This is a genomic window from Mesorhizobium sp. LNHC232B00 (assembly GCF_000502435.1).
GTDB lineage: Bacteria > Pseudomonadota > Alphaproteobacteria > Rhizobiales > Rhizobiaceae > Mesorhizobium > Mesorhizobium opportunistum.
Genome location: NZ_AYWP01000027.1, coordinates 1 through 57,671, shown reverse-complemented (window position 1 = coordinate 57,671; position 57,671 = coordinate 1). Strand labels below are relative to the sequence as shown.

Here is a 57,671-nt window from a genome sequence, read left to right as displayed (position 1 = left end):
TGATGATCGTATTCGTTGGTGGTCTGCTCATCGGGATTTTGAACGGCTATTTGACGTTCCGGCTGCAGGGCCAGTCCCTGATCATGTCTCTGGGCGTCGGATTTGCGGTGGTCGGCGCCTGCCAGATGGTGACAAGCATCGGCTCCGCTTACGCCGGCAACGTGCTTGGCCAGATTCCCGACTGGATGCGCAATATTTCGTCCATCGGAGGCACCACCCTTGGTTTGCCGCTCCCGCCCGTGGTCATTATCTGGTTGGCCATTGCGGCGACCACGATCGCAGTCATGTCGCGAACCTTGTTCGGGCGCAGCTTCTACGCTGTCGGCGGCAACCGCCTTGCGGCATCACGGCTCCTGATTTCGGAGTTCCGGACATGGGTCACCGCCTATGCAACTAGCGCCACCATGTCCGCTGTCACCGGCATGATCATGCTGGGATTCTCGGGCGGCGGATTCGTGGGTGTAGGCGATCCCTACCTGTTCACCACCGTTGCAGCGGTTGTCATCGGCGGAACATCGCTGCTCGGCGGCTGGGGTGGCTACAGCTCCACCATCGTCGGAACGCTGGTGCTGACCGTGCTTACGTCCTTGTTGGTGGGTCTTGGGCTGACTTACGCCATGCAACAAGCGGTGTTCGGGCTCCTGATCGTGCCTGTGGTCGCCCTCTACGCCCGCGTGCCACACATTCGAAACCAGATTTAGGTTTCTGTTCTCATCGAAGGCAGACAATGACCCTTTCCGTCACGCTTCTGGCTCAACTCAAAGACTCCGGACTTGTCCGCGAAGCCGGTCTGCTCGCTGGCGAATGGCTCGAGAGCTCAAGCTCCGGCAAGACCTTCGGGGTGACAAACCCTTCGTCTGGTGAGGTGCTGGCGGTGCTGCCGGATTTCACACGCGCTGAGATCTCGGCGGCGATCGACACTGCATATGTGGTTCAGAAAGAGTGGGCTGGACGAACCGGGAAGGAGCGTGCCGCTGTCCTGCGCAGGTGGTACGACCTTGTGGTCGCCAACGCGGACGACCTTGCAATCATTCTCACCTCCGAGATGGGCAAGCCGCTCGCGGAGTCAAAAGGCGAGGTCCTCTACGGCGCTTCCTATATCGAATGGTATGGCGAAGAAGCCAAGCGCGTATACGGCGACACGATCCCGGGCCACCAGCGAGACAAGCGTATCGTTGTCGTCAAACAACCAGTCGGGGTGGTTGCCGCCATCACGCCGTGGAATTTCCCCTCGGCCATGGTGGCGCGCAAGGTCGCTCCGGCACTTGCAGTGGGCTGCTCAATGGTTTTCAAACCCGCGGCTCTGACGCCGTTGTCAGCGATTGCGCTCGCGGTGCTGGCGGAACGGGCAGGGGTTCCTGCCGGACTCCTCAGTGTCGTTCCCATCACGCACAGCGCGAATTTCGGAGACGAGGTCTGCGAAAATGATAAGGTGCGCAAACTCACATTCACCGGCTCGACCGAAGTCGGACGCTCGCTGATGGCGCAGGCTTCATCCCAGATCATGAAGCTCAGCCTTGAGCTTGGAGGCAATGCCCCCTTCATCGTGTTCGACGACGCGGATGTCGATGCCGCTGTGGAAGGGGCAACAGTTTCCAAGTATCGAAACGCCGGTCAAACCTGTGTATGCGCCAATCGCATCTACGTTCAGGCGTCAGTCTACGAGGAATTTGCGGAAAAACTCTCTCGCCGCGTCTCGTCGTTTAAAGTGGGAGATGGTTTTGCCGACAGTGTCGACATCGGCCCCCTCGTCGACAGCAAGGCGGTTGCGAAGGTCCGGCGCCACATTGAAGATGCCCTGGCACAGGGGGCGCAAATCGCGGTGGGAGGCACGGACCATCCGTTGGGCGGCAATTTCATCCAGCCTACGGTGCTCACTGGCGTCACTTCGGGAATGCAAGTGGCGCGTGAGGAAACATTCGGACCGCTAGCGCCACTGTTCAGCTTCGATAGCGTCGAAGACGTGATAGGGATGGCCAACGATACGGAATTCGGGCTTGCAGCCTATTTTTATGCAAAGGATATGAGCCGAGTCTGGGCGGTCGCGGAAGCCCTGGAGTACGGAATGGTGGGCATTAACACCGGGTTGATATCGACCGAAGTTGCGCCGTTTGGCGGAATCAAGCAATCGGGTTTCGGGCGCGAAGGATCGAAATACGGAACTGACGATTTCGTCGAACTGAAGTACTTGTGCTTCGGTGGAGTCAGCACGTAAATCTTGTTGGCCGGGGTAAGCTTATTCGCGGTCCGCCGCCAATGAACGCTTCGGAAAAGGGGTGTGAAAGTTCGGAATGGAAGATCAGGGCCTGCAGATTCCGCGTCAATCCGCCACTCTTCGGCTGCTAGTGGAAGACAAGCTGCGTTCTGCCATAGCGAGCGGCCATTTCAAGCCCGGGCAGCGGTTGGTTGAGCGCGAACTGTGCGAACAATTGGGTGTGGGCAGAACCTCGATCAGAGAAGCCCTCCGGCAATTGGAGGCCGAAGGACTGATCACGACGCTCGCTCACCGCGGTCCAGTGGTCACCGTCATAACTTATGACGAGGCAACTCAGCTTTATAAGGTTAGGGCACTCCTGGAGGGGTTTCTCGGAAGGGAATTCGCGGAGCACGGCCGTGAAGAAGATATCGCCGCGCTGGAAGTGGCGCTGAAACAATTTGAAAAAGCAGCGCGATCGGGCAAAAGGCAAGATCTGGCCGCAGCAAAAACCGTGTTCTACAATTGCCTTATCGATGGAGCCGGAAATTCATTCGTGCGCCAGATGCTGACCCAATTGCACAATCGGGTGACGCAGTTGCGGATCGTTTCGATGACGCAGCCGGGCCGGCTGAAGCATAGCATTGAGGAAATCCGCGAAATAACTGCTGCCATCAAAAACAGGGAGCCGGCGCGTGCGGCTGCGGCCTGCTCACGCCATGTCGAGATGGCGGCCGTGACGGCGCTGGACTACCTGCGCAAGAACGGTCCGGAGGCCACGGGCTAGTCTCCAATAGGTCCGACCCGCAAGATCGGCAGAAGACCGTAGAGGGGAATTTCATCGCTTGGCGGGAGCGCTGCTACCGTGAAGCCCCGCGTTGAAGCCCTAAGCAGTCGATGTGATGCTCGATGATCTGCTCCGCCGGCTGGCGACCGAAGTCCGTCGTCGCGCGACCATCCTGCACAAGCGCCGTGTCCAACCTGTGTTGGATCCCTAGTCTTGGACGAGACGGACCAGAACTCAGGTACGGTCGCAACCGCCTACATCTCCGAAAGGCGGGTTGACAGATCGGGACGGGCAAAGACGGCAGGCTGCAGCTCCGTGCCGAGCCCCGGTCCTTCCATCGGTAGAACGTGACCGTCCACGACATTTGGCAGCTCCGTGACCAATTCCTTGTACCAGCCGGTATAGAAGGCGCGTACCGATTCCTGGATCAGCGTGTTGGGCTGCGAGAAGGAGGAGTGGACTGCCGCTACATACGCCACCGGTCCCGTGCAGTCGTGCGGCGCATAGGGACGATGATAGGTATCGGCCAGTGCCGCGATCTTGCGGCCTTCGGTGAGCCCGCCGGTCCACACCAGATCCGTCATGACGATGCCGATCGCGCCCGCCTCCAGCATATCCTTGTAGGGAAATCGCGATCCCAGCGTCTCGGAGGCGCAGATGGGCACCGAAGTGTGCGCCGCGAGCTCGGACAGCGCCGAGGTCGAATTCATGCGGATAGGGTCCTCGTACCAGGTTGGTTGGAAGGCTTCGAGTTCGCGTGCGATGTGCTTGATGCTGGGCAGGTTCCACAGACAATGAAACTCGACCATGATCTGCATCCTGTCGCCGACCCGCTTGCGGATCTTCTCGAACGGCGAAAGAGCCGTGCGAAGCTGCGCGGTCGTGATGAAGCGCCCATCGTTCTCCACGGCGGCGGGGTCGAAGGGCCATATCTTCATTGCCGTGATGCCGCTTTCCAGCAGGTTTTCGGCCAATGCGCCGGCGTCGGTCATGAAGGCGACCAGATCTTCGTAGGGACCGTCGGACGCTGCCATGTTCCAGGTATCCACAGGCTTGATGCGGTTCGAACGCACATAGCCGTAGCCGGCACAGGTGTTGTAGACGGGGAGGCGCTTGTGGCAGGCGCCGCCCAGCATCTGGTGGACAGGGAGGTTGCAGACCTTGCCGAATGTGTCCCACAGCGCCAGATCGATCGCGGAAGCAGCCCGGTATTCCGCGCCGGTCGACGATTGCGCCAGCGGCAGGTTCACCATTTCGCGCGACAGCGCCTCGATGTGAAGGGGATCGCGGCCCAGCAACCGGCTGGACAGCACTTCGTGGATATGGGCCTCCACGGCGCCGGCGCCGTAGAATGTCTCGCCGAGCCCGGTGATGCCCGCATCGGTCTCGAGTTGCACCCAAAGCACATTGGCGAACTCTTGCAGCCTTAAGGTGCGGATCGCAGTGATCTTCATGGCCTTGGCAGCTCCATCGCTCGGTCTTCGCCGCGCTGGCGGCCGTCGGGTGCATGAGTCACCGGCGATCGACTATCGTTCCGGTGTTTCGGTTATTGCTAAATGTCCTGACCGAAGCTGATCTGGACCTTTGTCGCCTTCGATTTGTCGTTCGCCAGCGCAAAGGCTTCCAGCACCCGGTCGAGCGGAAAAACGGCGCTGAGCAGCGGCCTTACGTCGATGCGCCGGCTGTTGATGAGAGCGACGGCCTCCTCGAACTCCTTGTCGAAGCGGAAGCTGCCGCGAAGGTCGACCTCGCGCGTCACGATCAGGTTGAGGGGAAGCCCGACGTCGCCTCCCAGACCAAGCTGCATCACTATCCCGCGCGGACGCAGGTGAGGGAGCGCGCCGCGCAGGACCGATGCGTTTCCCGAGGCTTCGAAATGGACGTGGAACGAGCCGTTCCGCCCGGCGAAGTCGGCCAGCGCCTCAGGCTCTTGCGCCACGTTCAGGATATGGTCGGCCCCGAGTTTGTGCGCCAGAGCAAGGGCGGAGTCGTGGATGTCGGTCGCGACGATCCCGGCGGCGCCGGCGTCACGGGCGGCCATGATGGTTAGAATGCCGATCGGGCCGCAGCCGGTGACCAGCACCTTGCGCCCTTCCAGCGGTCCCGCCCGCCTGACGGCGTGCAGGCACACGGCAAGCGGCTCGGCCATTGCGGCCTCACCCAGCGACACGCCCTCGGCGACGGGAAAGACCTGATCCCGATCGACACAAAGCATTTCACGGAATCCGCCCTGGATATGCGGGAAGCGCATGGCGCTGCCCATGAAGCGCATATTGATGCAGTGGTTGCGCAGACCGGCCCGGCAATTCTCGCAATCACCGCAGGGCCGGCTCGGATTGATCGCCACGCGTGTTCCCGCAGTGATTCCGGAGACGCCGGGGCCAAGAGCCTCGATGATGCCGGCGATCTCATGGCCGAGGATCATCGGTTCGCGCAGACGGATCGAATCCGTTCCACCGTGATTGAAGTAATGCAGGTCCGAACCGCAGATTCCGCCCGTCGATATCCGGACTTGAACCTCACTTGGTCCAGGTTCGGTATTGGTGACCTCCTCGATCCGGAGATCGAGAGGAGCATGGACGACGACACCGAGCATTCTGGTTCCCTGATGTGTTCGGCTAGAGGACGGCAAGCATGCCGCCATCGACATAGATGGTCTGGCCGTTGACGTAGTCCGACGCGGCCGATGCGAGGAAGATTGCGGTTCCTACCAGATCCTTGGGCAGGCCCCATCGGCCCGAAGGTGTGCGACCCTTGACCCAGGCATCGAAGTTGGCGTCGGATGTCAACGCCTTGTTCATTTCAGTATCGATGTAGCCTGGGCCGATCGCATTGGCCTGAATGCCATGGGCCGCATCAACGACGGATATCCCGACCGCGCCAAGCGCTTCGTACCAGGNGGTGAGCATCTTGATGCCGCCCTTCGCTGCCGTGTAGGGCGCGACGGTGGCGCGGGCGACCTCGCTGGTCAGCGACCCTATGTTGATGATCTTGCCGCCACCGCCCCTTGCGACCATGCGGCGGGCGGCCTCGCGGCCCATGATGAAGGCGCTGGTGAGGTTGGTCTCCAGCACCCGCCGCCAATCGGCGCTTTCCAGTTCAAGCATCGGCCGGCGAAACTGGACGCCGGCATTGTTGATCAGGATGTCGATAACGCGACCCTCGTTGTCGAGGCGCCCGAACGCCCCCTTGATCGCCTCTTCATCGCATACGTCGAATACGCTGAAGTGGACCTGTCCCGCGCGCTCGCCGAAGCTCTCGGCCGCCTGCGCGAGCCTGTCGGCATCACGTCCGTTGAGGACAATCTCGGCGCCGGCTTCCGCAAGGCCGCGGGCCATGGCGAGACCCAGTCCGCCTGAGGACCCGGTCACCAGCGCGGTCTTGCCCGTCAGGTCAAAGTAGGCGATTGCACTCATGCTCGGCTCGATTTCGCTACAACAGTATTCAAGGGTTGCAACCGTGCCCGGGATCAAATGACGCCGGCGGTGAGAAGGGCGCGGACGGTGAGATCGAAATGGTCCGCCATCGCCTTTTCGGCCGCCCTCGCGTCACCGCGCCGAATGGCAACGGCGATTGCGCCATGGCCTTCGATGCTGCCCATGCGCTCGGCGTCGGTTGGGCGGGCGGCCCAACCGATCGCCCAATTCTGCCGCGTGACCGAAGCAAAGGATGTGATCAGCAAGGCGAAAAGGGGGTTGCGCGACGCGCGCGCCACGGCGGCGTGGAAAGAGATGTCGAGTTCCATCACGTCTCCTGTCGCGGCAAAGCTCCGCTTCATCCTGTCTGCGATCGCACAAATTTCGTCAGCCTCCTGATCGCTGCGCCGCAGTGATGCGAGGGCGGCCGTCCTGAGTTCGATCGTGCGGCGCACGTCGAATATCTGCTGGATGGAAAGCTGGTTGGTATAGACGCAATGGTCGATCATGCGGCCGATGGCGGAGCCGTCCGCGGGCGCCACACGCGCGCGCCGGCCGTTGCCGACATCGATCAGCCGCAACGCAGCCAGGCTTCTGAATGCTTCGCGGGCGACCGCGCGCGAGGCGCCTGCTTCGACGGCGAACGCCGACTCGCTAGGCAGCGGGGCGCCGGGCGCAAGGGCGTTCGTGCGGATATGGTCCACCACCTTGTCCGCCACGGTGTCGACGAGCGACTGCGGCGCATCGCCAGTTCCGGTTATTTTTGCCATCGCACTCATTTCGCTCCTTATCGCTTCAACCTATATGATAGGTCAAGCAGTTTTTGCATGGATTTTAATCCAAACCTGTTTACATTCGTGACTTGTGTGTGATACAGCGCATGCCAATTTTGGAGGAAGCATCGTGCACGACCCGATGACAACAGGGAAGTTCGCATAATGAGGCAAGCGCTTGGCATGGTGCGTCGCTATCCGGTCTGGGTCGCGGTGATCCTGCTGTACGCCGTTGCGGGTTTCTTCTCGCCCGCTATGCTGAAACCCGAGCAGATCCTCAACATTCTTCAGGTCACGGCCTTCCTTGGGCTCGTCGCGTCGGGCCAGACACTTTCCTTACTCGTCGGCGGCATCGATCTCTCGGTCGCCGGCGTCGTCACCATGACCAACATACTCGCGACCAGCATGATGATGGGCCAAAACGAGCGCATTCCGCTGGCGCTTGCCTGTTGCCTGGCGCTTGGATTGGTTGTCGGGGTGATCAACGGGATTCTGATCGCGGTTCTGCGCATGGCGCCCATCATCGCCACCCTGGCCATGAACGCCATCCTGTTCGGCGCGGCCCTCGTCTATACGGGCGGCGCGCCGTACGGAACTTCCGCGCCGGCCTTCAACGTGGTTGGCCAAGGGTCGCTTTTCGGCCTTCCAGCGAGCGCCCTGTGCTGGCTGGCCATAACGCTTGCACTCGCCTGGATCATGCGGCGCACGACGCTCGGCCGGTGGATTTACGCAGTCGGCGCCAATGAGACCGCGGCGCGCTTCATGGGCGTGCCGGCGCGCAGCGTGCTGGTCATCGCCTATGCGCTCTCAGCCATATTGGCCGTGCTCGGCAGCCTTCTGCTCACGGCCTATATCGGCAATCCGAGCCTCGGCATCGGCAACCAGTTCCTGCTGACGTCGGTCGTCGCCGTCGTTGTCGGAGGCACTGCCCTTACGGGTGGCATTGGAAGCGTGCTCGCAACCGTCGCCGGCGCGCTGTTCGTAACTGAACTCAACAGCTTCACCAACATCGCCCAGGTATCCACGGGCGCCCAATACATCATCCAGGGCGTTCTCATCGCTCTGAGCGTGATCGTCTACCGGCTGATCGGCGCGAGTGCCGATGAACGGTGAAATCTCAGAAGGAGGAGAGCAATGACAGGATATACCATCGACCGTCGCAAGCTGCTGATGCTGGGAGCGGGAGCCGCCATAGGTTCCTTCGCACTCACCCGAGGCGCCCTGGCCGACGTGATCAGCAACGCCAAGATCGAAGGCTCAGCCGAGATGGCCAAGGGCGCGCAGAAGTCGGGCAAGCTGCGCATCGGCTTCTCGAACGGCTTCTCGGGCAACACCTGGCGCACGCAGAACCTTGCCTCCATGCAGACCGAGGCTGCCGCCAACAAGGACAAATACGACTTGATCACGGTCGACGGCCAGGGTGACATCACCAAGCAGGTCAATGACATCGAGGACTTGATCGCGCAGAGCGTCGACGCCCTGCTTGTCATACCGAACTCGGGCACGGCGGTCGTTCCAGCACTGAGGAAAGCGACCAGGGCCGGTATCATCACAATTCCATTCAACCTGCCGGTCGAAGGAGACAACTGGACTGCTTTCATCGGCACCGATCCGAAGAAGAAGGGCGCAACAACCGGCAAATTCCTCAACGACGCGCTGGGCGGCAAGGGCAAGATCGTCGCCCTCGGCGGCCTGCCGGGCAACTCCTACACGGCTGAGTGCTGGGCAGGCGCGCAGACCGAGTTCGGTTCCGGCATCGAGGTGCTCGCCTTCAAGGATGCCTCCTGGCAGGAAGACAAGGCCAAAGTGGTCATGGCGGATCTGATCGCTGCTTATCCGCAGATCGACGGCATCTGGTGCGATGGCGGGCAGGATGCGGCAGGGGGGCTCAAGGCGCTCATGGCGGCGAACCGTCCGCTGGTGCCGGCCACGGGTGACGACTACAACGGACTTCTCAAGCTCTATGACGCGCAGAAAGCGGCCAATCCGAAGTTCAAGATCGGCTGCGTCTCCGAGCCGTCATGGGAAGGGGTGGTTGCGCTGCGCACGGCAATGAAGCTGCTTTCCGGTCAGGATGCGCCCAAGCGCCAGGTCATCAGCCCGGTCCTCATGGATGACAGCAACTACAGCCAGTTCATCAAAAAGGATCTGCCCGATGGGGTGTTCGTCGACACGCTGCTGACGGACGATGAACTGAAGAAGCTCTTCAGCTGAGGCTGGAAGAACCGACCGGCGGGCCGCACCCGGATGCGGCCCACCCTTGCCTGAAAGACACCGAATGCAGCACGACATGGCCGTTGGGACGGAAACCTACGCGCTTGAACTGAGGGGCATCGATAAGAGCTTTGTCGGCGTCAAGGCGCTGAAAGGCGCTTCGTTCGCATGCCGTCCGGGCGAGGTCCATGCGCTGATGGGAGAGAACGGCGCCGGCAAGTCGACCCTCATGCGCGTCATCGCCGGCGTCTGGAAACCCGATGCGGGAACGATCCTCATCCAGGGGCGCGAGGTGCAGATCACCGGACCGCGCCATTCCCAGGGTCTCGGCATTGCGATGGTCTACCAGGACACGCGCCTGGTTCCCGATCTCGACGTAGCGCAGAACATCTGGCTGGGACGCGAGCCAGGCGGGGCGATCACGGTCGACCGACGGGCCATGGAGGAGGGCGCGCGCACTATCCTTACTCGTCTCGGCGTTGCCTTGCCGATGAATCGCCTGGTCAGGGATCTCGAGGTCGCCGAACGCCAGATCGTGGAGATCGCGCGGGCATTGACGGGCGAGCCTTCGGTCTTGATTCTCGACGAGCCGACCTCGGCCCTCGACGCGGCTGAAATCGAACGCCTGTTCTCGATCGTGACCGAACTCAAGCGGCAGGGCACCGCGGTCATTTTCATTTCCCACAGATTGCCGGAAGTCTTCGCGATCGCCGATCGCATCACGGTCCTCAAGGACGGTGAGCTTGTCGGGACGGTCGACCGCCAAGCAGTGGACCATGAGAAGCTCGTGGCGATGATGGTCGGGCGCGATCTCGCGCTCGCCTATCCACCACGCGCGCAAGCCGTGGGCGCGGAGCGGCTCAAGGTCGAGGCGCTTTCGAGCCCCGGTCTTTTCAACAACCTTTCCTTCGGTGTTCGCGCCGGAGAGATCGTCGGCTTCGGAGGCATCCAGGGCAATGGCCAGGCGGATGTCGCTCGCGCTCTTTTTGGCTTGGTCCCCTGCGCCGGCTCGGTGATGTTGGACGCCAACCCGGCGCGTTTCAAGGCGCCGGCGCACGCCATCAAGGCCGGCTTGGTCTATGTTCCCGGCGACAGGCATCGCGAGGGCCTGTTCATGCCGCATTCCATCCGCGAGAACCTGTCTGTTCCGCACCTGGCGGAATGGGCAGGTCTTGGACGCATTCCCGCCGGCCGGGAGCGCCAGGAGACGCTCGATGCGATGTCGCGTTTCGCGATCAAGGCGGCGTCGGGCGAGCAGGCCGTACGCACGCTATCGGGCGGCAACCAGCAGAAGGTCGTGCTCGGCCGATGGACCGTCGGCGATCCCAAGGTCTATGTCTTCGAGGATCCGACCCGCGGCGTGGATGTCGCCACCAAGCTCGAGATCTACCGGCGCATCCGCGCGCTGGCCGACGCCGGCGCGGCCGTCATCCTGGTCGCCTCCGATCTGCTGGAACTTATCGGGTTGAGCGACCGCATCCTCGTCTTCTCCAAGGGCCGGATCGTCGACGAGATCGCCGGCGCCGAAGCGACGGAGGAGCGTATCGTCGGCAGCGCCGTCGAGGCCGGCCGGACGCATGGCGATCCGCAGGCTGCGACGTCTCTGATCGGCGACGCGACAACGCCTTCGGCCGCAGCCAAAAGCGGCTCGGCAACCGGTTCCGGCCTGCTTTCGCGCTACATGGGTCCGCTGCTGCTGCTGGTGCTTATAGCCTTGCTGGGCTTGGCGACGACCCGCTACTCCGATTTTTTCCTGACTTCGCGCAACCTGTCCAACATTGCCGCGCAGGTGGCGCCGTTGGCTCTCGTTGCGCTTGGGCAGTTCTGCGTAGTCGTGCTTGGCGGCATCGATTTGTCCGTCGGCCCCCTCATCAGTCTCGTCACGGCCATGGCCTCCTTCCTTGCCGCGACCGAAGGTGGTGCTGGGGTCATTGCTGCCATCGGCGCGGCTCTGGCGGCCGGTGCGGCGACGGGCCTGGTCAACGCCTTCATGATCGTGCGGCTGAAAATCCCCGACCTCATCGCGACGCTTGCCACCTACTCGGTCGTCTTCGGTCTTGCGCTGATTGTCCGGCCCAGCCCCGGCGGGCTGGTGAGCGATGATTTCCTCGACCTCTTCGAGACCTCGCTTGGCTCGGTGCCGGTAGCGGCACTCGCGATCGTGCTTGTCTATATTGCTTTCGAATACTTGATGCTGCGGGGACGCCTCGGCCAGCGGCTCTACGCCGTCGGATCGAGCAGCGAGGCAAGTCTGGCGGTGGGACTCCGGACAGCCTGGATTCGCGCTGCCGCCTATGTCTTTTGCGGCATTTGCGCCGCCATAGCCGGTCTTATCGTCACCGCCCGCATCGGAAGTGGCGATCCGCAGGCAGGATCGATCTTCACGCTCGCCTCGGTGACGGCTGTCGTGGTGGGTGGCGTCTCCGTGTTCGGTGGGCGCGGCACCGCGATCGGGGTGCTGCTCGGCGCCGTGGCGGTCGGCGTGATGCAGAACGCGCTGAACCTGATGCAGGTTTCCGCCTACTATCAGTACATCTGGACCGGCGGCCTCACCCTGCTCGCGGTCGCAGGCTACTCGCTGCGGCTGTCGAGGAAGAAGAAGAGGTCATGACAATGAAGACATCGGCGCCGGAGGTTTGCTGCGTCGTCGACTGCGCGAACAGGCTGGGCGAGGTGCCCGTGTGGGACGTCGCCGAGCAGGCACTCTATTGGGTCGATATCGAGGGGTGCCTGCTGCAGCGCTTCCATCCGGCGACCGGCGAGACCCGCAAGTGGCCGCTGCCCGAGCGCGTCGCCTCGCTGGCGCTGCGCAAGGCGGGAGGCATCGTCTTGGCGCTCGCTTCGGGCTTCGCCTTTTTCGACCCGAAGACCGGTGCGATCGAACGGCTCGCCGCCCCCGAGGCCGACAAGCCCGGCAATCGGTTCAATGACGGGAAGTGCGACCGGCGCGGCCGCTTCTGGGCCGGGACGATGGACGATTCCCTCAAGAGTCGTACGGGCGGCCTGTATCGTCTCGATCCCGATCTTTCCTGCACGACGATGGAGCAAGGCATCGGTATCTCCAACAGCCTGGCCTGGAGTCCGGATGACCGGACATTCTACTTCGCCGATACACTGATCCGTACGATCTTCACCTACGACTTCGACCTGGAAAATGGGGCGATCGCCAATCGCCGTGTGTTCACGGATTGCGCGGGTCAGCCGGGGAACCCCGACGGATCGACGATCGACGCGCAAGGGTTCCTGTGGAATGCGCAGTGGGATGGCTGGCGGCTGGTGCGCTACGCACCCGACGGGCGCGTCGACCGCATCGTCCCACTGCCCGTCCAGAAACCAACGAGCTGCATGTTCGGTGGCTCCGATCTCTCGACGCTTTACGTCACGTCGGCCGTTTGGGATCTATCGCCCGAGGCCTTGAAGCAGCAGCCTCATGCAGGCGGCGTCCTTGCTCTCGATGTCGGCGTACGCGGTCTGCCCGAACCGCGCTTCGCGGGCTGACTCTGTCTCACTCCCTCTCTCCTATCAGGTGCCACGGCCGTGAAGATAACCGCCATAACCACCCGCATCGTCAACGCAGACATGCGCAACTGGGTCTTCGTCAAGGTCGAGACCGACCAGCCGGGACTTTTCGGCTGGGGCGAGGCGACACTGGAATGGAAGACGCGCGCCGTAGCCGGCGCGGTCGAAGATCTCTCACCCCTGATGATTGGGCACGACCCGCGCGACATCGAGCAGGCCGTCCGAGTGATGAAGAAGCACAGCTTCTGGCGCCTTGGCGTGATCGGAATGAGCGCGATCTCCGGCATCGAGATGGCGCTGTGGGACATTGTGGGTAAGGACTTCGGCGTGCCGGTGTGGCGGCTGCTCGGCGGCAAGGTCCGCGACAAGGTGCTGGTCTATACCCATCTCGGCCTAGGCGACATGCGGGCCGTGTATGAGACGCTGGAGGAAGCGCCCCTGGTCGAACGCGCAAGCGAGGTCGTGGAGAAGGGATACCGTGCCTTCAAGGCCGTCTTCATTCCCTACACGAATTACCATGCGCCGCTGCCCGAGATCGACAAGGTCGCCCGCATGATGGAGGCAATGCGCAAGGCGACCGGCAACTCGGTCGAGATCATGGTGGATTTCCATGGCCGCCCGGCAAGCGCGGCTGCCTCGATCGCCTACATCAACGCACTGGCGCCCGGCCGCCCGATGTTCGTGGAAGAGCCCGTTCCTCCAGGCGAGACCGCCGCGCTAAAGGCGATCGCGCAACGCGTTACGGTGCCGCTGGCAACCGGGGAGCGCCTTGTCGACCGCCCGGAGTTCGTCGATCTGCTGAATGCGCGCGCAGTCGACATCATCCAGCCGGACATCTGCCACTGCGGCGGGCTCGGGGAAGCCAAGAAGATCGCCGCGATGGCCGAGGCTTTTTCGGTTGGAGTGGCGCCGCACAACCCACTCGGTCCGATCGCCGGCGCGGCCGCCCTGCATTTCGCGGTCTCGACGCCAAATCACGTCATACAGGAGGAGATGGTTGGCGCCGTCCCGTGGTATTTCGACGTGGTCCAGGGACCCATTCGTCGCATCGATGGCTATTGGCAGGTTCCCGAGGCTCCCGGCCTCGGCATCGAGGTGGACGAGAAGGAATGCGCGAAGCATCCGTTCGCGCCCGAAGTTCTGCACACCAGCAACGCCGTTTTGGACGACGGCACAATTGTCGATTGGTAGAGTGCGCTATGTGAACCAGCCCACGAGGTAGGGTTCCGCATGGCGGGTGGGAGCTTCGGCATTTGCGGCATGTTGGAGGATCCAAAACCAGCATCGAATTTCCCACGGCAGCTAGATGTTTGATCCCAGGCTTTGATGGTTCATCATTGTCGTCCGAATCAAAGGATGCGCTATGGGCCAGATTCTGCATGGGAGCGCCACAACGACAGAGGCGATCCGTCGAGCGATACAGCATAGTCAAGCGAGCCTGAGGACGCTTTCGAAGCGCTACGGTATCAATCCTAAGACGGTCGCGAAGTGGAAGAAGCGGAGTTCGACCGCCGATCTACCCACCGGCCCCAGGGAGCCGAGATCGACGGTTCTGTCTGTCGAGGAAGAGGCTGTCGTTGTGGCTTTCCGCCGCTACACGCTGCTGCCGCTCGATGATTGCCTCTACGCGTTGCAGCCGACGATCCCGCATCTGACCCGTTCTTCATTGCACCGTTGTCTGCAGCGCCACGGCATCGGCCGATTGCCGGATGTCGAGGGCGACAGGCCGGCGAAGAAGAAGTTCAAGGCCTATCCGATCGGCTTCTTCCACATTGATATCGCGGAGGTCCGAACCGAGCAGGGCAAGCTACACATGTTCGTCGCCATCGACCGGACCTCGAAATTTGCCTTCGTCGAACTGCACGAGAAGGCTCCGACAGCCATTTCCAAAGAGTTTCTGCTCCGCCTGATCGCCGCCGTCCCTTACAAGATCCATACCGTGCTCACCGACAACGGCATACAGTTCACCACGCCAGGAGCTGGCGGTTCGGCCGTTCCACTGATCAAGGAAGCGATCGCAAATGGCGAGATATTCCGGGCTCATGCCTTCGAACTCACCTGCGCCAGGAACGATATCGAACATCGAACTACCAAGGCAAGGCATCCTTGGACCAACGGCCAGGTCGAGCGGATGAACAGGACCATCAAGGATGCAACCGTCAGGCGCTTCTATTACGAGAGCCACGACCAACTCCGTCGGCACCTTGCCGACTTCGTCTCGGCCTACAATTTCGGTCGCAGGCTCAAGACCCTCAAAGGCCTCACACCCTACGAGTTCATCTGCAAGGCATGGGCCTCCCAGCCCGAGCGCTTCACCCTCAATCCGCTCCACCAAATGCCGGGACTAAACATCTAGTTCATGACAAAGGTGGTCCTGTTTCGGGCCGACACCGGTGCCGGCTGCTGCTCCGCGACGGCGGCCTCCGGGTGCGAAATCGCAAGGCCAGGTGTCTCTCTTACGCGGTTGGGACAGTGTCGGCATGACCTGGATCATGACAATGCGAACCCTGAGCTGCAGCATTACGATTGGCTTTACCGTTAGCCGCCTACCCAGCGGTTCAAGGGAGATGGTTGTTTTGGACGCTCTACTGGCCTGGTCCATCGTCGCCGACGCGCAATGGGTCGGGGATTGGGCGCAAAAAAATGCCGGTCGCTGCCGGGCCGAGGGTCTTGGGGGAACGATACGGGAGTCGATGATATGCGTTTATTGGCGCGGGGAATCACTTGACTGGACTAGGTCGCAAATTGATGCCATCGCCCTGGATCATAGTTTCAAACCAATGTGCGGCAGTTGCTCCGCAACAGTGATCATCCAAGTCTTGTAGTCTGCGGGAAGTACGTCTCGGTCGAAGTCCGCTTGGCGGATGCCGTTGGTGTCATAAAGGTAGACGTTAAGCCCCCCGAATTGCTCGGTAGCCAGGTGGATGGCCCCTATGTCAGATGCACGAATATGACCGCGCCGCCCGGGATAAGTGCCCGTCCATCCTTTCCACCAGACGAGATCGCCCGTCGCGGAATCGAAATAACTGCCGCGGCTGGGATTGAAGAAAAAGTAGATGGCGACGAAGGCCAGGAGAAACATGCCGACCAGCAACGCTGACGCCGACAACATCTGCTGGTAATCATTCATCGCTTTCTCTAATGTGCTTAAGCCACCGTACACCGTTGATACCGTGCCGAGGCCTAGAAGCATCCAACCGCGAAATTCTGAGCGGGCTCTCATCTCAAATGCAAGCTCGCTGAGTTGAGCAGCTTCCATTTCCACCTCCGCCTTCCCCTGCAGCCGATACTGCCAAGGCCCAAGAGGCGATCGCCAGGTCCGGCCGATGTCTGCCAGCTGGTCCATGTTCTGACTCAGCATGCCTGACCGGGAAAGTTAGAAGAGAGGATGCGTCAGGTCCATTAAGTTGTCCTTAGGCTACCCATTAGAAAGATTTACGAATGACGGAATGATGGGGCCCTCAGATCGCCGACTCAGCCCGTTTAAATCATTAGGAAATCAGAACATATGCGCAAGAATTATTAACTTTTTCTGGATCGATTGACTCGGTATTCCTCCTCCGAAAGCTGGCTTCAGCGGATTTCCTGCGGAGGGACGGTCATGACCGAACGGACGAATGCCTATTTCAATGCCTCGGTTCGTGAACGCGATCCGCTCATCGCTCAGGCGCTCGACAACGAGAGGAAGCGGCAGCAGGACCAGATCGAGTTGATCGCCTCGGAGAACATTGTCAGCCGGGCGGTGCTAGACGCTCTCGGCCATGAGATGACGAACAAGACCTTGGAAGGATATCCGGGCAATCGCTTCCATGGAGGTGGGCAGTTCGTCGACGTGGTCGAGCAGGCAGCGATTGACCGTGCCAAGAAATTGTTCAACTGCGCATATGCGAATGTGCAGCCCCATTCGGGAACACAGGCCAATCTGGCCGTCTTCTTCCTGCTGCTCAAGCCAGGGGAGAAGGTCCTGTCACTCGACCTTGCCGCTGGCGGACACCTGTCGCACGGGATGAAGGGCAATCTTTCCGGCCGCTGGTTTGAATCGCACAACTACAACGTCGATCCCGAAACCGAAGTAATTGACTATGACGAGATGGAGCGTATTGCCGAGGAAGTTCGTCCAGCTCTTTTGATCACGGGCGGATCGGCCTACCCGCGCGAACTCGACTTCGAGCGCATGGGCAAGATCGCAAAAAAGGTCGACGCCAAGTTCCTCGTCGATATGGCGCACATCGCCGGCCTCGTCGCGGGCGGCGCCCATCCCTCTCCGTTTCCGCATGCCGACATCGTGACCTGCACCACGACGAAGACCTTGCGCGGCCCTCGCGGCGGATTGATCCTGACCAACAACGAAGAGTGGTTCAAGAAACTTCAGGCCGCCGTCTTTCCGGGTGTTCAGGGTTCGCTGCACACCCAGGTTCTGGCCGCAAAGGCGATCTGTCTGGGCGAGGCCCTGCAGGACGATTTCAAGGTTTACGCTGCGCAGGTGATATCGAATGCCCGTGCACTCGCCGACACCCTGATGAAGCGCGGCGTGCGGGTCGTTTCGGGAGGGACGGATACGCATATCGTCCTGATTGACCTGTCGAGCAAGGGCCTGATCGGCAAGCAGGCGGAGGACCTTCTGTCCCGTGCCAACATCACCGCGAACAAGAATCCGATCCCCAATGACAGCCCGCGGCCGCCCGAGTGGGTAGGGATGCGGCTTGGCGTTTCCGCCGCAACCACCCGTGGCATGAAGGAAGCTGAGTTTCGTGTTCTTGGAACCATCATTGCTGACCTGATCGAGGCCGAAGCCGCCGGGGATGCGGATGGGACGGTCGAAGGCGCGAAGGGGAAGGTGGCCGAACTGACCAAGACGTTCCCGGTATACGCGCACTAGCGTTCGCGAAGGATTTCAACGTGCTGCGCATCGGCATTCGCGGTGGCCTGGTGGGGACCCGGCAACGCGAACCGAAAGGGATGAGGCGAAGGAATGGATATAACCCCCAGTGGTGCGATCATCGACGGCAAGCGGTATTCCGCCAGACTGCTCGCCGAGATCAAGGTCAAGGTCGAGGATCTGAAGCAGCGAACGGGCGAGGTCCCTGGCCTTGCCGTGGTGCTTGTCGGCTCGGATCCCGCAAGCGCCGTTTACGTCGGTTCGAAGCACCGCCAGACTGTCGCGGCGGGAATGCGGTCTTTCAAGCACGAGCTTCCGGCCGACGCCACGCAAGACGAGCTGATGGAACTGATCGACCAGTTGAATGTCGATCCGGCGGTCCATGGCATACTGGTTCAGCTTCCCCTGCCAAGTCATCTCGACACCAACGCTGTTATCCAGGAGATCAATGCCGACAAGGACGTGGACGGTTTCCACATAATCAACGCGGGTCGTCTTTCCACTGGCCAGCCAGCGCTGGTGCCGTGCACTCCGGTAGGCTGCCTGATGCTTTTGAAGGACCAGCTCGGTTGCGACCTTTCGGGTCTGAACGCTGTAGTCGTCGGGAAATCGAACATCGTGGGTAAGCCGATGGCGCAGCTTCTGATGGCCGAGAACTGCACCGTGACCGTCGCACATTCGCGCACACGCAATACCCAGGAGCTTTGCAGGTCGGCTGACATACTGGTCGTGGCGGTCGGGAAGGCGGGATTGGTGCGAGGCGACTGGATCAAGCCCGGTGCGGTCGTGATCGACGTGGGCATCAATCGCGTCTTCGACGCGGACGGGAAATCCCGCATCGTGGGCGACGTCGCGTTCGCTGAGGCCGGCCACGCAGCTGCCATCACCCCAGTCCCGGGAGGCGTGGGTCCCATGACCATCGCCTGCCTGCTGTCGAACACGCTGACGGCCTTCTCGCGCCAGCATGACCTCAACGCTTGATCTGTCCTCCGAAAGGGACCCTTCGATGTCGTCTTCGTCAAATCGCTACGCGCTGCGCGTTGCCTGCCCGTCGATCCGGGGCGTGACTGCCGCAATCGCAGGCTACCTTTCCGGCCGCGGGTGCAACATTTCCGATAGTTCCCAGTTCGACGATGCCGACACCAGCCGCTATTTCATGCGGGTAAGCTTCCAATCGGAAGAGGGCCATACGCTCGAAGAGCTGCGCAGCGGCTTTGCAGCGATCGCCAGCGAGTATGGCGCAGATGTCGAATTCTTCGACGAGATGACCAAGCGCAAGGTCATCCTCATGGTGTCTCGTTTTGGTCACTGCCTCAATGACTTGCTCTACCGTTGGCGCATCGGTGCGCTTCCGATCGATATCGTCGGTGTGATGTCAAACCATCTGGACTACGAGAGCGTCGTCTCCAGCCACGGCATCCCGTTTCACTGCATCAAAGTCACGAAGGAAGACAAGCCTGCCGCGGAGGACGCGCAGATGCGCGTTGTCGAGGAAACGGGAGCGGAGCTGATCGTGCTCGCGCGGTACATGCAGGTGCTTTCCGATGACATGTGCCGCAAGATGTCGGGGCGGATCATAAACATCCATCACTCGTTCCTTCCCTCCTTCAAGGGCGCCAACCCGTATAAACAGGCGTTCGAGCGGGGTGTGAAGCTGATCGGTGCAACCTCCCACTACGTGACCGCCGATCTGGATGAAGGTCCGATCATCGAGCAGGATACCGTGCGGGTTACCCACGCCCAAAGCGCCGAGGACTATGTCAGTCTTGGGAGAGATGTTGAAAGTCAGGTGCTCGCACGCGCGATACACGCTCACATCCATGGCCGGGTTTTCATAAACGGCAACAAGACAGTCGTCTTCCCTCCTTCTCCCGGTTCCTACGTGTCCGAGCGCATGGGGTAGGGCGCCGGCCGTCGATTCAAGGACAATCATGAAAGTAACCGTTCTAGGCGCCGGCGTTGTCGGCGTAACCTCTGCCTACCAGCTCGCCAGGGCGGGTCATGAAGTCACTGTGGTCGACCGCCAGCACGGACCCGGCTTGGAGACCAGCTTCGCCAATGCCGGCGAGGTGTCGTTCGGCTATTGCTCGCCATGGGCCGCGCCCGGCATTCCCATGAAGGCGATAAAGTGGCTGTTCATGCAGCACGCGCCGCTCATCCTGAGACCGAAACTCGACGGGGCCATGCTGTCCTGGTTGGTCAGGATGCTGTCGAATTGTACCTCCGAGCGCTACGCGATCAACAAGAGCCGTATGCTGAGGCTGGCCGACTACAGCCGCATTTCGCTCGCCGCGGTGCGCGCCGAAACGGGCATCGCTTATGACGAGCGTATGCAGGGTACGCTTCAACTTTTCCGCAAGCAGCAGCAACTCGACGCATCCGCCAAGGACGTAAAGGCGCTAGCCGCTGACGGCATTCCATTCGAAGTGCTCGACCGGGATGGATGCATTCGAGTGGAGCCGGCGCTCCGGCACGTCCGTGACAAGATCGTCGGCGGACTGCTCACCCCGAAAGATGAGACTGGCGATTGCTTCAAATTCACGAATTCCTTGGCGGCCAAGGCGGCCGAACTGGGAGTGCGCTTTGCCTACGGCCATCGCGTCAACAGTCTCGATGTTTCGGGTGCACGCGTTCGTGGCGTTGCGACGAACCAGGAGCGTATATCCGCCGACGCTGTGGTCGTGGCGCTCGGCAGTCATTCGCCGCTGCTGCTTAACACCCTCGGCATCCGCCTGCCAGTTTACCCGGTCAAGGGATACTCACTGACAATCCCGATCGACAACGCGGCCCGGGCCCCGGAGTCGACGGTTATGGACGAGACCTACAAGATCGCGATAACGCGGCTTGGCGATCGCATTCGGGTAGGCGGAATGGCGGAGATCTCAGGCTATACAAATGACCTTGGCCCGGCCCGCCGACGCACACTCGAGCATTCCGTGACCGACCTCTTCCCAGGAGGCGACGCAACCAAGGGCGAGTTCTGGTCAGGGCTGAGGCCGATGACTCCGGATGGCACTCCTGTGATCGGTCCCACCAGGATTGCGGGGCTTTTCCTGAATACTGGCCACGGTACGCTGGGATGGACAATGAGCTGTGGGTCGGCCCGGTTGATCGCCGACCTGGTGAGCGGCCGAAAGCCCGAAATCGATGCAGCCGATCTTGCAATAAGTCGATATTCATGATTTCCGCGCCGAACACGGCACAACAGCCCCATCTTAGCCGTCCAGCATCGACATACCCGCTGCATAGCTATGGTCGCCGTCAACCACTCGACCCTGCTCTTGACCTTATCTGCCTGTTACACAGCTGAAGGAAGGCGACGGCGAGGTCCCCCTGCTTGGGCCGTGACTTCTACAAGAAACGCCTGCAGGGCTGGGCTGCGTTTCTCCCCCTTCCGGAAGGCCAGCGAAATTTTCCGGCGGATTTCCGGAGCAAGGCGGCATACCCAAACGTCTTCAAGATCGTGGCTGGCCCGCAGGCCTGGCAGTATCGCGATCGCACATCCCTCCCTGATCATTGCAATCACGACCTCGAAACCCTTGCAGCGCGCCGTTATTTGCGGGCTGAAACCCGCCGAAAGGCAGGCCCCGGTGAGCATCTTCGTGTACGTTGACGATGCGGTATCGATCACCCATCTCTCCTCGCGCAGATCTTCAAGCGTAATCGTCGCGCGATCCGCCAGCCGATGATGCTGGGATACGATCACATTGAAGACATCCTCTATCAACGGCACAATCTCGACGTTCGGGTCCAACGCGCCAGGAGGGATGTTCAGGTCATCTATTATGGCGACGTCCGTCTGCCAGCTGCGAAGCGCCGCCAGGCTCTCTTCCGGTTCCATTTCGTCGAACTGGATGGTTAAACGGGGATGCAGTTCCGTGAGATGGCGAATCGTCGAAGGAATGAGGGCGGCGGCTACAGAGGGGAAAGCCGCTACCCTAAGTTCACCGGCGATGATCTTCTTGTGTTCGGCGATCTCTGCCTTGGCCGATTCCAACTCGGCGAATATCCGATCCGCACGCTGTACCAGTTGCACGCCAGCCAGCGTCAAGCTGACGCCGCGCCCCCTTCGCTCGATGAGAGCAATGCCGACCTCTTGTTCAAGCAAGGAAATCTGTTGAGAAACGGCAGAGGGGGAAACGTAGAGCGCGTCCGCTACCGCCGCCATCGTTTTGCGGACAGACAGTTCACGAAGGGCGCGTAACCTGCTTAGATCCATCGGTTTCCATGTCTCCCAGACACCGGAAATACATTAGACCATGTGACGGTATTTGCAAGGAATATTCAGTTTATCTCAATGAAGCCTTCGTTGAAGATCTCTTCCGATCTTGTCCTGTAGGAGCAAGGTAAACCTGCATCCAAGTGCCGCGCCCGCCTGCCATGCACTCGTTATTCCGACGCGTGTAAACGGTTTCGATGATCTTGCTCGCTCCATCAGTCTGACAAGCCGACCTGTCCGGATATGAACTGGGATTCATTAGAAGGACTGATCATATAGGGAACTTTTATTAACTTCTCTTCGACTGCTGGGCTGCGTAACCTGCTCCATCCTGACGGAAGCAATAGACGAGCCGTGTCCCCAAGATCATACGGCCCCGGCCGGAAAGTCCAACGAAAAAGGCCTTTGGCCCTGCCGTAACCGACAAAGTGCGACGAGCGGATCTGGAAAATGCACATTCGTAAGTTCAGCTTTTACCTCTTGCCGCATTTCTCCCTGCAGTCGCTGGCTTCCGCAGTGGAGGCACTGCGTCTCGCAAACGAAGTGGTACGCAGAACTGTCTATGAATGGGAGTTCATCTCGATCGATGGGCAAGATGTGACCTCCAATGCCGGACTCCCTGTCAGCGCAGATATCGCGCTGAGGAACGTCCGCGAGCGCGATCGTCGATCAGTTTCGACTTCAGCTGCGGTTGTCTGCGGGGGGGCAGCATTTCCAAGTTGCAACTCCGCGCTCGAGGCGTGGCTAAGAGCGTGTGGTATCCACGGGCTGAGCCTTGTTGGCATCGCGAGCGGCAGCGCGGTTCTCGCGCGGGCTGGAGTAGCGGACGGGCGGCGCTGCGCGATCCATTGGGAGCAACTTCCTCTTTTTCTGGAAGCTTTCCCGACGGTGGTTGCCATTCAGACGGCTTTCGAACAGGACGGAGAGCTTCACACCTGCCCGGGCGGAGATGCGCCGTTCGACATGTTCCTACGTTTCGTGGAGCGCGATCATGGCAAGGCCGTCGTAAATCGAATTTGCGCCAAGGCCGTCGTGTGTCGCACGCGTTCCGCAGGAGACCGTCAGCGAACACCCCTCCATTCACGCGTAAACCCCAACCACAGGGCGGTGATAGCGGTCATCGAGCGGATGGAGGCAAGCGTCGCCAATCCGGTAAGTGTCAGTGCGCTCGTGGCACCAACTCGTTTGTCTCGGCGCCAGATCGAGCGACTGTTCGAGCGCGAAATGGGACGCTCGCCAAGCCGCTATTACCTTGAGGTTCGGCTGCAACGCGGGCATTTGCTTCTTGTCACCTCGCGCCTGTCAGTGATGGAAATTTCGCTGGCATGCGGCTTTGCCTCGGCGTCCCACTTCTCCAAGGTCTATCGCGATGCATTCGGATGCAATCCAAACCAGACGCGGTTGCTATCGCGCGAAAACGACCAAAACCCTTCGACAGGATCCAGTTCTATGACGCCGATGGCGTCGCAACCGGCCTACAAATATGCCTGATTTGCTGGGTAGCCTCATGGTAAGAGATCATGGATCCTGATCGGCATATGCCAACGGGCTCGGTGGGTAGACATCGGCCAGTGAGACATCGCCGGTCGGCCGGCACAACATCTATCCTCTGGCGGGTCCGACCGGCTATCCTTTTTTCATGGGCTTCCCCCGCGACGGATGTCCGGTTCTAAGGGCTGCCATTCGCACGACCGTGGCTGCCCAACTTGGCGGACACGAGGCGCGCCGTTTCCATGGCCGCCGATACATAGTGATCCAATCTTGAGCGGTCGAAGCGGAAGCTTGGTATGGAAATGCCGATCGAAGCAACAACTTGCCCGGTTATATCAAAAACCGGGGATGCGACGCCCTTGATTCCGATGTTCTCCTCTTCGTCATTGAATGCATAGCCTTGGGCGCGGATCTCAGCGAGGTGCAGTCGCAATACCTTGGCGGACGTAATGGTATTGTCCGTCAACCTTGTCAGCTTGAGGGTCTGAAGCAATCCTTCAAGCTTCTCCGGCGTTAGGTTGGCTGCGATCACCTTTCCGCTCGCCGCAGCGTGAATGGCACTTATCGAGCCAAGCCGTCCAATGGACGCAACCGGCTGGCTGCTTTCGACGATGTCCACATAGACAGCCTCCCTGCCATCCAGAACGGCCAGATGGATCGATTCGCTGGTTTGCATTCCTAGACGGACCATCTCCTCATGAGCGACATCACGGATGCTCATTTGATCCAACACTTCGAAAGCCAATCTCAGGAACGCGAGTCCGAGTTGGTAACCGTTGTCCCGCGGGTCGACCTTAATCAGCCCCTCAACCTGCAACGCCTTGAGTATTCTGGAAAGCGTCGCCTTGGGGAGCTTGGTGGCTTCGCGCAAGGTTGCGAAACGTGCCGAGGGACCGGACGCGGAGATCGCGCGCAGAACCGCGAGCCCCTTCGTAAGGGCTGCCGTGCCCGGGACTACTTCATTGGTTGGCATGCTACGTTTCCAAGATTTCTTCGACGGTTGAAGGACAGGGATTCAAATTGATTTGACCAGCCTCAACTCGCATTGATAACTCTCCCGATCGTCAGTCTCTGCCGAGGGCCGGCCTGAGGGGACGATCTCGGCAATGCTCGTCCGAGTCGGAAGGCTGTTCCATATATTGGGCATATGTTCCACGCCAGAAGCCATGCTGTCAAGGAGAGCACAGGGCGGGTGACCCGGTATCCATGCGCTGCCAGTGCTTGGCTCAGCGGGCTGGCAACCGCTGGCTTAATTGACTGTTGCTTCAGCTATGCATGGCGACAGATGAATATCCGCCGGAAGCCGACAACGAGCGCGCGGGAGCGGGACGTGCCTGTTTTGGTATCGGCGGCCTCGTTGCGAGGACCGCAGAAGGGCCAGTTTACGCGAAGTAGCGCATCAGATATTTTTTGGGGGGCATCTCGAGCCTGACGGATGCCAACTGGCCAGGCTTGAGCCAACCATCCATCCAAGCTTCAACCGCCAATCGATGTCGGCCAGGCTGTATACGGTGCCAGAACGCAATTAACGGCTCGACCGTAAGGCGATCCTGCGGTCGCTGAGAGCAATCCGCCCTTTGAACAGGGCCTCTGATGGGTCCGGAGTCTGAAACTTCGCGGTTCGCCAACAACGCGGTCTGATCAAGCGCGCATCCTTTCACCGTCCGGGTCGTGCAGCGGGACACCCTGGACGACGGCTCGGTACTTTGCCCCCACGATTTCAACATCCAGCTCACTACCTGGAACTGATGAAGCGGCCGCGACATAGCCGATCGCAAGGGACTTTCCGGTTGAGTGACCGTAGCCGCCCGATGTCACCAGTCCGACGCAGTTGCCGTCCCTGTCCAATATGGGTTCGTCCCAGTTGCAATCTATTTCGTCCGTATCGACGACAAGCGTGACCATCCGGCGGCCAGCGCCGCGCTCGCGCTCGCTGAAGGCCGCATCGCGGCCGACGAATCCCTCTTTGCTGAAGTCGATGAACTTGGCCAGGCCAGACTCCTCGGCCGTGAAGTCGCTGCGGAAGTCGGTGCTCCAGACCCCAAAGCCCTTTTCAAGCCGCATGGACATCAATGCGCGTCCGCCGAAATGCGTGAGCCCCAGTCCATCCCCGGCCTCAAGCACGTTCATGTAAAGGGCACGAAGGTATTCTGGAGTGCAGTAGATCTCATACCCCAATTCGCCAGTGAAGCTCACCCGGGCTATAGTCGCGGGCACGCCGCCGACTTCCATCTCCTTGATATCGCGGAACTTGAAAAGCTCTGGGCCGACGTCCTTGCGTGAGAGCCGCGTCAGCAGGTCTCGTGCTCTCGGGCCTGAAATCCCAAGTCCGACCAGTTCGGAGGACCGATTGCGCAAACTCACGCCTGTTTCTGGCAGATGGGCCAGGAACCATCGCATGTGCTGCGACTGAGCGATGCCGGAGCCGAAAATCATGAAGCGCTCTTCGCCGAGGCAGGCGATCGTGAAGTCGCCAAGCAGGCGGCCCTTGGGCGACAGCATGGGCGTCAGACTGAGGCGGCCAGGCTTCGGAAGCCGACCGGCAAGCAGGCCGTCCAGCCAGGCTCGCGCGTGAGGCCCCTCGATCTCGTACTTCGAGTAGTTGGCGAGCTCGATGACACCGACGCTGTCGCGGACTGCCCTTACTTCCCGACCGACATGTTCGAAGGCGTTCGAACGGCGGAACGTCGGGTTCTCAGCCGGCTCAACGCCCTCCGGTGCATACCAAAGCACGTGTTCCAGACCGAAAGCTGCGCCGAAGACTGCGCCGCGATCCTTCAACAGATCGTAGATCGGGGTCGTACGCTGCCCGCGCATCGCGGGTAATTGTTCGTTTGGGTAGGACACCATAAAGCGGCGCCCGAAGTTCTCGATCACCTTGTTGACGGTGTATTTGTGGGTGGCAAACTGCCCGAAACGAGCCACGTCCATTGCCGTGACATCGTATTCGGGTTCGCCCTCTATCATCCATTCAGCCAGCGCCTTGCCTATGCCGGCGCCTTGACAGAAGCCTGCCATCGACCCGACCGCAACGAAATAGTTGCGCACGCCAGGCACTGGTCCGACGACCGGATTGCCGTCCGGCGCGAAGCAGAAGGGCCCGTGAATGACGCTCTTGATTCCGGCACGTTGCAGCGCGGGGAAGCGGTCGAAAGCGACTTCCAGCCGGCCGGCGATCTGTTCGAGATTGTCGGGGAGCAGTTCGTGGCCGAAATCCCACGGCGTATGGTCCACTGACCAGGGAATGCCGCCCTCCTCGTACGTCCCCAGCAGGAACCCTTTGCCTTCCTGGCGGGTATAGACGTTGGCCTCGTAGTCGATCGCTCCAGGGACCTCTCGGCCAAATTCTTCCAGCTCTTTCAGCGGCTCGGTGATGATATACTGGTGTCCCATCGCCTGGATCGGCAATTCCAGCCCGATCATCCGCCCGACGTCGCGGCCCCACAGACCACCCGCGTTGACGACCATCTCGCAGTGAACGGTGCCGCGGTCGGTTTGCACGTCCCAGCTGCCGTCGGACCGCTGGGACATTGTCTCCACCTTGGTATGCTCGAAGACCTTGGAGCCGCGCTGCCGGGCGGCCTTGGCATACGCCTGCACGACCGAGGCAGGGTCGATGCGGCCGTCCAGGGGATCGAAAAGGGCGCCCTTATAGTGCCTGGTATCGATCAAGGGGTGCATGCCGCGCACTTCATCGAGGCTGATGAACTCCATATCCGAACCAAGGTGGCGCGCCTTGCCCCGCTCTTGCTTCAGATAGTCCATCCTCTCGGTGGTCGACGCGAGGTAGATGACGCCGGTCCGATGCAGGCCAACTGATTGACCCGATTCCTGTTCCAGCTCGGGGTAGAATCCCAGCGTATGCATCTGCAGCGACGAAAGGTTCGCATTTCCATTGATAGTATGGATCTGCCCCGCCGCGTGCCAGCTTGAGCCGCAGGTCAGGACCATGCGCTCTAGGAGGAGCGCGTCAGTTACGCCTATCCGGGCCAGGTGATACAGCACGCTGCATCCGATTACGCCGCCGCCAATCACGACCACTTTCGCGGTCTGTGGAAGCGGCTTGCCATTCACGGAAGTTTCCATCGCAACCCTCTTGACCGATGCGCCATCGATCGTTCGATGCCAGAACTCCTGGAAATATATCTGGCTCGACGAACCGTGTGATCTTTCAAATTACTCCCAATTTCGATACCCTCAGGTTATGGAACGGCTCTCCCGATACGTACCTTCCGCGCGCCACCTCTGGGTCTTTGACGTAACCGCGAAGGCCGGATCGTTCACGGCGGCTGCGGAAAGCTTGAACGTGAGCCAACCTGCGGTCAGCAAATGCATCCGTCAGCTCGAGAATGCGCTCGGCGTCTCCTTGTTTTCCCGCGAGCATCGACGCGTGCGGCTGACCGAGCCTGGTGCGAAGTTGCATAACGTCGTGTCACGGGGGTTTGAGGAGGTCATTGCAGTCGCGCAGGAGCTGCAGACCTATTCCCGCGCAAATCCGGTGACGTTGTCGGTTCCGTCGGCATTCGCCAACTATTGCCTGATTCCGCGACTTGCGATCTTTCACGCCAAGAACCCTGAAATCGACCTGCGCGTGCAGACCACCGACCGCGAGGGCCATCTCGACGACGTCGGGATTTCGTTCGAGGTCCGGCGGGGGAGCGCAGACTGGCCGGGGATCGGCACAGCGCGCCTGGCTGATGAGGTGATTTCCCCAATTGCGAGCAAGGCCTTCCTGGCAAAGCACGGCCCGATTTCAAGTCCGGCGCAGTTGCAAGGCCTGCCGCTGATCCACCTTGAGGAGCCCGTGCGCAACCGTGTCACGTGGCGACGCTGGTTCGATCAGTTTGGCGTGCCGTTTGACGAGAAAGGCGGAGGTCTCCGTCTCAACGACTATACGATGGTCCTCCACGCCGCCGTTGCTGGAGAAGGGATCGCGCTGGGCTGGCACCACATCACCGAGGAACTAACAAGGGGCGGATTTCTCCAGAGGCTGGAGCATCTCTCCTGGCAGACGGGTATGGGCTTCCATCTGTGCTGGTCGCAACTTCGCCAACAGAGCGGCCAGGAGACCTGCGTTCGGGCCTGGCTCATGAATGAGCTGCAAGGGCATCCGCCCCGGTGAACAGCCCGATACCGATGTTTGACCGAGGTCGCGCAAGTCGAGAACGGCGAGGGATCACGGCGGCCGCCTGCCTCCTGGCCCATAAGCGCCGTTTTGCCCGGCTGTCTTTTCAGGTGGTCCGCGTGCCGTGCAACCGCTCTTGGCGCCGCCGCAACCACTCCAGCGCGGTCAGAAGAAGGATCGAAACGATGATCAGCAGCGTGGCAGCCGCCGTGATCGTCGGGTTGATGTTCTCCCGGATCCCGTTGAACATCTGCTTGGGCAAGGTCCTTTGGTCCGGGGCTGTCAGGAACACGGCGACGACGACCTCGTCGAACGAGGTGGCGAATGCCAGGAGAGCGCCTGAAATGATCCCAGGCAGTATCAGCGGCATCACGACCTTGAAGAAGACGGTCGTGGGCGTCCCGCCTAGGCTCGCGCCTGCCCTGATAAGGGAGCGGTCGAATCCGCTTAGCGTCGCCGTGACGCTGATCACCACAAAGGGCGCCGCCAGTGCGGTGTGCGCGAGGATAAGACCGACGGGCGCCCATCGAATGTTGAGAATTCCGATCGACACGTAAAAGAAGTACATTCCGACCGAACTGATGATAACCGGCACGATCATCGGCAGCAGCAGCATGGCGATGATCACCGATTTTCCGCGCATGTCGAGTTGCGCCAGTCCCATCGATGCCAGGACCCCGAGGGCGGTCGATATCGCCGTCACCGTAGCGGCGACCACGAAGCTGGTGACGACGGAGCCGATCCAGCGCGGGTTGGTGAAGAACTCGACGTACCATTTCAGCGATACGCCCGGCAGCGGATAGGTAAAGAAGGATTCGGAATTGAACGACAGGGGAACGATCACAATGATGGGCGCGATCAGAAAAAGCAGGACAGCGCCACAGATCACGCGCAGGCCAATATGCCATGCGCGCTCTACGGGTGTTGCATAGCTTAGCTTGGCCATCATCCAAACCTGATCTTATCTATGCCGACGAGGCGATTGTAGACGAAGTAAAGCACGATCGTTGCAAACAGCAGGACAGCGCCAAGGGCGGAGGCCTTCCCCCAATTGTTTTCCCCATTCAGCGCCTGGGCGATGAATCCCGAGACCATCTGGTCGGTGGGACCGCCAACCAGCGCAGGCGTGATGTAGTAGCCGAGGCAGAGAATGAAGGTGAGCAGACATCCCGCAGCGATCCCGGGGACCGTGAGCGGAAAATAGATTTTCCAGAACGCCAAGAACGGTCCGGCGCCGAGCGAGCGCGCTGCACGCACATAATTCGGCGAAATTGTCTTCATCACGCTGTAGATCGGCAACAGGGTGAAGGGCAGCTGGATGTGCGTCATGGCAACGACGGTGCCAAATCGGCTGAAGATGAGCGGAAGCGGCGCATTCGTTAGATGCAGGTAGCGCAGCGCGTCGTTGATGATGCCCTGGTCCTGCAACAGGACAAACCAGGCGGTCGTTCGAACGAGCAGCGAAGTCCAGAATGGAAGCAGCACCAGGATCATCAGCAAGTTGCTGGTCCGCGTCGGCAGGATGGCGAGCAGATATGCCACGGGGTATCCCAGGAGCAGGGTCGCCACTGTTACGAGGGCGCTGATGGTCAGCGTCCGAACGAAAATAGTGATGTAGATTGCGCGATCACTCGGGGTCGTCGTCAAGGCGCCGTCCTGATTAAGGTTCAGGTCGAGCGCGCTGAGAACGAAAAAACTTGTATAGGGTGAAGCGGATCGCTTCAGCACCGCCCATGTGCCGCGTTCTCCCCATACGCTGTCGATCCCAAGCATCGCGTCCTTGTAGGGGCCCTGGGTGACCTCACTGGCTTTTCTGCCGCTCGCGATTACCTTGCTGCGGATGCCGGACAGCTCGTAGTTAAGCCTGGTGCCGATTTGGGCGATGGTTTTGGCCTTGTATGCGGATGCAAGATCAGCAGCCAACGCCGCGAAGGTGGGCTCATCAGGCAGGCCCTTTCCATCCCATTGCGTGAGCAGGGCCGAGCTGTGAGGCATCAGCTGACTGATCGTCGGATCGTAGACCGCGTTGCGCAACAGCACCACGATCGGCATCACGAAAGATAAGAACAGGAAGATGAACAGGGGCAACACAAGCGCCAGTGCCCGCACCCTGCGCGCACGCTCGGTCGCCCGGTGGCGAAGGTCAAGCGTAGCCGCATCGCGGGATTTGATCGGCTCACTGATTGCGGTCATGGCGCACCCAAGGAAAGCAATGGAGGGGGAGAACTTGGCGTCCTCCCCCTGTTTTGGTCGTTACTGGGCCAGCCAGGCGTTAAACCGCTGGCGGAGCTGTTCGCCGTGGTCCGCCCAGAATTGCGGGTCCAGAACCAAGACGTTGCCCATGTTCGCCGGCGCGGTTGGCAGGTCCGGAAGGACGCCGGGGTCGATGTTCGGGGTCGCGTCCTTGTTGGCCGGACCATACGAAATGTACTTCGTCAGATCCGCCTGCGGGCCGGCCTGCGTGGCGAAATTCACGAACTTGTAGGCGGCATCGAGGTTCGGGCTGCCCTTCGGGATCGCCCACCAGTCCCAATCGAAGGCCTGGGCGTCCCACATGACCTTGAACGGCTTCTTGTCCTTCTTCACGGCGTCATAGAAGCGGCCGTTGTAGCTCGTCGCCATGATGACTTGCCCGTCGGCCAGCAGCTGCGGGCCCTGGGAGCCCGCTTCCCACCAGATGACGTCCTTTTTGATGGTATCGAGCTTCTTGAAGGCGCGTTCGACGCCTTCATCTGTGGCCAGCACCTTGTAGACGTCCTTCATGGGCACGCCGTCAGCCAGCAGCGCCCATTCAAGGTTGACCGCTGGATCCTTCTGCAGCGCGCGCTTGCCGGGGAATGTCTTGGTATCGAAGAGATCGGTAATCTTGGTCGGCGCCGGGTTCAGCTTCGTCGTGTCGTAGGCGAGAACGACAGCGTAGATCAGCATCGGCACAGCGCATTCCTGCAGGTCGCCGCCAAAAAGCTTGGTCCTGTCGACGCCTATCTTGCTCCAGTCGATCGTCTCGAAGATGCCTTCAGAACAACCCGCCAGGGCAGTCTGGGTGATGACGTCGACGACGTCCCAGGTGACGTTCTTCGTCTCCACCATGGCACGGATTTTCGCGATCTCGCCGTTGTACTCGCCTTCGGTGATCTTGGTGCCCGTCTTTGCGGCGAACGGCTCGAAGAAGGCCTGACGCTGGGCAGCTTGTGCTGCGCCGCCCCAGGCGACGATGGTTAGCTGATCAGCAGCCAGAACCTGGCCTGACATGAAAACAGCTGCCGCGAGAGATACGCTGGCTGCCAATTTGGCATGGAGTCTGGATATCATTTTCATTCCCCTTTTGTAACAAGCTGGGGTGACCCCAACTGATTGATTACTGACGTCGTTGGTGTGCGCAGGTCACCGTTCGGAATCGAGCGCGCGGCAGTCCTCCTTTTGCCATCCAACCCGCAAGGCTGAGCCGGGACTAAGCGTTGGCGCATTTATTGCGTTTGGCACCTTGATGATGAATTCGCTGCTACCGCAGACCTTGGCTCGGACGCGGATGGAATCGCCGAAATAGATCAGCTCCTCGACCATCGCCTCGAGGACGTTGCTGCATTGATGGGTGGGGTTGATTTGAACCCTTTCGGGCCTGATCGACAGCATCGTCGTCGATCCCACGCCACTAACGTGCACCGGAACCGCCTCGACCCGGGTGCCGCCGTCGACCTCCACGACACAGCGGGAACGATCGAGCTCGACGACCCGGCCGTTCAGGCGATTGTTCTCGCCGATGAACTGGGCGACGAAGGAATTCTGCGGCCGTTCATAGATGTCGCTCGGCGCGGCGAGCTGCTGGATCACGCCGTCATTGAACACGGCAACCCGATCGGACATCGTCAGGGCTTCGCCCTGGTCGTGCGTGACATAGACGACCGTCACGCCAAGGTCGCGATGAATATGCTTGATTTCCAGCTGCATATGCTCGCGCAGCTGCTTGTCGAGGGCGCCAAGCGGCTCGTCCATCAGCACCAGCTTTGGCTCGAACACCAGCGCCCGGGCAAGAGCGACACGCTGCTGCTGGCCACCTGAAAGCTGGCCTGGCCGGCGCTGCCCGAGATGCGACAGCTTAACCATGTCGAGGGCGCGCTTTGTGCGCGTCGCGATGTCCGCCTTGCTGACCTTTCGCACGTTGAGAGGAAACGCGAGGTTCTCCTCGACGGTCATGTGCGGAAACAAAGCGTAGTTCTGGAAAACCATCCCGATGTTTCGGCGGTGCGGAGGCACGTGGTCGATCGGTTCGCCAGCCAAGAGAATCCGGCCATGGGTCGGCACTTCGAACCCGGCCAGCATCATGAGCGTCGTTGTCTTGCCCGAACCCGAGGGGCCCAGCAAAGTCAAGAATTCCCCATCGCGAATATTGAGGTCGAGATTTTTGACGATCAGAGACTGACCGTCGTAGGTTTTCTGAACGCCGACAAATTGAACGTGGTTGACAGCTTCATTGTCCATTGTTCAGCGCACGACCCTTTTTCCAGGTTGACTGTCGCACGGCGCCCTCAGGTGCCGTTCTCCTCGGTACACCATCAAGGGATGACATAGCTTTTTCGCTGGTTGGCGATGCGGCCATACCTCCCGACACTCTGTTCCAAGCCTTCCAAGTCTTGCGCCTGGATTTCGCTATCGGCCCAACATATGGAACATATGATCCACATATTGGTACCGAACACAAAAAGATGTGTCAAGGCGGATTCTTGGTAGGAGGGCGCAGGCGCGAGGAGGAGCAAAATGCAGTGCGCTTGTTGCTGCGATGCTCCAACGGCAAAGGACGAGCGGTCGGATGAAGACAGGGCGCGCGTCACTGAGCCCATCCAAGGATCTGCGGCTTGCCGCTCAGATCTCGTGGGCGCGGGGTATCTGATCCCAAAAGGTGCGAGGAAACGTGGCGCCAATCACATGCGAGATCGGGTCAAGGGCGCCTTGCGATCAGACGCCGAGGTCACGCGTGATCTTCTGGCGGCTTTTCCGGTATCGGCTCGGAGGCGCCCCGAACCTTCTTTGAAACCACCTCGAAAAATGCGCCGCGTCCGTGAAGCCGCATTCGTGCGCGATCTGGGTAATGGTTCGAGCCGTGTTCAGCAGAAGCCATCGCGAATGGTCAAGCCTCAGGTGCCGAAACACCGTGCTCGGGCTGCCTTGGGCGTGCTTCTGAAAAGCCCGGTTCAGGTCCTTGCTCGACGTTCCGACCTTGCGTGCGATTTCGGCAACGGAGAGCGAGGATGAAATCTCGAACTCCATGAGATGGATCGCGCGCTCCACGCGCCAGTCGCCGCAGGTTGCCAGGATGTTGGTCTGCATATGCGAGGCCGCAGTGGGCAGCCGGCTCGTCTCCATCATCATTTGCCGGAGGCCTTTCTGGGCCCGAGCCTTTCCACAGTGCTTGCTGACCAGATAGACGGCCAGGTCCAGGGCCATAGCGCCTCCCGGACAGGTGATGATATCGCCGAGATCGACAAAGGGACGATCAGTAACCGGAACCACCAGGGGAAAGTCGGTCTGCAACTGCACCCTGTGGAAGAAATGGATGGCGCATTCCCGTCCATCCAGCATACCCATTTGCGCAAGCAGCATCGCACCGTTGTCGACCCCTACAACGGGCACGTCCGCAGAAATCGCTTGCCGAAGGTATTCGCGCGAAGCCTCGTCGGCCTCGAGCGCGAATGGCATGCGGCCGCCGATCACAATGATGTAGTCGAACCCCTCGCAAGCCGGGAAAATCTCATTGGGCAACATCTCCAGGCCGCAGCTGCTGCGAATGGGTCGCAGGTCAGGCGCGACCAGACTCCATCGGCAGTAGATCTGGTGACTTCGATCTCCCTCGTCGGCGGCGTGACGCAGGCTTTCGACGAGACAGGTAAAGGGCAAGAGCGTGAACTCTTGGAGCAACATGAAGCCAACCCGCAGGTCAGGATCGGGTGGAGCAGGCGAATCGTGGGCGACGTTCATGGCCTTCAGCACTTAGCCGGATATGGCAGGCCCATACAAGAAATTGACCCATTTGTACAATCTTCGAGGCCGGACTTCCGCAATACTTTGCTCCCGAGGTGGGGCGTCGATATCCAACTAGCGACTGCGAGCCCACCGGGATGCACAAACATTCCAGGGAAGGGGAAGCCATGCGTCTATGGCAAGGGTACACGGCACGTTCACGAACATCGCCTGGATCTGCCTCCACGCTACCCGCGACGGCCGCCATCGAGGCGGAGAGCGACAACGAAGCTCAGCCAGGGAAATCCCGACTGTTCGGCAAGGCCTACTCTCCTAGCGCTTGGTTCTAAAGCGTTTCCGTCAAAGCCCCGTTCAACACGTGCCGGGGGCCACTCGTTCAAGAAGATCCCACAAGCATGCAACGCTACTCGTTCCTCAACATCCTGCGTCAAAGCATCAGCTATCACAAAGGCTGGCAGCGCGCCTGGCGGGACCCCGAGCCCAAAGCTGCGTATGACGTGGTGATCGTGGGGGGTGGCGGCCATGGTCTCGCCACCGCCTATTACCTCGCCAAGGAGCACGGCATCACCAATGTCGCCGTGCTGGAAAGAGGCTGGATTGGTGGCGGCAACACGGGGCGCAACACCACGGTGGTGCGCTCGAACTATCTGTGGGACGACAGTTCAGCGATCTACGAGCACTCGATGAAGCTTTGGGAGGGGCTGACGCAGGAACTGAATTACAACCTGATGTTCTCGCAGCGCGGCCTGTGCTTCCTGGCGCATTCAGAGCATGAGATGCAGGAGATCCAGCGCCGAGGCAATGCCATCCACCTGAATGGGATCGAAAACGAGTTTCTCACCCCCGCACAGGTCAAGGCGATGATCCCCGAGATCAACCTCAACTCTCGGTTCCCCGTCGCCGGAGCTCTGCTGCAGAAGCGGGCAGGCACCGCACGGCACGATGCCGTAGCCTGGGGCTTCGCCCGTGCCGCCGACGCTCTTGGCGTCGATATCATCCAGAATTGCGAGGTAACGGGATTTGACATCCAGGGCGGACGGGTGTCGGGCGTAAGAACCTCCCGCGGCAATATCCGCGCGACGCGCATTGGCGTGGCTGCCGCAGGGCACAGTTCCGTCATCATGAAGATGGCCGATGTCGAGATGCCATTGGAATCGGTGCCGCTGCAGGCCCTGGTTTCGGAGCCGATCAAACCAGTGATCGACTGCGTGCTGATGTCGAATGGCATCCACGTCTATGTCAGCCAGTCCGACAAGGGCGAGCTGGTCGTGGGCGCCGGCACGGACCCCCAGAATTCCTACTCGCAACGAGGCGGGTTGGATGCGATCGAACATGTGGTCGGCCCGCTGCTGGAGTTGATGCCGATCTTCTCCCGCTTGCGGATGATGCGGCAGTGGGCCGGCATCGTGGACATCTCGCCCGATCGTTCGCCAATCATCAGCAACACGGGCGTCGACGGCCTTTACGTCAACGCCGGCTGGGGGACTGGCGGCTTCAAGGCCACGCCTGGCTCGGGAAATGTCTTTGCAGCGACGCTGGCCAAGGACGCGCTGCATGCGATCGCCAAGCCTTTCTCCCTCAACCGTTTCACCAGTGGCCGTCTGGTCGACGAGGCCGCTGCCGCGGCCGCAGCCCACTAAGGAAGAAAAGTATGATCCAGGTCGAATGTCCCTTCTGCGGCAAACGCAATCTGACGGAATTCAAGTACGGTGGGCAGGCGCATGTCGCGAGGCCAGACAATATCGCCGAGGTAAGCGATGCCGACTTCGCGCGGTACCTCTTCATGCGCAAGAACCCCAAGGGCACGCATCAGGAGCGCTGGAACCACGCCATGGGCTGCCGGAGGTGGTTTAACGCTGTCCGGCACACGGTCACTGACCAGTTCTGGGCAACCTACAAGGTGGGCGAGCAAGCGCCTCTGCCGCCCTTGGATTGGGACGGCGTGCAATCGAAATCCGAGCATCGATCCGAAGCAGGAGCGCGCTGAGATGGCACAGGTCAATCGCGTCGCGGGCAGGGGACGCATCAATCGGGCCAAGCCGGTAAATTTCAGCTTCAACGGCAAGGCTTACCAAGGCTATGCCGGGGACACCCTGGCCTCCGCGCTCCTGGCCAATGGTGTCAGGCTGGTCGGCCGCTCGTTCAAATACCATCGTCCGCGGGGCGTCTATACCGCAGGGTCCGAGGAGCCCTCCGGCTTGGTCCAGCTGGAACCCGGTGCCTACACCGAGCCGAACACACGGGCGACGATGGTCGAGATCTACGATGGACTAAAGGCTGATAGCCAGAACTGCTGGCCTTCGGTCCGTTGGGATATTGGTGAGATCAACAACGTCTTTGCCCGGGTGATCCCGTCGGGTTTCTACTACAAGACGTTCATGTGGCCGAAGAGCTGGTGGAAAGGCGTATACGAGAAGGCGATCCGCAGATCCGCAGGCCTCGGGCGAAGCCCGAAGGAAAACGATCCGGACGTCTATGAACATCGCCACCAGCATTGCGATGTTCTGGTCGTCGGCATGGGCCCGTCAGGCCTCGCCGCCGCTTTGAATGCCGGGCGCAGCGGCGCGCGTGTCATCGTCGTAGACGAGAACGCCGAAGCGGGAGGCTATCTGCTCAGCAGCGGCGGGGATATCGACGGCAAACCCGCAGGCCGCTGGATTCAGGGGGCATTGGCCGAGCTTGGCGCAATGGAACAGGTCACGATTCTGACCCGCACTACCGCGGCCGCCTACTACGACCACAACTACATCACCCTCCTGGAGCGGGTGACGAACCATCAAGGCCCGCGCCAACGCGGAGTGCGAGAGCGGTTCTGGAAGGTTCGCGCAGCCCAGGTGGTCCTTGCCACCGGCGCCCAAGAACGTCCGCCGGTGTTCGCCGACAATGACCGCCCAGGCATCATGATGGCCAGTGCGATACATAGTTACGTGAACCGTTTCGGGGTTTTGCCCGGCAAACGAATCGTGATCTTTACCAACAATAGCTCTGCCTACGCCGCTGCAATCGACGCTCATGACGCAGGTGCGAAGGTCGTGATCGTTGATACCCGACCTTCTCCCTCGGGCAGATATGCCAACGCCGCCAAGGGCAGAGGTATCGAAATCCACGCTGGTTACGGCATTATCGGCACCAAGGGCCGGCTTGGCGTCAGGTCCTGCGAGATTGCGCGGCTCAGCCCCGATGGGCGCACCGTGTCGGGCGCCTCGATCAAAATACCCTGTGACGCGATCGGCTGCTCGGCGGGCTGGAGTCCCTCAGTGCACATGTGGAGCCAGGCGCGCGGCAAAGTCACCTGGGATCCGGAGACTGCCTGCTTCAAACCGAGTTTCTGCCAGCAGAAAGTTCGCTCGGCCGGGTCATGCAACGGCACATTCGCTCTCGCCAATTGCCTGGCGGAAGGCGCCGAGGCTGGTGCTGCCGCTGCTCGCGACACCGGCTTTGATTGTGTCGCCATCGTGCCGGTGGCCCCTGCGGACGAAGCTTTCGACCTGCATCCAATCTATTATGTGCCGACGCGCAAGCCAGTCAGCGAAGGCCACAAGGCCTTCCACGATCACCAGAACGACGTGACCGCTGCCGACATCCATCTGGCTCACCGCGAAGGATTCGTGTCGGTTGAGCACCTCAAGCGCTACACGACGACGGGCATGGCCACCGACCAAGGCAAGATGTCGAACGTGAACGCGCTTGCCATAATGGCGGATCTCCGCGACGTCACGATTCCGCAAGTCGGCACGACCACGTTCCGTCCCCCCTACACGCCGATTACCTTCGGCGCGATGGCTGGCCAGAATTCCGGCAAGCTGTTCCACTTCACTCAAAAAACACCGATGTGGGACTGGCACGCAGCCAACGGCGGCGTGATGGAAGCGATGGGCGGTTACTTGCGCCCCACGGTCTATGTCCGGGCAGGCGAAAGCCACAGAACGGCCGAGAACCGCGAAGTGCGGATGGTGCGCCAGTCGGTCGGCCTTTACGACGCGTCGACACTTGGCAAGATCGATGTGCGCGGCCCGGATGCGACCAAGTTCCTGAACCTGGTGTACTGCAACGCTTGGGACAACCTGGGGCAAGGGCAGGCCAAATACGGGTTCATGCTCAACGAGCGCGGAATGATCTTCGACGACGGTGTGACCGCCAAGCTTGGCGAGAACCACTATCACATGACCACAACCACCGGAAACGCGCCTGCGGTCCTGGGGTGGCTGGAGGACTGGCTGCAGGTGGAATGGCCTCACCTCGAGGTCTATCTCACCAACGTTGCCGAACAATGGGCGGTCTGCTCGCTGGCGGGACCGAACGCCAGGAAGGTCCTCGCAAAGCTGACGAACGCCGATATCTCGGTGGAAGGCTTTCCCTTCCTGACGATGAAAGACATGAACGTCGCCGGCGTCGACTGCAGGGTTATGCGGGTCAGCTTCACCGGGGAATCGACATTCGAAATCAATGTGCCCGCCCGTTTCGGCCATTATGTCTGGGAGCAGGTCATGAAGGCGGGTTCTGAGTACGACATCATCCCCTTCGGAACCGAGGCGCTGCATGTCCTGCGCGCCGAGCGCGGCTTCGTGGTGGTGGGGCAGGACACCGACGGGACGGTCACCCCCATGGACCTTGGGATGGGCTGGATCGTCTCGAAGAAGAAAGGCGACTTCATCGGCAAACGCGGGTTCTCCGCTCCGGAAGTGGCTCGCAAGGGTCGCAAGCAGTTGGTCGGGCTTTTGACCGAGAAGCCCAACTACGTGATCCCGTTTGGCTCGCATCTGGTCGAGAATGCCACCCAGAAACCGCCGCTCAAAACCGTTGGCTGGGTCTGCTCGACCTATTGGTCCGAGACGCTGGGGCGCTCGATCGCACTCGCGTTGGTGGAGGACGGTCGAGCGCGCATCGGCCAGTCCTCGACCGTTCGCAACATCAACGGCGATGTGGAAAAGGTGACCCTCACGCAGCCCTGCTTCTTCGATCCAAAGGGAGAACGTGCAAATGCTTAATCGTATCGGATTCGAGCCCGTTGCACGCTCGCTGATTTCGGCGAAGACGCCCGTACGCGGCGCGGCAAATCTGGACCAGGTCGACCAATTCGGTGCCATCAACCTGCGCCTGCCCAATGCAATCCTACCTGCGAAGGTGACGAAGGAATACGGATTGCTGCTGCCCGCCAGGCCCAACACCTTCACTCAACAGGGCGACGTGACGGTGCTTTGGCTGGGGCCAGACGAATGGATGATCCACGCGCCTCTCAAGAGGACCCACGACCTGAAACAGGAAATGGAGACGGAACTGGCCGGCCGGCACGCTGCGGTGACGGATGTCTCGGACAACTCGGTAGCCATGGAACTGGGCGGCAAATCCGCCCGGCGTATTCTTGAGAAGGGCTGCCCGCTCGACCTCCATCCGCGTGCGTTCGGCCCCGGCCAATGCGCACAGAGCCATTTTCTCCAGGCGGTGATCCTGCTCGCTCAAACCGAAAGCGATCGGTTCCTGCTTCGGGTGCGCAGATCGATGAGTGAGTACCTGTGGGATGCCCTCGCCGACGCCATCATGAAGGAAGGTCATTGAGCTGATTACCGTGGCGACGGCATCGCTCCCGCCTCGAACACTTCGTCGATCTTGCGATAGATGTCGATCCGGCCTTCGCCTTTCAACATGAAGAGCTGCGCGGCGCGATAATAGTTCGTCGTCCGCTGAAAGAAGTTGCGCGCACTGATCCAGTTGCCGTGAGCCTCGGTCACGCGAGCTCGCTCTTCACAGATTTGCGTGCATCTTATATGGCGCGTTAAATTCCCGCTCCAACGGCGGCCGCCTCGCGATACACGCGCCACATGCCGACGCGGTCGAACACGTCATAGATCGCCAGCGAGCGCTCGCCGTCTGTCTCAAGGGAGATCGGCCATGCCGGGAGCGGGATATGCTCCATATTCGGCTCTGTGGATTGGGCGCTATGGCACGTTCGCGAAGCTGTTCACCTTCACTACCCATCTGTGGCTCCGCAATTGCTGCCTCGCCATGACAGAGGCGCCGCCAGAGATGCGTATCTCCTTCTGCCCCCCCTTTTCCATGCTACGCGTCAGGGTGCGGTCCAACCTACGCAACCAATCGGCATTGTGGGGGGTCCAGGCGAGTTCGTCTGATGTGACGATCGCCATCTTCTTGTTGCCAGCCACCCCGATTATCGGCACGCCCTCGATGATTTGTACATTGTCGATGCGTTCGATGCCGAACGGGCGAAACGACAGATAGGCGAGCGTCTGCAACGCGGCAAATGCGCTGGTCCGGGTATCGCTACTTGCGATGAAATCGGCCAGTTCGCTGAGCCCCGACGTGACCGAGAGGCTCGCCAGGTAGCCGACGGCCTGCGTCTTTTCCGTCGGAGTCAGCTTGTCGGTCAAAGAAAGCCGTTTGATCGTTGCTTCCGGGACATGCAGGTTCGCCAAACGGTCGCGATTGACGGCGGCGCTTTCGCTCGGGTCCGTGTCGAGGGTTCGGTCGGTCACCGAATCGAGGGTTCCAAGCCCGGAAATAATCGCGCCGCCCACGCCCGGAACGAAGCCTATGGCCTTGTCTATGCCGAAGCCGCCGGCCGCTGAATAGGTTGCGACCTTGTCGAGTTCGCCGGCAAGCGGCACATAGTGCGTGTAGGGATCGACCTTCAATTGGGCTGCAAGGCGGCGCTTTGTCTTCGCGATCCCAACGAAGGTTTCAATCAGGCTGTCGTCCTCCCGGTCCGGCTGCTTTTGCTCTGGATGGCCCAATGTGGTGACGAACTCGCCGGCGCCGGACATGCGGCGCTGGATGGAGTGAACCTTTCGTTCGATGTTGGAATACCCTGCTTTGGTGGAGCCGACCGGATCGCTCACCGTGCGGTAGACGGCAACGACTGGGCTGACGACGGCGCCGCCCGCGCCTTGGATGAACTCTCCGGCTGGCGAGCGCTTCTTGAGAGCCTCGAGGGCCAGCAATTCCTGAATGTGCTTGCGTGCAAGGCCGTCTCCGGTGACCGTGTAGGAGCCGGCCTTTGTCGTGAAAGTGTAGACGTTATATCGGCCGTTACTCGCCACGTCAGGCTGGATCGCATAGCCGATTCCCATCTGATAGGTCCCCAGCAGAGTGCCCGCCGGTTGAGCCTTTGGCGCTTCCGTCGGGCCTTTCGATTTAACTGTGGGCGCCTCCGCCGCTCGTGCCGGCGGTGAGGTATAATCGAAGAACTTTCCATCGTTGCCCGTGGAAGCGCATCCCGCCAGCAGGACAAGCAGCAGCATGATCGGCCCGACGGACGACAGGCCCGGAAAGGTCCTGGACAACGCCGGTCTGCGCCAACAAATACGCGCGAGTAAAATCTTCATCATCGTGCTTCCTGCTATGTGGCGGACGACCAAGAGAATGCGTGAGTTCAGGTTAGTGGAGGTCCAGGACTTCCTGGCAAAGCTCCGAGAATTGCGTCCGCGAATTGGTCAGGCAGCTGCGGATCGTCAGCGGGAAAAGTCCGCCGCAGATCGTTTTCATCTCAATCTGGCAGCTGTGCGCCGTGTCCCAAAAGCTTTGACAGGCCGGCGATAGATCCGAGCGGTTCTCGGCGACGCAGTTGGCGATGGAATTGGGTGTCAATCGCCACGGGCGCAGGCAGAGCGACCGGATTTCAGCGCCGCATTTTTTCTTGACGGCAGGCGAAGGGGCGGCCAACTCAGAGGTGACGGCGTCCGTCACGAGCAATGCCAGAGCCAGAACGAGACAAGCGAGCCGAAGAGTGGCGGCGATCACGGTTGACAGATGTCGGAGCATCGGCAAACGACCGCTCTGTTGCACGCCGGGCGGGGATCGCTCCCTATTCATACGCATACACATAATCGTACTCCCAGAGTCAGGATCGGTGCGACCGACTTCCTGACTTTCTCGTGCGAAGGAAGATGCGAAGCCGAGCCCTGCAGGCGCAACGTAGTCCGCCCATTCCTGAGCCGGATTCCATGCCATGACGACAGTCTCCAAGGTCCGAGTTGGCCGATATCGGTCGCTATCGACGCCCACCTGGCGGCCGCCGCAGCAGGGCGTGCGGCGGTTGTCAAAACGGCAGCGCCCGTATAAGATTCATTTGTGCATCTAATTAGCGGCGCGGTCTTGCCGAGTCAAGATGCATTAATGTATCTTATTTGAGATCGAACGGTCACATGGCGGAACGACGTCGAGGAGAGAATCTCGAACAGGCCATCCTGGAGGCGGCTTGGCTTGAGATGTCCGAGCACGGCTATGCCGGATTGACGATGGAACGGATCGCCGAAAGATCGGGCACCAGCCGCCCCGTGCTTTCCCGCCGCTGGGCGACAAGGGCGGAACTTGCGGTAGCCGCCATCCGGCAGCAGATGGGCAAACATTCTCTGGCGGTGGCGGACCAGGGCGATGTGCGAACGGAATTGCTGGAATTCCTCAAGCGAGCGTCGCAGCGCGCCTTCGGCATCGCCGCAGCCTTCACGCTGTTCTCAAGCGAGTATTTTTCAGAAAGTTCATCAGTTCCCAAGGACCTGCGAGCGGCGCTCGCACAAGGTGAGGCGCGGCATCTTACCGCCATCCTGGAACGCGGCGTGGAGCGCGGCCAGATCGAGCGGGAACGATTGATTCCTCCCGTCGCCTCCCTGCTCAGCGACCTTTTCCGCTATCACGTCATCATGAACTTCGCCGCGCCTCCGGAAGCCTTGCAGCAAGCCTGGGTGGACGCGATCTTTCTGCCACTGGTTCAAGGTGGATTGCGGGGGCAGTGATGGACGGCGACACCTCCCGCTTGACCCAGAATTGAATGAGATGGGACATAGCTTCGGCTCGGGCACCAGTCGACCATGATGATAGCCAATCAGCAACCATTCTCCATAACCTGCATCACGCCGGGTGCGACAGTTCCGTGCTTATTGACGGCATGTCGCCACCTGCGGCGAGGCAAGGCGCATAACGCGGCTGTTTTCAACGAAGCCGAGCTTAGGAAGTACCCCCCGCGAGGCGAGGTTGTCCTCGAAATGAGTAGACGTGAGGAGGGGCAGGCCAGGGTTTTCGAAACCAAAGGGAACGACGACCCTTCCGGCTTCACTTCTCCAAGGTGCATGAGAGCCAATAACCCAACTCAGCGGCGTCAGGGCCTTCTCCCGGCGTCAGGCCATCGCACCCTAAAGCGTATCGGGCAGTCGCCATACCGTCTGATCGGGAAGGACGCGAGCAACGTCTGCATCGCGTCATGTGGCATGAATCGTGTCCAGATCGTAAGATTGCTTGTGCGCCGATAGGCGCTCGTGAAAATCGTCACATAGATGGGCGAGCGTCACCGCGCCAAAGCGCGAAAGCATCAGAGCTTCGGCTTCTTCGAAGGTGCGCCCCAACGCGGCGTTGACCGCTTGCTCCACCAAACAGGCGGGTGAGTCCGCGCGGTTGCCGATCGCCAGCAAGGACACTACGGATCCTTGAGAACCAGCGGCAAGAATACAAGGTCAAGGATTTCTGTGATTGCTTGGTCGGAGATGGGTGACGTTGACATCAAGATTTCATGTCTGGCCAAGTCCGTTGGCACTGACACCACTCGGGGGGACAGCTTGGTGGGATCAACCTCTCCGCGCTCGACGCCACGCTGCAGAATTTCCTCAACGATGCGCGATTCGGCCGAACTGGAGACGATGGAGCGTCTCAGGTTCGTAAAGTTTGACCGATTCCGCGCCAAGTCGTTTCTCATATCGACCATGAACGTTATCGGCGCTGGGGTCGCGCGCTCCGACCACTTGCGAAGAAGGAGAGCCAATTCATCTCGCACGTTTCCCAAATCCGGAATGGTGACCGGGTTTTTGTTGAGGTAACGTCCGAGCGCCGCGGCCACCAGTTCAGGGCGACCAGGCCATCGTCGGGCAAGCACCGGGCGGCTTGTGCCCGCGCGTTGCGCAACGCCCTCCAGCGTGAAGTTCGCATAGCCGTGTTGCTCGAGTTCCTGCCAGGCGGCTTCCAGCAATGCTTGTTCAAGTGCAGCACCGCGCCGCCGCTCTGCTTTGGTTTTCCGCATTTCGCTGGTCGAGACGCCCGAGCTCTGCCGATTGTAAGATGCTCGATGTATCCTATCTGCGGTCAACCAGCAATAAGTGGGTAGCCGGCAGCCTCTCCGAACGAGCCCGCCTCAGCATAAGATGCGCGGCGTATCTAATTGACTTCACTCGATCCAGATATAAGATGCGATATGTATCTTATTGGCGTTCGGAGCTACACATAATGACCGACAGTGGAGGCCAGTCCGGCCGTCAGTCCAACGTTCTAGTTTCGGGTGCGAGCATTGCCGGTCCTACTCTTGCCTACTGGCTTTCGAGATATGGCTTCAGCGTTACGATAGTGGAACGATCCGAGGCCGTTCGAGGGGGTGGCTATCCTATTGACGTTCGGGGAACGGCGGTGGACGTCGTGGATCAGATGGGGATTTACCCCCAGCTTCAGGCGGCCCACATCGGTTCGCATGGAATAACTTTTCTGAATCCAGACGGCGCTGTAGCGGGCCGCATTCGACCCGAGGAATTGACGGGCGGCGAGAAGGGCAGAGACATCGAACTCCCGCGCGGCAAGCTCACGGAGCTGCTCTTCGATCTCACGCAGCGAGCGTCGATTCGATATCTGTTCAATGACTCAATCGTAGCGATTGAGGACAATGGCGACGGCGTCGACGTGACGTTCGAGAATAGCCAGGCGCAGCGCTTCGACTTGGTAGTCGGCGCGGATGGGCTTCATTCGAACACACGACGGCTGATTTTTGGTCCGGAAGAGCCGTTCAGTCGGTATCTCGGGTATTGCTTCAATGGCTTTACGATGCCCAATTTTCTCGGGCTGTCGCATGAGGCACTAGCATTTGCGACGCCAGGCAGGTTCGCCATCCTTTCAGCGTCCGGAGACACCGACACGTTGCACGCTTTCCTGACGTTTGCTTCGGAGGCGCCACCGATCACGGTAAGCCAAGATGATCAGCGCCGCCTGACGGAAGAACTATTCGCCGGCGTCGGGTGGGAAGTGCCTCGTCTCGTGGACGCCATGCAAAAGGCGGATGACCTCTACTACGACGTCGTCAGCCAAATTCATCTTGACCAATGGTCCAAGGGCCGCGTCGGCCTTGTAGGCGACTCAGCCTTTGCCCCATCATTTCTTTCCGGCCAGGGTTCCAGTCTCGCGCTGGTCGCGGCATACATCCTCGCTGGAGAACTGGCGATCAACCAAGATCCGACGCACGCCTTTGCAAATTACGAAAACATCATGCGGCCCTTCGTTGAGGCGAACCAGGCATTGGCCGGTAGTGGTGCCTCCTTCCTGCTTCCTCGCACTGAGGAGGAGTTGAACGCACGCAATCGAGCGCTCGCGGGCTCTCAGGTGCAGGAGGGCGGATCGATGCCTGGTGCCGAGTCGCGGGCCGCGCACAGCTCGCTTAGCCTGTCGGATTACAGCGCGGCGCTAAGTGGCGACAGCTTCTGGGGTTCACACTTCAGGAGCATTGTCTAGCTGGGGAGAGGCACCAGAACATCAGGCCCTAAACGGCGACCGAGGCTGAACAGAATCTGCCCCTCGCGGGTCGTCACAACCTTTCCGCCACATTCGTTCAGCGCTCTCTTGTTGTTTTGGCCGGAGGTTTTTTCGCTTGCAGCGGCTTTCGTCCTAGGCCGAACTTCTTTGCCAGGAGCGAGCGTGATGCAGCATAATTAGGAGCGACCATCGGATAGTCGGAGGGCAGCCCCCATTTTGCGCGATATTCCTCTGGCGACAGGCCGTAGCCCACGCGCAGGTGGCGCTTCAGTGACTTGAACTTTTTGCCGCTCTCCAGCGAGATAATGAAATCCGGCGTGATGGATTTCCTGATTGGAACCGCTGGCCACAACGGCTCTGCCGCGGTTCGGATTGAAGGATCGGACCGCAGCAAATCCAAAGAATGGTAGATATGGTCGATCAAAGATGGAAGTTCGCTTGCAGGAACGGGGTTGTTCGAAACGTATGCGGAGACCACGTCTGCCATGAGTTTTACAAGCGCGTCTTTCGAGCCGACATCAGTCATTTTTCTCTCCTCTGGTTAAAGGTTCATCTTGTTCACTGCGCCACGGCTTTCGACGCGAAGCGTGGCCCACTCGTGGCTTCTATAATCTCAGGTGTCGTGGTATTGACGACCCCATCCCAGCCGCCGCCAAGCGCCTTGTTGAGGGCCATATAGTCGGTGGCGATCGACACGCGGCTCTGCAGCAGCGAGTCCTCGGCCGAATAGGCCGAACGCTCCGCATCCAGCACGTCGAGGAGGCTTGCCTCGCCGGCCTTGTAGAGCGTGCGCTCCAGCTGCGCCGCGTCCGTGTAGGCTTTTGTCGAGGACGCAAGCTTGCCGTTTCTGATCCGCTCCTGGGCTAGCGATACGAGCGCGTTCTCGACGTCCTCGAGCGCGGTCAGGACGGATGCCTTGTAGGCGATAAAATACTGGTCCCGCTGGGCGCGGGCGACATCGACCGCCGCCTTCAATTGCCCGCCATTGAACAGCGGCACGCTGAGCGATGGTCCAAAGGACCAGCCGATGGTGGAGTTCTTGCCGAGTTCGCCGAGCTTGAGCGCGGTGGTGCTGATATCGCCGGTCAGGCTGACGCTCGGATAGCGCGCCGCCTCGGCCTGGCCGATCTTGGCGGTGTACTGCGCATACTGCCACTCGGCCATGCGCACATCCGGGCGAGCGAGCAGGAGGTCGGCCGGAATGCCGGTCGGGATCGGCAGGCGCGGCGTCGGGATCGGCTTCGCGCGTTTCAGCCGTTCGGCGAGGGCGGCCGGTGGCCGGCCGGTCAGCACCGAAAGCCGGTGCACGGCTTGCGCGTAGCTCGTTTCCAGCGTCGGAATCTCCGCTTCGGTGCCGCTTGCCTGTCCCATGGCCTTGGCGACATCCGCCGCCGTCGCGGTGCCGGCCAGAGCCATCATGCGGGTAAGTTCGGCGGTCTGCCTTTGCGACGCTGCCGAACGCCGGGCAAGCGCGATGCGGGTCTGATAGCCGCGCGCCTGGACATAGTTGGAGCCGACATCGCCGACCAGGGTCAAAAGGATCGAGCGCAGATTTTCCTCGGAAGCGTCCAAGCCGTAGCTTGCGGCCTCTACGTGCCGGCGGTTGGCGCCGAAGAGGTCGAGTTCCCAGCTGGCATCGAAGCCTGCCTGATACTGGTCATAGCTTGTGCTGGTTGTCGTGCCCGAGCTGGTCGCCGCGGCCCTGTTGCGGGTGGCCGACCCCGAACCATCCGCGGACGGGAGCAATGTCGCGACCGACTGGCGATAGCTCGCCCGCGCCTCGCGGATCTTGGCCCTGGCAGTGGCGACATCGAGGTTGCCGGCAACCGCTTCCTCCACGAGCGCGTTCAGCTCGGGATCGCGCAGCCGCTGCCACCATTTCGACAATTGCGCCGGCTTTGCCGGCTTCGTCGCCTGCTGCCCGCTCCAGCTCGCCGGCATCGCCAGCAGAGGTTTCTGGTAATCCGGACCGACGACGCATCCCGAGAGCAGGACAGCGGCAAACGCGGGCAATAGGAGCCCCTTCGCGGTCAAGAGACCGCGTTCGAAACCTAGCATGGAAAAAACCTCTATTCCTGATTGGCTGTGGCTGGAGCCCCGCCCGAGTTCTGGTTGCCTGCATTGCCCTTGAAGATGCGGCGCACCGTGACAAAGAGAAGCGGCACCAAGAAGACGCCGATCGCGGTCGCCGCGATCATGCCGCCCATGACGCCGATGCCGACCGAGTTCTGCGCGCCGGAGCCCGCGCCGCTGGCGATCGCAAGCGGCGTGACGCCGAGGATGAAGGCCAGCGATGTCATCAGGATCGGCCGCAGGCGTTGTCGCGCCGCGTCGAGCGTCGCCTCGACCAGCCCCATTCCAGCCGACTGCCGCTCGATCGCGAACTCGACGATAAGGATGGCGTTCTTGGCGGCAAGGCCGATCGTGGTCAGCAGTCCGACCTTGAAGTAGACGTCGTTGGTCTGCCCGAAGAGGCTCGCCGCCGCCAGCGCACCGAAGATACCGATCGGCACCGACAGCATCACCGCGAACGGGATCGACCAGCTCTCATAGAGCGCGGCAAGGCAGAGGAAGACGACCAGCGCCGAAATCGCGTAGAGCGACATCGCCTGGTTGCCGGAGAGTTTCTCCTGGTGCGAAAGGCCGGTCCATTCATGCGAATATCCGGCGGGCAGTTGCGCAACCAGCCTGTCGATCTCGTCCATGGCCGCGCCGGAACTTTGGCCGGCGGCCGCCGCGCCCTGGATCTCGACCGCCGCCGAGCCGTTGTAGCGCTCGAGGCGGGGCGATCCGTAAGCCCAGTGGCTGGAGGCGAAGGCGGAGAACGGCACCATGGCGCCGCCGGAGTTGCGGACCTGCCATTTGTCGAGATCTTGCGGCTGCATGCGGAAGTCCGCGTCCGACTGCAGGTAGACCGGCTTCACCCGTCCGCGATCTATGAAGTCGTTGACGTAGTCGCTGCCCCAGGCGGTCGACAGCGTGTTGTTGATGTCGGCGAGGCTGATGCCCAACGCGCTCGCCTTTTCCTGGTCGATGTCGACCGAAAATTGTGGCTGGTCCTCCTGGCCGTTGGGACGCGTGTTGGCGAGCAGCTTGCTCTTCGCGGCCAAGCCCACAAGCTGGTTGCGCGTCTGGATCAGCGCCTCATGGCCGGCGCCATTGACGTCCTGCAGATAGAAGTCGAAGCCATTGGTGTTGCCGAAACCCTGGATGGCGGGCGGGGCGAGCGCGAAGACCTGAGCGTCCCTGATCTTGGAAAACGCGCCCATGGCGCGGCCGGCGACCGCGGGTGCTGCCAGAGCCGGGGTTTTGCGCAGATCGAAATCCTTCAGCCGCACGAAGGCAATGCCGACATTCTGTCCGGCGCCGCCAAAGCCGAAGCCGGAAGCGGTGAACACCCCTTCGACCGCGTCCTTCTCTTCGTTGAGATAATGATTGGTCACCTGGGCGAGCACGCGCTCGGTGCGGTCCTGCGTCGCGCCGACGGGCAGCGATGCGCTGGTGATCAGGATGCCCTGATCCTCGTCCGGCAGGAACGAGCTCGGCAGGCGGGCAAACATCCAGCCCATGGCGACGACGATGGCCAAGAACACGGCAAGGAAGCGCCAGGACCGGTTGACGATGCCGTGTGAGCCGTCGCGGTAGGCGGTCGTGCCGCGATCGAAGGCACGGTTGAACCAGCCGAACGGACCTCTCTGCGTGGCGTGATCCCTTGGGGGCCGCAAGATCGTGGCGCAAAGCGCCGGCGTCAGCACCAGGGCGACCAGCACCGAGAGCACCATCGCCGAGACGATGGTGACCGAGAATTGCCGATAGATGATGCCGGTCGAGCCGCCGAAGAAAGCCATCGGCACGAACACCGCCGACAGCACGGTGGCGATGCCGATCAGCGCGCCGGTGATCTCGTTCATCGATTTGCGCGTCGCTTCTTTCGGCGGCAGGCCTTCCTCCTGCATCACGCGCTCGACGTTCTCGACCACGACGATGGCGTCGTCGACGAGCAGACCGATGGCCAAAACCATGGCGAACATGGTGAGCGTGTTGATCGAATAGTCGAAGAAGGAGAGCACGCCGAATGTGCCGAGCAGCACCACCGGCACGGCGATCGTCGGGATGAGGGTGGCGCGCAGGTTCTGCAGGAACAGCAGCATCACCAGGAACACCAGCACGATCGCTTCGGCCAGCGTCTTCACCACTTCCTCGATCGACAGGCGCACGAAGGGCGAGGTGTCATACGGGTAGACGACCTCGACGCCTTGCGGGAAGGTCGAGCTCAACCGAGTGATGGTCGCGCGCACCGCCTCGCCGGTACTGATCGCGTTGGCGCCCGTCGCCAGGTTGACGGCGACGCCGGCGGCCGGCTTGCCGTTGTAACGGGCTTGCGTGGTGTAGCTTTCGGCGCCGATCTCGACCTTGGCCACATCGTTCAGCCGCACCAGCGAGCCGTCGGTGTTGCTTTTCAGGATGATGTTGCGGAACTGCTCGGCGGTCTGCAGCCGGCTCTTGGCCGTCACCGTGGCGTTGAGCTGCTGGCCCTTGCGCGCCGGCAGGCCACCGAGCTGGCCGGCCGAAACCTGCGTGTTCTGCGCCTCGATCGCCGTCGCCACATCGCTCGGCATCAGCGCGTACTGCGCGAGCTTGTCGGGATCGAGCCAGATGCGCATGGCGTAGCCGGAGCCGAAGAGCTGCGTCGAGCCCACGCCTTCGACGCGCTTCAGCGTGTCGTTGACGGTGCTGTCGACGTAGTCGGCGAGGTCGGTCGAGTTCATCTTGCCGTCGCTGGAGACGAAACCGATGACCATCAGGAAGCCGGTCGAGGATTTGGAGACGGTGATGCCATTGCTCTGGACGACCTGCGGCAGCTGCGACTGCACGAGCTGCAGCTTGTTCTGCGTCTGAACCTGGGCGGTGTCAGGATTGGCGCCGCTGGTGAAGGTCAGCGTGATCGAGGCCGCCCCGGTCGAGGTCGACGTCGCTGTCATATAATCGAGATTGTCGATGCCGGTCATGCCTTGCTCAATGACCTTGGTCACTGAGTTTTCCACTGTCTGGGCATCCGCGCCTGGGTAGGTGGCGCTGATGTTGACGGTGGTGGGCGCGATTTGCGGATATTGCGAGATCGGCAGCGACTGCAGTGCCAAAAGGCCGCCCAGCATGATCACGATGGCGATCACCCAGGCGAAGATCGGCCGGTTGATGAAGAAACCCGACATCGGTTCAGTTCCCGGTTGAGCCAGAGGCGGGTGGCTTTGTGCCGCCGGCGGGTGCTGCCGAGACAGAGCTCTGCTCGCGGTCCTTGATCTCGCCGGTCGCTTCGTCGATCATCACTTCGACGGCGGTAGCGTCGCCGCCGGCGCGCACCAGCTGCAGGCCCTCGACGATGACGCGATCGCCGTCGCTGATGCCGGAATCGACCAGCCAGTTGTTGCCGACGCTGTTGCGCACGCTGAGCGTCCGCTGCTCGACCTTGCCCTGGTTATTGACGACCATGGTCGTCGCCTGGCCCTTGGGGTCGCGGGTGACGCCGCGCTGCGGCACCAGGAAGCTGTTCTGCGCGACGCCTTCCTCGACGATGGCGCGCACATACATGCCGGGCAGCAGCAGGCGGTCGGGATTGGGGAACTGGGCTCTGAGCGCAAAGGTCCCGGTCGACTGGTCGACATTAGCGCCGGCGAATTCCAGTTTGCCGTTCTGCGCATAGATGGTGCCGTTGTCGAGCTTCAGCTTGACGCTGACATTGGGGCCGCTGAACTTCAGCCGGCCTTCGTTGATCGCCTGGCGCAGATTGAGCAGGTTGGTGCTCGACTGCGTGACGTCGACATTGATCGGATCAAGCGAGCGAATGGTCGTCAGCACCGTTTCCTGGTTGGCGGTAACCAGCGCTCCCGGCGTCAATGTCGATTTGTCGATCCGGCCGGCGATCGGCGCGGTGATCGAGGTGCGGTCGAGGCTGATCTTCGCGGTCTCGACGCTGGCCTTGGCCGATGCGACGTCGGCCCGCGCCTGCGCCAGCGTCGCGGCGGCATCGTCGTAATCCTGCTTCGAGACCACGTTCTGCTTCAGCAGCCCGGAATAGCGATCGAACTTCGCCTGCGCGGTTGGTACGGCGGCCTCCGCCTTCTGCTGCGCGGCGACGGCGCTGTCATAGGCGGCCTGATAGCTCGCCGGATCGATGAGATAGAGCGGCTGTCCCGCCACGACCTCGACGCCCTCCTGGAACAGGCGCTGCTTGATGATGCCGTCGACCTGCGGGCGCACCTCGGCTATGAGCGAGGCGGCCGTGCGGCCCGGCAGCTCGGCGGTGATCGCAACCGATTGCGGATGCAGCGTGACGACGCCGACCTCGGGCCTGCCGACACCGCCCATACCGGCCGGTACCTGGCTCTTTTCCTGCGAGCAGGCCGCCAGAACAAGCGCTGCGGCCAGAACTCCTGCCCAGGGAGACAGGCGGCGGGGCCTCGCCAACACAAGAGACTGACTAGACTGGATGGGCATTGTCTGAAACTTTCCCCGGAATGGCAGTTACGGCCCGCCTATCGGTGCGAGGTCCTTCGACCAATAGCTTGCCCAGATGCCGGGCAAGGAACCGCTGTACGTCGTCCATGAAGGTATAAACGACCGGCACATAGACGAGGCTGAGCAAGGTCGAGGAGATAAGGCCGCCGATCACGGCGATCGCCATCGGCGCTCGCGTCTCGGCGTCGGCACCGATGCCGAGCGCGATCGGCAGCATGCCGGCGCCCATGGCGATGGATGTCATGACGATGGGGCGAGCCCGCTTGCGGGCGGCGTCGAGCAATGCCTCGCAGCGGCTCATGCCGCGCTCCTTCTCCGCGACCAAAGCGTATTCGACAAGAAGGATCGAGTTCTTGGCCGCGATGCCCATCAGCATCAGTATGCCGATCAGCGGCGAGATGCCAAGCGCCTTGCCGGTGACGAGTAGAAAGCCGAGCGCGCCGCCGACCGAGAGCGGCAGCGCGACCAGAATGGTCACCGGCTGCACGAAGCTGCGGAAGAGCAGCACAAGCGTCAGATACATAAGGATGATGCCGGCCGCGATCGCGGTGGCAAAGCCCGAGAACAGCTCCTGCATGCGCTGGGCGTCGCCGCGCGCCAGCTCATGCACGCCGGCCGGCAGGTTCTGCATTGCGGGCAAAGCGCGGATGGCGCTGGTCGCCTGGCCCAGGGTCAGGCCCGAGAGATCGGCCTCGACGGTCGCACTGCGGCTCCTGTCGACGCGCGTGATGCTATTCGGGCCTGCGTCGAAGCCGATGGCGGCGACAGCGCCGAGCGGCACCGTGCCCTTGCTGCCGGTCAGCGGCAGGATGGCAAGCTTCGCCGGGTCGTCGATGGCGCCGTCGGGCAAAGTCACGACGATCGACACCTGGCGGTCGCCGAGGCTGAATTTTGCCAGGCTGGTGTCGGTGTCGCCGATGGTGGCGATCTTGACCGTTGCGGCGATCTCTGTCGGCGTGACGCCGAGCTCGGCCGCCTTGGCGCTGTCGGGCCGCACGATCAGCTCCGGCTTGGTGGTGGCCGCGGTCGACGTCGGATTGATCAGCCCGGGAACCGATTTCATCCCGTCGATCAGCGCATCGCTTGCCTTTTCGAGGGCTTGGCCATTGTCGCCGACCAGCGTGATCGACACTTTGGCGCCGGAGAAGCCGTCGGCGCCAAACTGGATACGGGCGCCGGGAACGCCGTTGAGCTTGGGTGAGGCCTCGGCCTCGAACTGCTGCTGGCTCATCGTCCGCTCTGTAAGCGGCTTCAGGTTGACGGTGACGGTCGCGGTGCGCACTTCGGCCGAGCTTGAGCCTTGGTTCGGCCCTCTGCCCGAAGAGGCGGCCGTGCCGATGGTGGCGAAGACACTGTCGACGGCAGGCTGCTCCTTCTCAAGCCGTTTGGTGATGTCCTGTACCGCCGCCGTGGTCTGCTCGATGGTCGACCCGGGCTGCAGCTCGACCGAGATCATCGAGCGGCCACGATCCGCCGCCGCCATGAATTCGGTGGGCAACCGGGTCGCCAGCATCATCGAACCAGCGAAGAAGGCGATGCCGGCCAACAGCGTGATCCAACGATGATCGAGCGCCTTGCGCAGCAGCCAGAGATAGGTCGGCACCCAGGCGGGCGTGTCATCCTCATCATGGCCGCCGGCGCGCACAAGATAGGCACCCATCAGCGGGGTGAGCATGCGCGCTACCAGCAGCGAGAACAGCACCGACACGCAGACAGCGACGGCAAAAGAGAAGAAGAACTTGCCGGGAATGCCGGGCATGAAGGCGACCGGCAGGAACACGGCGACGATCGTCGCGGTCGTTGCCACCACCGCCAATCCGATCTCGTCCGCCGCTTCGATCGCCGCCTGATAGGCGCTGATGCCGGTCTGGCGCATGTGGCGCACGATGTTCTCGATCTCGACGATGGCGTCGTCGACGAGGATGCCGACGACCAGCGACAGCGCCAGCAGGGTGATGTTGTTGAGCGAGATGTCGAATGCCGCCATCACCGCGAAGGTCGGGATCAGCGACAACGGCATCGCCACCGCCGACACCAGCGTTGCCCTGATGTCGCGCAGGAACAGCCAGACCACGCCGATGGCGAGCAGGGCGCCGAGCCAGAGCGCCTCGAGGGCGGCGTCATAGCTTTCCTGGACGAAGCCGGACGAGGAGGTGACTTCGGTGAACTTTGCCGTCGTGGTTCTGGCGCCCATGTCGGCGATCGCCGCGCGGGCGGCCTTGACCACGTCGATCTCACTCGATCCGACCGATCTGTAGACGTTGAAGGCGACGACCTGCCGGCCGTCGAGAAAGGCGGCCTGGCGCGGCTTTTCCCAGCTGTCGACGACGGTGCCGAGGTCGGAGAGCCTGACGTCGCCGGCGCCATTAAGCGCGATGCGCGTATCGGCCAGCGCCTCGACGGTCGTGGCGCTGGCGAGCGTGCGCACCGACTGCTCCTGGCCGCCTATATTGGCGCGGCCGCCCGGCTGATTGACGTTGTTGGAAGCCAGCGTCTGGCTGACATCGCCGGCGCTGATGCCCAGCGCCGCGAGGCGGTCGGGGTCGAGCTCGACGCGGATGACGCGGTCGACGCCGCCGGAGCGGGTGATCTTGGAGACGCCGTCGATACCGAGCAGGACCTTGGCGACGTCGTTGTCGATGTACCAGCTCAACGCGTCGGGCGACATGGTCGGCGCCTCGACGACAAAGGTCAGCACCGAATTGCCCGTGGCGTTGACCTTCGCCACGACCGGCGCCTGCGCTGCGGCCGGCAGGCTGGACTGAACGCCCGAGACTGCGTTGCGGACATCGCTGGTGGCGGTCTCCGGGTCGGTGCCGAGGGTGAATTCGACCGTGGTGACGGACGAGCCCTCGCTGATCGAGGTCGAGACGTCGTCGACGCCTTCAAGGGTCGCGACCGCGTTCTCGATGACGCGCGACACCTGGACTTCCATTTCGCTCGGCGCTGCTCCCGGTTGCGCCACCGTGACGGTGACGGTCGGCAGGTCGATGTCAGGCATGTTGTTGGTGCGCAGCTGCATGAAGCCGTAGACGCCGGCAACGCTGAGCGACAGGAACAGCACGATGGTCGGAACCGGATTGCGGATCGACCAGGAGGAGATGGCGTTCATCGCGCTTGCTCCGTCGCGACTGCGGCATCGGCCGCCGCCGCTTCGAGACCGGCGACGCGCACGAGGTTGCCGTCATTGAGGAAGCCCGCGCCGGCGACGACGACTTGATCACCTTCCGACAGGCCGCTTTCGATGGCGACCCGGCCGTTCTGGCGCGTGCCGGTAGTAACGGGACGCGCGCTGACCTTGCTTTCACCGTCAATGACGAACACGGCCGGTTTGCCGTCATGCCAGACCAGGGCCCTGTCGGCGACGCTGAGCTGCCGGGTCGCCGCCGTCTCGATCGTGACGCGGGCGAACATGCCGGGCTTCAGGCCGGAGCCTTCGCCGACCCCGAGATAGACGGTGGCGAGCCGGGTGGTTGCGTTGACCGTCTCGGCTATCGAGGAAACGCTGCCCGAGAAGGTGCGGCCGGAGGCATCGACGATGTTCGCCGCCTGATCGACCGAGATCGCCGCCAGATCCTTTTCAGGGACGAGCACGCCGACTTCCAGCCTGCCGTCGCGGATGACCTTCATCAGCTCGGTGCCGGCCTGCACGATCGAGCCTGTCACGGCCGGCTTGCTGGACACGATGCCGTCGAACGGCGCGCGGATAATCGTCCGGTCGAGTTGGGCCTGCAGCCGCTCGGCGGCGGCTTCGGCCTGTTCGACCCCGGCCTTGCCGGTCTTGACGGCGGTCGCCTTCTCCTCGGCGGTTTCGGCGCTGACGGCGTTGCTGGCCAGCAGCTTGTCGGCGCGCGCGGCGGCCGATAGCGCCGAGTCGAGCGTCGCCTGCGCCTGGGTGACCGCTGCCTTCTGCTCGGCAAGCTGAGCCTTGAGAAGCGCACCGTCCAACCGGGCGACGACATCGCCGGCCTTCACATGGTCGCCCTCGGCCACCAAGACCTCGGTCAGGCGCAGGCCGCTCTCTTCCGCGCCGATCGTCGCTTCCTGCCACGCGGCCACCGTGCCGGTGGCGCTGAGGGAAGATGGGATCGCCTCGGCATGAACCCGCTCCACCGAAACGGTGAGCGTCGCGACCTGAACAGGCGCGGCTTTCCCGACGTCTGGCTCCGGCGCGCCGCGGCCATAGGCCTTCAGCATCGCGGCGACGCCGACCGCGACCAGTACAGCGACGAGGAGAAGGTGGCTCTTACGCAATTTTCTGATCATGATTTTCAGTGTTCGAAGACGAGATCGGAAACGACAGGCGATAAGCGGCGTAGGTCAGCCGGATCGCTCCCGTCAGCCCCTGCTTCGACCGGATCCGCTGCCTTGGATTGGCGCCAGGGCAGATTGTCTGGGGCGCGCCAAGGGAGGCAAGCAGCCGCAGCATCATCAGGGCTTCCCACATCATCATGCGTTCCATGCTTGATGGCGGTCGCTCGCACGCGCCCGCCGATTCGAAAAAAGTACCGGCCGGCCCTTGAACGGGTGGATCAGGGGCCGGCCGGCGCAGCCGGTCAGAGTTGCTCGTCACTCCGGGGTAGGGGTGGAGAGAGCTGTCCGCCATCATCAGGCAGACCTCCGGGGCCGGCGGCTTCCGGCGGATCACCCCACGAACCGGGGGGCGAGCCGTGTGGCCGATCCGCCGAAGCAAGTATTCCGAGCTGCTCGGGCGTCAGCTTGGCGCGCAGCACGGCAATGGCCTCCTTGAGTTTCTCGGCGGCGGCGGCGCGCTTTGTGACCTCGTCGGCCAGCTTCTCTTGGAAGGCGAATGGGTCCTTCTTCGCCAGATCCGGCGTGCCGCCATTGCCGGCATCGCCAGGCGCGCGGCCGGCTGGGCCTGGCAGGCCGAAAACGGGCCGCGGCGGCGCCAGCACCGCTTGTAGCGCGCTGGTGTAGTCGCGCCAGGCGTCGAGTTGCTCGGAGCGGACGCCGATCCGGGTTTCGAGCGCGGCGAGCCGGGCTGCGAGATATTCCGGCGGCGGCGTCATGCGGTGCGGGCCGAAGTCCTC

Annotated in this window: 48 protein-coding genes (1 of these 48 running past the window's edge); 21 read left to right on the top strand and 27 right to left on the bottom strand. The window is 61.5% G+C overall.

Annotated features, from left to right (window positions below; translation table 11 throughout):
* The 3 genes from X743_RS144380 to X743_RS144390 all read left to right on the top strand — a co-directional run.
* A protein-coding gene (locus X743_RS144380) for an ABC transporter permease (protein WP_031258359.1) crosses the window boundary here: on the top strand, positions 1-701 show its 3' portion. Its footprint begins 298 nt before the window's first position; only the last 701 of its 999 coding nucleotides appear in the window; its start codon lies beyond the left edge, outside the window; its stop codon occupies positions 699-701.
* Between the two features lie 26 nt (positions 702-727).
* Entirely contained in the window at positions 728-2,215 is a 1,488-nt protein-coding gene (locus X743_RS144385) for an NAD-dependent succinate-semialdehyde dehydrogenase (protein WP_023768085.1), read from the top strand.
* A gap of 76 nt (positions 2,216-2,291) precedes the next feature.
* On the top strand, positions 2,292-2,981 hold the full coding sequence (locus X743_RS144390; RefSeq protein WP_023768084.1) for a GntR family transcriptional regulator: 690 nt from the start codon (positions 2,292-2,294) through the stop codon (positions 2,979-2,981).
* A gap of 254 nt (positions 2,982-3,235) precedes the next feature.
* On the opposite strand, the gene X743_RS144395 is transcribed toward X743_RS144390, so the two are convergent.
* The 4 genes from X743_RS144395 to X743_RS144410 form a co-directional block, all read right to left on the bottom strand.
* Positions 3,236-4,435 carry a mandelate racemase/muconate lactonizing enzyme family protein gene (locus X743_RS144395; protein WP_023768083.1) on the bottom strand — a complete coding sequence of 400 codons (1,200 nt, stop codon included), beginning with the start codon at positions 4,433-4,435 and terminating at the stop codon, positions 3,236-3,238.
* Between the two features lie 98 nt (positions 4,436-4,533).
* Positions 4,534-5,577 carry an L-idonate 5-dehydrogenase gene (locus X743_RS144400; RefSeq protein WP_023768082.1) on the bottom strand — a complete coding sequence of 348 codons (1,044 nt, stop codon included), beginning with the start codon at positions 5,575-5,577 and terminating at the stop codon, positions 4,534-4,536.
* A 22-nt stretch (positions 5,578-5,599) separates the two neighbouring features.
* Complete coding sequence (locus X743_RS144405; RefSeq protein WP_023768081.1) at positions 5,600-6,397, bottom strand: SDR family oxidoreductase; 798 nt, start codon at positions 6,395-6,397, stop codon at positions 5,600-5,602.
* Between the two features lie 53 nt (positions 6,398-6,450).
* The gene (locus tag X743_RS144410) at positions 6,451-7,116 is read right to left on the bottom strand and encodes an FCD domain-containing protein (RefSeq protein WP_245264306.1); all 666 of its coding nucleotides are present in this window, start codon (positions 7,114-7,116) and stop codon (positions 6,451-6,453) included.
* A 219-nt stretch (positions 7,117-7,335) separates the two neighbouring features.
* On the opposite strand from X743_RS144410, the gene X743_RS144415 reads away from it, so the two are divergent.
* The 6 genes from X743_RS144415 to X743_RS0136900 all read left to right on the top strand — a co-directional run bounded on the left by X743_RS144415 (position 7,336) and on the right by X743_RS0136900 (position 15,259).
* Positions 7,336-8,283, top strand: coding sequence for an ABC transporter permease (locus tag X743_RS144415; RefSeq protein ID WP_023768079.1), 948 nt, complete (start codon positions 7,336-7,338; stop codon positions 8,281-8,283).
* A gap of 21 nt (positions 8,284-8,304) precedes the next feature.
* Positions 8,305-9,384 carry an ABC transporter substrate-binding protein gene (locus tag X743_RS144420; RefSeq protein ID WP_023768078.1) on the top strand — a complete coding sequence of 360 codons (1,080 nt, stop codon included), beginning with the start codon at positions 8,305-8,307 and terminating at the stop codon, positions 9,382-9,384.
* A 76-nt stretch (positions 9,385-9,460) separates the two neighbouring features.
* Positions 9,461-11,995: an ATP-binding cassette domain-containing protein gene (locus X743_RS144425; RefSeq protein WP_031258354.1), complete on the top strand. Its 2,535-nt coding sequence runs from the start codon at positions 9,461-9,463 to the stop codon at positions 11,993-11,995.
* Complete coding sequence (locus X743_RS144430) at positions 11,992-12,882, top strand: SMP-30/gluconolactonase/LRE family protein (RefSeq protein ID WP_245264305.1); 891 nt, start codon at positions 11,992-11,994, stop codon at positions 12,880-12,882. The genes X743_RS144425 and X743_RS144430 overlap by 4 nt, the downstream gene beginning before the upstream one ends.
* 39 nt (positions 12,883-12,921) lie before the next feature.
* Complete coding sequence (dgoD, locus tag X743_RS144435) at positions 12,922-14,094, top strand: galactonate dehydratase (RefSeq protein ID WP_023768075.1); 1,173 nt, start codon at positions 12,922-12,924, stop codon at positions 14,092-14,094.
* A gap of 172 nt (positions 14,095-14,266) precedes the next feature.
* The gene (locus X743_RS0136900) at positions 14,267-15,259 is read left to right on the top strand and encodes an IS481 family transposase (RefSeq protein ID WP_031258352.1); all 993 of its coding nucleotides are present in this window, start codon (positions 14,267-14,269) and stop codon (positions 15,257-15,259) included.
* A 408-nt stretch (positions 15,260-15,667) separates the two neighbouring features.
* Here X743_RS0136900 and X743_RS144440 read toward each other — a convergent pair whose 3' ends face one another.
* Complete coding sequence (locus X743_RS144440) at positions 15,668-16,249, bottom strand: hypothetical protein (RefSeq protein ID WP_156934515.1); 582 nt, start codon at positions 16,247-16,249, stop codon at positions 15,668-15,670.
* Positions 16,250-16,504: 255 nt separating this feature from the next.
* Here X743_RS144440 and glyA point away from each other — a divergent pair, with 255 nt between their 5' ends.
* From glyA to X743_RS144460, 4 genes are all read left to right on the top strand, one after another.
* Entirely contained in the window at positions 16,505-17,782 is a 1,278-nt protein-coding gene (gene glyA, locus X743_RS144445; protein ID WP_023768072.1) for a serine hydroxymethyltransferase, read from the top strand.
* 93 nt (positions 17,783-17,875) lie between these two features.
* On the top strand, positions 17,876-18,763 hold the full coding sequence (gene folD, locus X743_RS144450; protein WP_023768071.1) for a bifunctional methylenetetrahydrofolate dehydrogenase/methenyltetrahydrofolate cyclohydrolase FolD: 888 nt from the start codon (positions 17,876-17,878) through the stop codon (positions 18,761-18,763).
* Positions 18,764-18,788: 25 nt separating this feature from the next.
* On the top strand, positions 18,789-19,685 hold the full coding sequence (purU, locus tag X743_RS144455; protein ID WP_031258349.1) for a formyltetrahydrofolate deformylase: 897 nt from the start codon (positions 18,789-18,791) through the stop codon (positions 19,683-19,685).
* 28 nt (positions 19,686-19,713) lie between these two features.
* Positions 19,714-20,964 carry a D-amino acid dehydrogenase gene (locus X743_RS144460; RefSeq protein WP_023768069.1) on the top strand — a complete coding sequence of 417 codons (1,251 nt, stop codon included), beginning with the start codon at positions 19,714-19,716 and terminating at the stop codon, positions 20,962-20,964.
* A 116-nt stretch (positions 20,965-21,080) separates the two neighbouring features.
* Here the strand turns inward: X743_RS144460 and X743_RS144465 are convergent, their stop codons facing one another.
* Positions 21,081-22,001: a LysR family transcriptional regulator gene (locus tag X743_RS144465; RefSeq protein ID WP_023768068.1), complete on the bottom strand. Its 921-nt coding sequence runs from the start codon at positions 21,999-22,001 to the stop codon at positions 21,081-21,083.
* Positions 22,002-22,451: 450 nt separating this feature from the next.
* Between X743_RS144465 and X743_RS1000000171210 the strand changes: the two genes are divergently transcribed.
* Positions 22,452-23,492 carry a GlxA family transcriptional regulator gene (locus X743_RS1000000171210; RefSeq protein WP_031258348.1) on the top strand — a complete coding sequence of 347 codons (1,041 nt, stop codon included), beginning with the start codon at positions 22,452-22,454 and terminating at the stop codon, positions 23,490-23,492.
* Between the two features lie 178 nt (positions 23,493-23,670).
* On the opposite strand, the gene X743_RS0136890 is transcribed toward X743_RS1000000171210, so the two are convergent.
* A complete protein-coding gene (locus tag X743_RS0136890; RefSeq protein ID WP_023768065.1) occupies positions 23,671-24,465 on the bottom strand; it encodes an IclR family transcriptional regulator in 795 nt (264 codons plus the stop codon).
* Positions 24,466-25,133: 668 nt separating this feature from the next.
* Positions 25,134-27,578 carry an FAD-dependent oxidoreductase gene (locus X743_RS144470; protein WP_023768064.1) on the bottom strand — a complete coding sequence of 815 codons (2,445 nt, stop codon included), beginning with the start codon at positions 27,576-27,578 and terminating at the stop codon, positions 25,134-25,136.
* On the opposite strand from X743_RS144470, the gene X743_RS144475 reads away from it, so the two are divergent.
* Positions 27,556-28,614, top strand: coding sequence for a LysR substrate-binding domain-containing protein (locus tag X743_RS144475; protein WP_156934514.1), 1,059 nt, complete (start codon positions 27,556-27,558; stop codon positions 28,612-28,614). The two genes, X743_RS144470 and X743_RS144475, sit on opposite strands and share 23 nt — an antisense overlap.
* Positions 28,615-28,723: 109 nt before the next feature.
* Here X743_RS144475 and X743_RS144480 read toward each other — a convergent pair whose 3' ends face one another.
* The 5 genes from X743_RS144480 to X743_RS144505 all read right to left on the bottom strand — a co-directional run bounded on the left by X743_RS144480 (position 28,724) and on the right by X743_RS144505 (position 34,590).
* Positions 28,724-29,563 (bottom strand): ABC transporter permease, encoded by an 840-nt coding sequence (locus tag X743_RS144480; protein ID WP_031258345.1) that lies wholly within the window; start codon positions 29,561-29,563, stop codon positions 28,724-28,726.
* Positions 29,563-30,810 carry an ABC transporter permease gene (locus X743_RS144485; RefSeq protein WP_023768061.1) on the bottom strand — a complete coding sequence of 416 codons (1,248 nt, stop codon included), beginning with the start codon at positions 30,808-30,810 and terminating at the stop codon, positions 29,563-29,565. Before X743_RS144485 ends, X743_RS144480 begins: the two co-directional genes overlap by 1 nt.
* Before the next feature lie 60 nt (positions 30,811-30,870).
* Positions 30,871-31,869 (bottom strand): ABC transporter substrate-binding protein, encoded by a 999-nt coding sequence (locus tag X743_RS144490; protein WP_023768060.1) that lies wholly within the window; start codon positions 31,867-31,869, stop codon positions 30,871-30,873.
* A gap of 132 nt (positions 31,870-32,001) precedes the next feature.
* Positions 32,002-33,096 carry an ABC transporter ATP-binding protein gene (locus X743_RS144495; protein ID WP_023768059.1) on the bottom strand — a complete coding sequence of 365 codons (1,095 nt, stop codon included), beginning with the start codon at positions 33,094-33,096 and terminating at the stop codon, positions 32,002-32,004.
* Between the two features lie 474 nt (positions 33,097-33,570).
* Complete coding sequence (locus X743_RS144505) at positions 33,571-34,590, bottom strand: GlxA family transcriptional regulator (RefSeq protein ID WP_023768057.1); 1,020 nt, start codon at positions 34,588-34,590, stop codon at positions 33,571-33,573.
* Positions 34,591-34,988: 398 nt separating this feature from the next.
* Between X743_RS144505 and X743_RS144510 the strand changes: the two genes are divergently transcribed.
* Genes X743_RS144510 through X743_RS0136880 form a run of 4 tightly spaced genes read left to right on the top strand, consistent with a single transcriptional unit; the run spans position 34,989 to position 40,149 of the window.
* Complete coding sequence (locus X743_RS144510) at positions 34,989-36,233, top strand: sarcosine oxidase subunit beta family protein (RefSeq protein ID WP_023768056.1); 1,245 nt, start codon at positions 34,989-34,991, stop codon at positions 36,231-36,233.
* A gap of 11 nt (positions 36,234-36,244) precedes the next feature.
* Positions 36,245-36,580, top strand: a complete 336-nt coding sequence (locus X743_RS144515) for a sarcosine oxidase subunit delta (RefSeq protein WP_023768055.1) — start codon at positions 36,245-36,247, stop codon at positions 36,578-36,580.
* Between the two features lies 1 nt (position 36,581).
* Positions 36,582-39,581 (top strand): sarcosine oxidase subunit alpha family protein, encoded by a 3,000-nt coding sequence (locus X743_RS144520; RefSeq protein WP_023768054.1) that lies wholly within the window; start codon positions 36,582-36,584, stop codon positions 39,579-39,581.
* Positions 39,574-40,149: a sarcosine oxidase subunit gamma family protein gene (locus X743_RS0136880; RefSeq protein WP_023768053.1), complete on the top strand. Its 576-nt coding sequence runs from the start codon at positions 39,574-39,576 to the stop codon at positions 40,147-40,149. The genes X743_RS144520 and X743_RS0136880 overlap by 8 nt, the downstream gene beginning before the upstream one ends.
* A gap of 5 nt (positions 40,150-40,154) precedes the next feature.
* Here the strand turns inward: X743_RS0136880 and X743_RS1000000172375 are convergent, their stop codons facing one another.
* From X743_RS1000000172375 to X743_RS144530, 4 genes are read right to left on the bottom strand one after another with little or no spacing between them, the layout of a single operon-like run.
* Complete coding sequence (locus X743_RS1000000172375) at positions 40,155-40,322, bottom strand: hypothetical protein (RefSeq protein ID WP_023768052.1); 168 nt, start codon at positions 40,320-40,322, stop codon at positions 40,155-40,157.
* A 44-nt stretch (positions 40,323-40,366) separates the two neighbouring features.
* Entirely contained in the window at positions 40,367-40,507 is a 141-nt protein-coding gene (locus tag X743_RS1000000172370; protein ID WP_023768051.1) for a hypothetical protein, read from the bottom strand.
* 22 nt (positions 40,508-40,529) lie between these two features.
* Entirely contained in the window at positions 40,530-41,936 is a 1,407-nt protein-coding gene (locus X743_RS144525; protein ID WP_156934513.1) for a hypothetical protein, read from the bottom strand.
* Positions 41,937-41,985: 49 nt separating this feature from the next.
* The gene (locus X743_RS144530; RefSeq protein WP_156934512.1) at positions 41,986-42,558 is read right to left on the bottom strand and encodes a hypothetical protein; all 573 of its coding nucleotides are present in this window, start codon (positions 42,556-42,558) and stop codon (positions 41,986-41,988) included.
* A 194-nt stretch (positions 42,559-42,752) separates the two neighbouring features.
* Here X743_RS144530 and X743_RS144535 point away from each other — a divergent pair, with 194 nt between their 5' ends.
* Positions 42,753-43,340 carry a TetR/AcrR family transcriptional regulator gene (locus tag X743_RS144535; protein WP_023768048.1) on the top strand — a complete coding sequence of 196 codons (588 nt, stop codon included), beginning with the start codon at positions 42,753-42,755 and terminating at the stop codon, positions 43,338-43,340.
* Positions 43,341-43,802: 462 nt separating this feature from the next.
* On the opposite strand, the gene X743_RS144540 is transcribed toward X743_RS144535, so the two are convergent.
* Both X743_RS144540 and X743_RS144545 read right to left on the bottom strand, forming a co-directional pair.
* A complete protein-coding gene (locus X743_RS144540; protein ID WP_198028493.1) occupies positions 43,803-44,012 on the bottom strand; it encodes a hypothetical protein in 210 nt (69 codons plus the stop codon).
* 5 nt (positions 44,013-44,017) lie between these two features.
* Complete coding sequence (locus X743_RS144545; RefSeq protein ID WP_023768046.1) at positions 44,018-44,614, bottom strand: TetR/AcrR family transcriptional regulator; 597 nt, start codon at positions 44,612-44,614, stop codon at positions 44,018-44,020.
* Between the two features lie 203 nt (positions 44,615-44,817).
* On the opposite strand from X743_RS144545, the gene X743_RS0136875 reads away from it, so the two are divergent.
* The gene (locus tag X743_RS0136875; protein ID WP_051508610.1) at positions 44,818-46,083 is read left to right on the top strand and encodes an FAD-dependent monooxygenase; all 1,266 of its coding nucleotides are present in this window, start codon (positions 44,818-44,820) and stop codon (positions 46,081-46,083) included.
* A gap of 97 nt (positions 46,084-46,180) precedes the next feature.
* On the opposite strand, the gene X743_RS144550 is transcribed toward X743_RS0136875, so the two are convergent.
* The 8 genes from X743_RS144550 to X743_RS1000000172965 form a co-directional block, all read right to left on the bottom strand.
* The gene (locus tag X743_RS144550) at positions 46,181-46,630 is read right to left on the bottom strand and encodes a MucR family transcriptional regulator (RefSeq protein ID WP_023768044.1); all 450 of its coding nucleotides are present in this window, start codon (positions 46,628-46,630) and stop codon (positions 46,181-46,183) included.
* Positions 46,631-46,662: 32 nt separating this feature from the next.
* Complete coding sequence (locus X743_RS144555; protein WP_023768043.1) at positions 46,663-48,162, bottom strand: efflux transporter outer membrane subunit; 1,500 nt, start codon at positions 48,160-48,162, stop codon at positions 46,663-46,665.
* 11 nt (positions 48,163-48,173) lie between these two features.
* A complete protein-coding gene (locus X743_RS144560; RefSeq protein ID WP_023768042.1) occupies positions 48,174-51,317 on the bottom strand; it encodes an efflux RND transporter permease subunit in 3,144 nt (1,047 codons plus the stop codon).
* Positions 51,318-51,321: 4 nt separating this feature from the next.
* Positions 51,322-52,599: an efflux RND transporter periplasmic adaptor subunit gene (locus tag X743_RS144565; RefSeq protein ID WP_032923408.1), complete on the bottom strand. Its 1,278-nt coding sequence runs from the start codon at positions 52,597-52,599 to the stop codon at positions 51,322-51,324.
* The gene (locus X743_RS144570) at positions 52,583-55,732 is read right to left on the bottom strand and encodes an efflux RND transporter permease subunit (RefSeq protein ID WP_023768040.1); all 3,150 of its coding nucleotides are present in this window, start codon (positions 55,730-55,732) and stop codon (positions 52,583-52,585) included. Before X743_RS144570 ends, X743_RS144565 begins: the two co-directional genes overlap by 17 nt.
* Positions 55,729-56,886 carry an efflux RND transporter periplasmic adaptor subunit gene (locus tag X743_RS144575; protein ID WP_084555614.1) on the bottom strand — a complete coding sequence of 386 codons (1,158 nt, stop codon included), beginning with the start codon at positions 56,884-56,886 and terminating at the stop codon, positions 55,729-55,731. The genes X743_RS144570 and X743_RS144575 overlap by 4 nt, the downstream gene beginning before the upstream one ends.
* A complete protein-coding gene (locus X743_RS144580) occupies positions 56,867-57,082 on the bottom strand; it encodes a hypothetical protein (RefSeq protein ID WP_023768038.1) in 216 nt (71 codons plus the stop codon). The genes X743_RS144575 and X743_RS144580 overlap by 20 nt, the downstream gene beginning before the upstream one ends.
* 94 nt (positions 57,083-57,176) lie before the next feature.
* Positions 57,177-57,671 (bottom strand): hypothetical protein (locus X743_RS1000000172965; protein ID WP_023768037.1); only part of this gene is annotated, 495 nt, incomplete at its 5' end.

Excerpts from the sequence above, each read along its gene's own strand:
- X743_RS144470 (WP_023768064.1), bottom strand. The coding sequence starts at position 27,578 with ATGGAAACTTCCGTGAATGGCAAGCCGCTTCCACAGACCGCGAAAGTG.
- X743_RS144480 (WP_031258345.1), bottom strand. The coding sequence starts at position 29,563 with ATGGCCAAGCTAAGCTATGCAACACCCGTAGAGCGCGCATGGCATATT.
- X743_RS144575 (WP_084555614.1), bottom strand. The coding sequence starts at position 56,886 with ATGATCAGAAAATTGCGTAAGAGCCACCTTCTCCTCGTCGCTGTACTG.
- X743_RS0136875 (WP_051508610.1), top strand. The coding sequence starts at position 44,818 with ATGACCGACAGTGGAGGCCAGTCCGGCCGTCAGTCCAACGTTCTAGTT.
- X743_RS144545 (WP_023768046.1), bottom strand. The coding sequence starts at position 44,614 with ATGCGGAAAACCAAAGCAGAGCGGCGGCGCGGTGCTGCACTTGAACAA.
- X743_RS144460 (WP_023768069.1), top strand. The coding sequence starts at position 19,714 with ATGAAAGTAACCGTTCTAGGCGCCGGCGTTGTCGGCGTAACCTCTGCC.
- X743_RS144485 (WP_023768061.1), bottom strand. The coding sequence starts at position 30,810 with ATGACCGCAATCAGTGAGCCGATCAAATCCCGCGATGCGGCTACGCTT.
- X743_RS144395 (WP_023768083.1), bottom strand. The coding sequence starts at position 4,435 with ATGAAGATCACTGCGATCCGCACCTTAAGGCTGCAAGAGTTCGCCAAT.
- X743_RS144505 (WP_023768057.1), bottom strand. The coding sequence starts at position 34,590 with ATGAACGTCGCCCACGATTCGCCTGCTCCACCCGATCCTGACCTGCGG.
- X743_RS144430 (WP_245264305.1), top strand. The coding sequence starts at position 11,992 with ATGACAATGAAGACATCGGCGCCGGAGGTTTGCTGCGTCGTCGACTGC.
- X743_RS144580 (WP_023768038.1), bottom strand. The coding sequence starts at position 57,082 with ATGGAACGCATGATGATGTGGGAAGCCCTGATGATGCTGCGGCTGCTT.
- X743_RS144550 (WP_023768044.1), bottom strand. The coding sequence starts at position 46,630 with ATGACTGATGTCGGCTCGAAAGACGCGCTTGTAAAACTCATGGCAGAC.
- X743_RS144400 (WP_023768082.1), bottom strand. The coding sequence starts at position 5,577 with ATGCTCGGTGTCGTCGTCCATGCTCCTCTCGATCTCCGGATCGAGGAG.
- X743_RS144515 (WP_023768055.1), top strand. The coding sequence starts at position 36,245 with ATGATCCAGGTCGAATGTCCCTTCTGCGGCAAACGCAATCTGACGGAA.
- X743_RS144530 (WP_156934512.1), bottom strand. The coding sequence starts at position 42,558 with ATGGCATGGAATCCGGCTCAGGAATGGGCGGACTACGTTGCGCCTGCA.
- X743_RS144415 (WP_023768079.1), top strand. The coding sequence starts at position 7,336 with ATGAGGCAAGCGCTTGGCATGGTGCGTCGCTATCCGGTCTGGGTCGCG.
- X743_RS0136880 (WP_023768053.1), top strand. The coding sequence starts at position 39,574 with ATGCTTAATCGTATCGGATTCGAGCCCGTTGCACGCTCGCTGATTTCG.
- X743_RS144425 (WP_031258354.1), top strand. The coding sequence starts at position 9,461 with ATGGCCGTTGGGACGGAAACCTACGCGCTTGAACTGAGGGGCATCGAT.
- X743_RS144495 (WP_023768059.1), bottom strand. The coding sequence starts at position 33,096 with ATGGACAATGAAGCTGTCAACCACGTTCAATTTGTCGGCGTTCAGAAA.
- X743_RS144560 (WP_023768042.1), bottom strand. The coding sequence starts at position 51,317 with ATGTCGGGTTTCTTCATCAACCGGCCGATCTTCGCCTGGGTGATCGCC.
- X743_RS144390 (WP_023768084.1), top strand. The coding sequence starts at position 2,292 with ATGGAAGATCAGGGCCTGCAGATTCCGCGTCAATCCGCCACTCTTCGG.
- X743_RS144440 (WP_156934515.1), bottom strand. The coding sequence starts at position 16,249 with ATGGACCAGCTGGCAGACATCGGCCGGACCTGGCGATCGCCTCTTGGG.
- X743_RS144420 (WP_023768078.1), top strand. The coding sequence starts at position 8,305 with ATGACAGGATATACCATCGACCGTCGCAAGCTGCTGATGCTGGGAGCG.
- X743_RS0136900 (WP_031258352.1), top strand. The coding sequence starts at position 14,267 with ATGGGCCAGATTCTGCATGGGAGCGCCACAACGACAGAGGCGATCCGT.
- X743_RS144525 (WP_156934513.1), bottom strand. The coding sequence starts at position 41,936 with ATGATGAAGATTTTACTCGCGCGTATTTGTTGGCGCAGACCGGCGTTG.
- glyA (WP_023768072.1), top strand. The coding sequence starts at position 16,505 with ATGACCGAACGGACGAATGCCTATTTCAATGCCTCGGTTCGTGAACGC.
- X743_RS1000000172370 (WP_023768051.1), bottom strand. The coding sequence starts at position 40,507 with ATGGAGCATATCCCGCTCCCGGCATGGCCGATCTCCCTTGAGACAGAC.
- purU (WP_031258349.1), top strand. The coding sequence starts at position 18,789 with ATGTCGTCTTCGTCAAATCGCTACGCGCTGCGCGTTGCCTGCCCGTCG.
- X743_RS144385 (WP_023768085.1), top strand. The coding sequence starts at position 728 with ATGACCCTTTCCGTCACGCTTCTGGCTCAACTCAAAGACTCCGGACTT.
- X743_RS1000000171210 (WP_031258348.1), top strand. The coding sequence starts at position 22,452 with ATGCACATTCGTAAGTTCAGCTTTTACCTCTTGCCGCATTTCTCCCTG.
- X743_RS144465 (WP_023768068.1), bottom strand. The coding sequence starts at position 22,001 with ATGGATCTAAGCAGGTTACGCGCCCTTCGTGAACTGTCTGTCCGCAAA.
- X743_RS144555 (WP_023768043.1), bottom strand. The coding sequence starts at position 48,162 with ATGCTAGGTTTCGAACGCGGTCTCTTGACCGCGAAGGGGCTCCTATTG.
- X743_RS144510 (WP_023768056.1), top strand. The coding sequence starts at position 34,989 with ATGCAACGCTACTCGTTCCTCAACATCCTGCGTCAAAGCATCAGCTAT.
- X743_RS0136890 (WP_023768065.1), bottom strand. The coding sequence starts at position 24,465 with ATGCCAACCAATGAAGTAGTCCCGGGCACGGCAGCCCTTACGAAGGGG.
- X743_RS144490 (WP_023768060.1), bottom strand. The coding sequence starts at position 31,869 with ATGTCAGGCCAGGTTCTGGCTGCTGATCAGCTAACCATCGTCGCCTGG.
- folD (WP_023768071.1), top strand. The coding sequence starts at position 17,876 with ATGGATATAACCCCCAGTGGTGCGATCATCGACGGCAAGCGGTATTCC.
- X743_RS144565 (WP_032923408.1), bottom strand. The coding sequence starts at position 52,599 with ATGCCCATCCAGTCTAGTCAGTCTCTTGTGTTGGCGAGGCCCCGCCGC.
- X743_RS144535 (WP_023768048.1), top strand. The coding sequence starts at position 42,753 with ATGGCGGAACGACGTCGAGGAGAGAATCTCGAACAGGCCATCCTGGAG.
- X743_RS144520 (WP_023768054.1), top strand. The coding sequence starts at position 36,582 with ATGGCACAGGTCAATCGCGTCGCGGGCAGGGGACGCATCAATCGGGCC.
- X743_RS144570 (WP_023768040.1), bottom strand. The coding sequence starts at position 55,732 with ATGAACGCCATCTCCTCCTGGTCGATCCGCAATCCGGTTCCGACCATC.